The following is a 57,671-nucleotide window of genomic DNA, read 5'->3' on the forward strand; positions in this document are numbered from 1 at the left end:
AACTTCCGCGACGTCATCGAGGCGCGGATCGACCAATACACCTGGTCCTCGACCACTGAGGGCGCCGTGCCTTCAATCGCGGCGGAGTAAGGACGATGGTGGACGAACCCGGCAACATCGTTCTGGGGATGCTTCGACGGATGGATCGGATTGAAGACCGGGTGGATCGCATTGAGCGCCGTCTCGATCTTGTTGGTTCACCTCAAGGTTTTAGGGAATAGGCTATGGCCAGCATCAAGGTCGACGGCCAGCTCGTCGAAGTGCCCGATTACTACACGCTGATGCAGGCGGCCGAGGCCGCGGGCGCTGAGATTCCGCGCTTCTGCTACCACGAGCGCCTGTCGGTCGCCGGCAATTGCCGCATGTGCCTCGTCGAGGTGAAGGGCGGGCCGCCGAAGCCGCAGGCGAGCTGCGCCATGTCGGTCAAGGACCTGCGTCCCGGCCCGAACGGCGAGCCGCCCGAGATGTTCACCAACACGCCGATGGTCAAGAAGGCCCGCGAAGGGGTGATGGAGTTCCTGCTCATCAACCACCCGCTGGATTGCCCGATCTGCGACCAGGGCGGCGAGTGCGACCTGCAGGACCAGGCTATGGCCTACGGCGTCGACAGCAGTCGCTTTGTCGAGAACAAGCGCGCCGTCGAAGACAAGTACATGGGTCCGCTGGTGAAGACCGAGATGACCCGCTGCATTCAATGCACGCGCTGCGTCCGCTTCACGACGGAAGTCGCCGGCATAGCCGAACTGGGCGCCATTGGCCGCGGCGAGGACCTGGAGATCATCACCTACCTCGAGCGCGCGCTGTCGAGCGAGCTGCAGGGCAACGTCATCGACCTCTGCCCGGTCGGTGCGCTGACCAGTAAGCCCTACGCCTTCCACGCCCGTCCGTGGGAGCTGGTCAAGACCGAGTCCATCGACGTGATGGACGCAGTCGGCTCGAACATCCGCGTCGACAGCCGGGGTCGCGAAGTGATGCGCATCTTGCCGCGCGTCAACGAGGCGATCAACGAGGAGTGGATTTCCGACAAGACCCGCTTCATTTGGGACGGCCTCAAGTCGCAGCGGCTCGATCGCCCTTATGTGCGCTCGGGCGGCAAGCTGAAGCCCGCTTCGTGGGATGAGGCCTTCGCCGCCATCGCCAGGGCCATCAAGGCCTCGGGCGGCGGCAACAAGGTGGGCGCAATTGCCGGCGACCTCGCTTCGGTTGAGGACATGTATGCGCTCAAGGCGCTGATGACCTCGCTCGGCTCCGGCATGACCGATTGCCGGCCGGCCATGTCGGGTATTGACCCGTCCATGCCGCGCTCGGCCTACATCTTCAACCCGACCATCGCCGGGATCGAGGAAGCCGACGCCATCCTGATCATCGGGTCCAACCCGCGCAAGGAAGCGGCGGTGCTCAACGCCCGAATCCGCAAGGCCTGGCGCGCCAAGGGCACCCCGATCGCCGTGATCGGCGACCGAGCCGACCTGACCTACGACTACGCCTATCTCGGTAACGGTTTCGGCACGCTCGCCGATCTCGCAGCCGGGCACGGGGCCTTCGCCGACGTGCTGGCGAACGCCAAGAAGCCGCTGATCATCGTCGGCGAGGGCGGTGTCTCGCACGGCGCCGCAAAGTCCAAGCAGATCGGCCGCGACACCATCGCGCTCGCCGCCAGGCTGGCGACCGGTGCCAACGTCGCCGAGGGCTGGAACGGATTTGCGCTGCTGCACAACGGGGCCGGCCGCGTCGGCGGCCTCGATATCGGCTTCGTGCCGCATGACGGCGGCGTCTGCTCGGCCGACCAGATCGGCCTTGCCGGCGAAGGCAAGCTGGACGTGCTGTTCCTGCTCGGCGCCGACGAATACGACACGTCCGCCATGGGCAAGGCATTCGTCGTCTATATCGGAACACATGGCGATGCCGGCGCCCACCGCGCCGACGTGATCCTGCCGTCCGCGACCTACACCGAGAAGTCGGGGACCTACGTCAACACTGAAGGCCGCGTGCAACTCGCGGAGCGTGCCGTGTTCCCGCCGGGCGACGCCAAGGAAGACTGGGCTATTTTCCGCGCCCTGTCGGCCGTGCTCGGCCAGGCCCTGCCGTTCAACTCGCTGAGCCAGTTGCGCGCCAGGCTCTATGCCGAGTTCCCGCACCTCGGCCGTCTCGACCAGATCGCGAACAGCTCTGTCGACGACGTGAAGAAGCTCGCCGGTACCGCGATCAAGACCAAGTCGGCGACCTACACCTCGCCGGTTGCTGACTTCTACCTCACCAACCCCATCGCCCGCGCTTCCGCGACGATGGGCGAATGCGCCGCGCTGCAGGCCGGCATCCGCCAGGCTGCAGAGTAAGGGACCCCGATGGATTTCGTCGTTTCAGCGCTGGACTATCTGCTGGGCATCCCCATCCTGGGCTGGGGCACGCAGGTCGGTTTCATCTACAAGGGCCTGCTGCTGCTCGTGGCGCTGCTGCTCTTCACCGCCTACATCCTGCTCGCCGACCGCAAGATCTGGGCGGCCGTGCAGGTGCGTCGTGGCCCCAACGTGGTCGGCCCGTTCGGCCTGCTGCAGAGCTTCGCGGACCTGTTGAAGTTCGTCTTCAAGGAGCCGGTGATTCCGGCGAGCTCCGACAAGGTGCTGTTCCTGCTCGCCCCGCTGGTGACCTCGATCCTCGCGCTCTCTGCCTATGCCGTGATCCCCTTCGACAAGGGCTGGGCGCTCGCCAACATCAATATCGGCGTGCTTTACATCTTCGCGATTTCCTCGCTCGGCGTGTACGGCATCATCATCGGCGGCTGGTCGTCGAACAGCAAGTATGCCTTCCTCGGCGCGCTGCGTTCGGCCGCGCAGATGGTCAGCTACGAAGTCTCGATCGGCCTCGTGATCATCACCGTGCTGCTGGTCGCCGGGTCGCTGAATCTCACCGACATCGTCCTCGCGCAGCAGTCGGGCGGCATTGCCCACATGCTCGGCGTGCCGTGGCTCAGCATCCTCAACTGGTACTGGCTGCCGCTCTTCCCGATGTTCGTGATCTTCTACATCTCGGCGCTCGCGGAAACCAACCGTCCGCCTTTCGACCTGCCGGAAGGCGAGTCCGAGCTCGTGGCCGGCTACATGGTGGAATACGGCTCGACGCCGTACCTGCTGTTCATGCTGGGCGAGTACATCGCCATCATCCTGATGTGCTCGATGACCACGATCCTCTTCCTCGGGGGCTGGGCATCGCCGATCGACGCGCCGCCATTCAACTGGATCCCGGGCGTCGTCTGGTTCGTGCTAAAGCTCTGCCTGGTCTTCTTCATGTTCGCCATGGCCAAGGCCATCGTGCCGCGCTACCGCTACGACCAGCTGATGCGCATCGGCTGGAAGGTGTTCCTGCCGATTTCGCTGGTCATGGTGGTAATCGTCGCGTTCGTCCTCCAGCTCACCGGCTGGGGCTGGCACGGGGGTGCCGTCTGATGCGTTTCACCCAGTTCCTCAACGGCCTGTTGCTGCGCGAGTTCGTCGGCGCCTTCTTCACGGCGATGCGCTACTTCTTTGCGCCCAAGAAGACGATCAACTACCCGTTCGAGAAGATCCCGTATTCGCCGCGCTTCCGTGGCGAGCACGCGCTGCGCCGCTATCCCAACGGCGAAGAACGCTGTATCGCCTGCAAGCTGTGCGAAGCGATCTGCCCGGCCCAGGCCATCACCATCGAGGCTGGCCCGCGCCAGAACGACGGCACCCGCCGCACCATCCGTTACGACATCGACATGGTGAAGTGCATCTACTGCGGCTTCTGCCAGGAAGCCTGCCCGGTCGACGCCATCGTCGAGGGCCCCAACTTCGAATTCGCGACCGAAACGCGCGAGGAACTGTACTTCTCCAAAGAGAAGCTGCTCGCCAATGGCGACCGTTGGGAGCGCGAGATCGCGGCCAACCTCGCCGCCGACGCGCCATACCGGTAAGGAATCGAGATGACGCTGCCGCTCTTCTTCTTCTACGTGTTCTCGATCATTACCGTCGCCTCGGCGCTGATGGTGATCGCGGCGCGCAACCCCGTGCACTCGGTGCTGTTCCTGATCCTGGCGTTCGTGAACTCGGCGGGGCTGTTCATGCTGGCCGGCGCGGAGTTCCTCGCGCTGATCCTGATCGTGGTCTATGTCGGCGCCGTCGCGGTGCTGTTCCTGTTCGTCACCATGATGCTGGATGTCGACTTCGCGTCGCTGCGCTCGGGCATGCTGCAATATGCGCCGGTCGGTGTCGTCGTCGGCGTCATCCTGCTGCTCGAACTGCTGCTCGTTGGCGGCAGCTTCGTGCTGCCGACCGGCGTCGAGGCCTCGGCCACGGTCCCGATCGAGGCCGGGATCGAGAACACGCGCGCCATCGGGCAACTGCTCTACACGCGCTACGTCTTCCTGTTCCAGGGTGCCGGCGGTGTCCTGCTGGTCGCCATGATCGGCGCCATCGTCCTGACGCTGCGGCACAAGTCGAACGTCAAGCGACAGGATGTGTTCCGCCAGACCGGGCGCAAGCGCTCGGAGGCGGTGGAACTGGTCAAGGTCAAATCGGGGCAGGGGCTCTAAATGCTGGCAGCAACCGGTATCGGCATCGGCCACTATCTCGCGGTAGGCGCGATCCTGTTCACGCTCGGCGTGTTCGGCATCTTCCTCAATCGCAAGAACATCATCGTCATCCTGATGTCGATCGAGCTCATCCTGCTCGCAGTGAACATCAACTTCGTGGCGTTCTCGGCCCAGCTCGGCGATCTCGCGGGCCAGGTCTTCGCGCTGCTGATCCTTACGGTCGCGGCGGCCGAGGCGGCCATCGGCCTCGCCATCCTCGTCATCTTCTATCGCAACCGCGGCACCATTGCCGTGGAAGACGTCAACTCGCTGAAGGGCTGACCCTGTGCTTATCCAGGCCATCGTATTCCTGCCCCTCATCGGGGCACTGATCGCAGGATTGCTCGGCCGGGTCATCGGACACCGGACCAGCGAATACATCACCACGGGCCTGCTGATCATCGCGGCAGTGTGCAGCTGGATCGTCTTCGCCGGCTACTGGTTTGCGCCGGAAGCAGCGGAGGCAGCCGGTCACGGCGAGGCCACGAAGGTCGAGGTGATGCGCTGGATCGCCTCCGGCGGGCTTGACCTGCGCTGGGTACTGCGGGTCGATACGCTGACCGCGGTGATGCTCGTGGTCGTGACCACGGTCTCGAGCCTCGTACACGTCTACTCGATCGGCTACATGGCCGACGATCCGCACCGCGCGCGCTTCTTCGCCTACCTCTCGCTGTTCACCTTCGCCATGCTGATGCTGGTGACCGCCGACAACTTCCTGCAGATGTTCTTCGGCTGGGAAGGGGTGGGCCTCGCCTCCTACCTGCTCATCGGCTTCTGGTACACGCGCCCGTCCGCCAATGCTGCCGCGATGAAGGCGTTCGTGGTCAACCGCGTTGGCGATTTCGGCTTCGCTCTCGGCATCTTTGCCGCCTTCCTCGTACTCGGGCAGTTGAACTTCGACGACGCCTTCCATGCCGTCGAGGCCAACAAGGACGCGACCATCCACTTCCTGAGCTGGGACTTCCACGCCATGACCGTGGTGTGCCTGCTGCTGTTCATGGGCGCCATGGGCAAGTCGGCGCAGTTCCTGCTCCACACCTGGCTGCCGGACGCCATGGAAGGCCCGACGCCCGTCTCCGCCCTCATCCATGCTGCGACCATGGTGACCGCCGGCGTGTTCATGGTGGCCCGCTTCTCGCCGATGTTCGTGGCTTCCGAATTCGCCATGATCACGGTGATGATCGTCGGCGCGATCACGGCCTTCTTTGCCGCGACCGTCGGTCTCGTGCAGAACGACATCAAGCGCGTCATCGCCTATTCGACCTGTTCGCAGCTCGGCTACATGTTCGTGGCGCTCGGCGCCGGCATGTTCTCTGCCGGCATCTTCCACCTGTTCACGCACGCCTTCTTCAAGGCCCTGCTGTTCCTTGGCGCCGGCTCGGTAATCCATGCGATGCATCACGAGCAGGACATGCGGAACATGGGTGGCCTGCGCAAGAAGATCCCGGTCACCTACTGGCTGATGATCATCGGCACGCTGGCCCTGACCGGGGTCGGCATCCCGGGCACGCCGCTCGGCTTCGCCGGCTTCTTCAGCAAGGACGGGATCATCGAAGTCGCCTATGCGGCGGGTGGTTCGACCGGCTACATCGCCTTCTGGGCCCTGGTGATCGCCGCCATGTTCACGAGCTTCTACTCGTGGCGCCTGATCCACCTGACCTTCCACGGCAGCCCGCGCGATGCGACGCACGGCTTCGGGCACGATGTGCACGAGGATGACGCGAACGCGCATGCAGAGCCGGACGCGGCGGGGAACCACCACGAGGAGCATAGGAGCGCCTACGACCACGCGCACGAGAGCCCTCCGGTCATGCTGGTGCCGCTCTACATCCTCGCCGCCGGTGCGGTTCTTGCGGGCGTGGTCTTCAACGACCTGTTCTTCGGCCACGCCGAGCACATCGAGCATTTCTTCGCGGGCTCACTTGTGGTTCCCGGAGACCTGCTCGAGGCCGCGCATGGCGTGCCGCTGTGGGTGAAGTGGTCGGCGACCGTCGCAATGCTGATCGGCTTCGTCGCGGCGTACCAGATGTACATCCGCGATCCGGCGGCGCCGAGGCGCCTCGCCGACGCAAACCCGGGCCTGTACCGGTTCCTGCTCAACAAGTGGTACTTCGACGAGCTCTACGACCGCATCTTTGTCAGGCCGGCGATCTGGCTGGGCACTGCGCTCTGGAAGGGCTTTGACGACCAGCTGGTCGACAAGACCCTCACCGAGGGCCTCGGTGCCCGGGTCAAGGACATCACCGGCCGGGTGGTGAAGCTGCAGTCCGGCTATCTCTATCACTACGCATTCGCCATGCTTATCGGTATCGCGGCGCTGCTCACCTGGGCCATCGCCGCCGGGGGACTTCTGGGATGATCTTCAGCGAACACCTTCTGACGGTCATCACCTTCCTCCCCACGCTGGGCGCCCTCGTGCTGCTCCTGGTGGGCGGCAAAGGCGAAGCCGTGGACAACCTGGCCCGCTGGATCGCGCTTGCCTTCACGCTGGTGACGGCGGCGCTGAGCCTGTGGCTCTGGGCGCTGTTCGACCCGGCCAATACGGCCTTCCAGTTCGTCGAGAACTTCGACTGGATCGGCGACACCATCGGCTACCGCATGGGCGTCGACGGCATCTCGGTGCTGTTCATCCCGCTGACGGCGGTGCTGATGCCAGCCGTGGTGCTGACCAGCTGGGGCTCGATCACCAAGCGCGTGAAGGAATACCTGATCGTCTTCCTCGTGCTCGAGACGTTCATGATCGGCGCCTTCGCGACGCTCGACCTGGCGCTGTTCTACGTGTTCTTCGAGGGCACGCTGATCCCGATGTTCCTGATCATCGGCATCTGGGGCGGGGCGCGGCGCATCCAGGCGACGTACAAGTTCTTCTTCTACAGCTTCACCGGCACGGTGCTGATGCTGCTCGCCATCATGGCGATGTTCTGGCAGGCCGGCACGCTGGACATCCAGCAACTGCTCAAGTTCCGCTTCCCGCCGGAAGTGCAGACCTGGCTGTGGATCGGGTTCTTCGCCTCGTTCGCGGTGAAGATGCCGATGTGGCCGTTCCATCGCTGGCTGCCCGAAGCGCACGTCGAGGCCCCCACGGGCGGTTCGGTGATCCTGGCCGCTATCCTGCTCAAGCTTGGCGGCTACGGCTTCATCCGCTTCTCGATCTCGATGTTCCCCGATGCCTCGCACCAGTTCGCGAACTTCGTGTTCGTGCTGTCGATCGCTGCGATCATCATCACCTCGCTGATCGCGCTGGTGCAGACCGACATGAAGAAGTTGATCGCCTATTCGTCCGTGGCCCACATGGGCTTCGTCACGATGGGGATCTTTTCGGGCAACATCTACGGCATCCATGGCGCCATCTTCCAGATGATCTCGCACGGCATCGTCTCGGCCGCGCTCTTCCTCTGCGTCGGCGTGGTCTACGACCGGATGCACACACGCGAGATTTCCGCCTATGGCGGCCTCGTCGAGCGCATGCCGCGCTATGCCTTTGCCTTCATGGTGTTCACCATGGCCAATGTCGGCCTGCCGGGCACGTCGGGTTTCATCGGTGAGTTCCTCACCATGCTCGCCGTGTTCCAGGTCAACACCTGGGTGGCGTTCTTCGCTGCCTTCGGCGTCATCCTGTCGGCTGCCTATGCGCTGTGGCTGTACCGCCGCGTGATCTTCGGCGCGCTGACCAAGGAGTCTCTCAAGGGCATCCTCGATCTCGACAGGCGCGAGATCGCGGTGCTGGTGCCGCTGGTCGTCCTCACCATCCTCTTCGGCTTCTATCCGGCGCCGATCCTCGATGCGACCGCCGCATCGGTGAACCTCGTCGCCGAGAACTTCGCCAACGCCATTGGCGCCGCCCCGCAGGCGGTTGCCGCGGCGGCCGGCCACTAGTGTTTGATTTGGTCGCGCTTTCGGAACGGAAAAGCCTGCAGCTTTTCCTGAAAGCACTCTAGGAGACGGGCATGCTGTCCGACGTTTCGAGCTTCGCTTCGCTCGCCCCCGCCTATCCTGAACTCCTGCTCGCCGCGGGGGCCGTCGCGGTGTTGCTGGTCTCCCTGTTCTGGAAGGGCGTCCGCTCCGGTGTGATCGCGACCGTGGCCATCCTGCTGCTGGTCGCGGTGCTGGCGCTGCTGGTGCTGCAGCCCGCGACCGGCGCGCTGTTCAACCACACGTTCATCGTCGACGGATTTGCCCGCTACATGAAGGCGCTCGTCCTCGGCGGCGCCGCCGCGACCGTGCTGATTTCGCTTTCGGGCAGCAAGGCGCACGGCATCGACAAGTTCGAATACTCGGTGCTCGTCCTGCTCGCCACGCTGGGCATGATGATCATGGTCTCGGCCAATGACCTGATGAGCCTGTATATCGGCCTCGAGTTGCAGAGCCTCGCGCTCTACGTCGTCGCCGCCATGAAGCGCGACGACGCGAAGGCCACCGAAGCGGGCATCAAGTATTTCGTCCTTGGCGCGCTGAGTTCGGGCATGCTGCTGTATGGCGCCTCGCTGGTCTATGGCTTCACCGGCACGACCCAGCTCGACCAGATCGTTGCCGCGATCACGCTCGAGTCGCGCTCGGTCGGCCTCGTGTTCGGCATGGTGTTCCTGCTTGCCGGCATCGCTTTCAAGATCTCGGCCGTGCCGTTCCATATGTGGACGCCCGACGTCTACGAGGGGGCGCCGACCCCGGTCACCGCCTTTTTCGCGGCGGCGCCAAAGGTCGCTGCCATGGCGCTCTTCATCCGCGTCACCACGGTCAGCTTCGGCCCCATCACCAAGGACTGGCAGCAGATCGTGATCTTCCTCTCGATCGCCTCCATGGTGCTGGCCTCCTTCGCCGCCATCGGCCAGAACAACCTGAAGCGTCTGCTGGCCTACTCCTCGATCGGCCATGTCGGCTTCGCGCTCGTCGGCCTCTCGGCCGGCACCGCCGTTGGTGTCGAGGGCGTTGCGATCTACATGGCGATCTACGTCGCCATGACCGTCGGCATCTTTGCCTGCATCCTGGCGCTGAAGACCGAGGACGGCGCGCCCGTCGAGACCATCACCGGCCTCGCGGGCCTCGCCCAGCGCAAGCCGTTCGTCGCCGCCAGCATCGCCATCCTGATGTTCTCGCTGATCGGCCTGCCGCCACTCGCCGGCTTCTTTGCCAAGTGGCAGGTGTTCCTCGCCGCCGTGGAGCAGGGGCTGTTCGTCCTCGCCGTCATCGGTGTCCTCGCTTCGGCGGTGAGCGCGTTCTACTACCTGCGCATCATCAAGGTGATGTACTTCGACGAGCCCGTGGCAAAGTATGCCGCGGTGCCGGGCGAACTGACGGTCGTCATGGCCGGCATTGGCTTCCTGATCGTCACCTACTTCGTTACCGTGGGCGCTCCGCTGACGGCAGCCGCACAGGCCGCGGCCGGAAGCCTCTTCTAGTGGCCGACTTCTGGCTTGGGCCGAGGGCCGCCTCGCGTGGCTACCGGCTCCACGGCTTCGACACGGTCGGCTCCACCATGATCGAGGCGGCGCGGGCCGCCCAGTCCGGCGATGTCGGCGATGTCTGGTTCTGCGCCCTCGCGCAGACCGCCGGCCGGGGCCGGCGTGGCCGGGCATGGTCCTCGATGCACGGCAATCTCGCCGCCAGCCTGCTCGTCGTGCCGGACAGCGACCCGGCCGTCTCCGCTACGCTCGGTTTCGTCGCCGGCGTGGCCCTGCACCACGCGCTGACCAGCATCGTGCCGGCCGAGCGCATTGCACTCAAGTGGCCGAACGACGTCCTGGGCGATGGGAGCAAGCTCTGTGGCATGCTGCTCGAGGCGCAGAAGCTGTCGGACGGCAGGATGGCCGTGGCGATCGGTATCGGGGTCAACGTCGTCGCCACGCCGGACGGGTTGCCCTATGCAGCCGCATCGCTCAAGGGCATGGGGATCGAAACCGACGCGGCGACGGTGTTCGGCGCGCTCTCGGATGCGTGGGTCGATGCCTACGAGAGCTGGGATCGGGGCAGGGGCGTCGATGCCGTGCTGGACCAATGGCGTGTCGCGGCTGCCGGCATTGGCGGCGAGATCGCCGTCAGCCAGGATGGCAGCGTCGTCCGCGGCATTTTCGAAACCATCGATCAGGCAGGGCGATTGATCGTCCGCGCCAGTGACAATTCGCGTATCGCCATCACGGCGGGTGATGTGCATTTCGGCACCGCCGCAAGCCACAGGAGTTCATGATGGCAAAAAACTCAGTCGACGAACTTGTCTTCGTGCCGCTCGGCGGCGTCGGTGAGATCGGCATGAACATGGGCGCGTACGGCTTCGGCCCGCCGCGCAACCGGAAGTGGATCGTCGTGGACTGCGGCGTGACCTTTGCAGGGCCGCAGGAACCCGGCGTCGAGCTGATCCTGCCGGATCCTGCCTTCCTCGAGGAGAACGCCGACGATGTGCTGGTGCTGATCCTCACTCACAGCCACGAAGACCACTACGGTGCCGTGCTCGACCTCTGGCCGGCCTTCGACCGGCCCGTCTATGCCACCGCTTTCACCGCGGCCATGCTCAGCGCCAAGCAGGAATCCGAGGGCATCGTGGAGGATGTCGAGGTCAGGCCCATGCAGGTGGGCAAGCCCTTCACGGTTGGTCCCTTCACCATCGAGGCGATCAACGTCGCGCACTCGATCCCCGAGAGCTGCGCGCTCCTGATCGCGACTCCGGCCGGACGGGTAGTCCACACCGGCGACTGGAAGCTCGATCCGCACCCGGTCGGCAACGCCCCGACCGACCTCGCCCGCTTCGGCGCGATCGGCGCGGACCGCTCCAGCCGTCTGGCCCTGGTCTGCGACTCGACCAATGCCACCAAGGACGGCACCAGTCCGTCCGAGGATCAGGTCGCCTCGACCCTCGAGGCCCTCATCGCGGAATCTCCGCACCGCGTCGCGGTGACGACTTTCGCCTCCAATGTCGGCCGGGTCATCTCCGTCGCCCGCGCGGCGCAGAAGGCCGGCCGCAAGGTGGTGATGTCGGGCCGGGCACTGCATCGTATCTCGGGCATCGCCCGGGAACTGGGCATGCTCGAGGGCATCGAACCGTTCCTCGATCAGACCGAGTACAAGACCCTGGCGCGCAAGGATGTGGTGCTGCTGTGCACCGGCAGCCAGGGCGAGGCGCGTGCGGCGATCGCCCGCATCGCCCGCGAGGAGCATCCAGAGATAGCGCTGAATGCCGGCGACCGGGTGATCTTCTCGTCCTGGGCCATCCCGGGGAACGAGCGTGAAGTGATCGACATCCAGAACCTGCTGATCGATCGCGGCATCGACGTCATCACCCGCGACCACGGCCTCGTCCACACCACCGGCCACCCGCGGCGCGAGGAGTTGAAGCAACTCTACGACCTGCTGAAGCCCGACATACTGGTGCCCGTGCACGGCGAGGCTGTCCACCTCGAGGCGCACGCACTGCTCGGCCGCCAGCACGGCATCGAGACGGTCGTCCATGCCCGCAACGGCGATATGGTTCGCCTCTTCCCTGAAACCACGCATTTCCCCGGCGAAGTGCGCGTGGGCGAGCTGTATCTCGATGGCAACGTGCTCTGCACGCCGGAGGAGAGCGGCGTGAAGGGCCGGCGGCGCCTGAGCTTCGGTGGCCACATCGTCGTCAGCCTGTGCGTGAACTCGAGCGGCCAGGTGCTGGCCGGTCCCGACCTGGTCATCGAGGGGCTTCCGGACGTCGAGGATGACGACGAGTCGCTGCCGCATCTCGTGCGTCGCGCCGTCACCGGCACGCTGAAATCCATTCCCCCCAAGCGCCGCAACGACCCGGAGCTCGTGCAGACCGCGCTGCAGCGCGCCGTGCGCAGCGAGGTGACGTCCTATTGGGGCCGCAAACCCAACGTAACCATCTTCGTCCATCGTATCTGAGCCTGGGCCATGCAAGTCACCACCTACATCGCCATCTATTTCGTCGTCTGGTGGCTGTGCCTCTTCCTGGTGCTGCCCTTCAAGGTGCGTAACCAGGTCGACGACGGGCAATGGACGCATGGCACCGAGCGGGGCGCCCCGGCTGTCTTCCGCATCTGGCCCAAGCTGCTGGTCACGACGCTGTTGGCCGGTGTCGTCACCGGCCTGCTGCTCTGGGGCCTCAGCGCCCAGTGGCTGCAGGAGTACTGGCGCTAAAGGCGGCCTGACCCGAGCATCGTCGCCCGAGTCCCGCCCGGCGTGAGGGCAGGGTGCAACCGTCCGCGCCCGACTGTTCGACAGGAGTGCGCTGCCGTCGCCGACCGCCGGAGCGCCCCGCGGATCGATGCTCCTGCATGGGCTGATCCTGCGCGAACCAACACAGTGCAGAATACCGTGTCACCTGTTCGTCATCCGCAAATGAAAAAAGCAGGGCCTAGGCCCTGCTTGATGAGTTTCTCGACAATACGCTGGTCTTAGGCACACGGTTAGGTGGCGGCCAACGCTCCTCCCTTGACGTTGTCGACGTCCGGCAACTTGTTGGTTGCCTGTGTTCTTATGGCGAGGGACCCTAACAACTGAATCCGGGACTGCCAAGCGGATTCTGCATGGCAGCCATGGCATTTCGACATGATGCGTTGCGGCATTTCACGCTGCCCAAAATGGTCGCACGGACAGGCGCTTGCCCAAGTTTCGCGCGTTTTTGCGGGCTCCACTTTTGCCGCTGATGCGGTATAGGGATGCCAGTCGAATCCCGGGCCAAAAGGGACCAACATGCGCTTGAGCCGTTACTTCCTCCCCCTCCTCAAGGAGACGCCGAAGGAAGCCGAAATCGTCTCGCACCAGCTGATGCTGCGCGCCGGCATGATCAAGCAGCAGGCGGCTGGCAGCTATTCCTGGTTGCCGCTCGGCTTCAAGGTGCTCAACAAGATCGTCCGCATCATCGAGGAAGAGCAGAACCGCTCCGGCGCCATCCAGCTGCTGATGCCGACCATCCAGTCGGCGGATCTGTGGAAGGAATCCGGCCGCTACGATGCGTACGGCAAGGAAATGCTGCGCATCGAGGACCGGCACGAGCGCGATATGCTGTTCGGTCCGACCAACGAGGAGATGATCACCGACATCTTCCGGACCTACGTGAAGTCGTACAAGGACCTGCCGCTGAACCTCTACCATATCCAGTGGAAGTTCCGGGACGAGGTACGCCCGCGCTTCGGTACCATGCGCTCGCGCGAGTTCCTGATGAAGGACGCCTACTCGTTCGACCTCGATGAGGCGGGCGCAACGCAGGCCTTCTACCGCATGTTCGTCGCCTACCTGCGGACCTTCCATCGCATGGGCCTTGTCGGCGTCCCGATGCGCGCCGATACCGGCCCGATCGGCGGCGACATGAGCTACGAGTTCCACGTGCTCGCCGATACCGGCGAGAGCGCCGTGTTCCTCGACAAGCGCCTCGTCGACAAGCCGATTCCGGCCATCGACACCGATTTCCGGGCCGACCTGACGCCGATCTTCAAGGACTGGACGTCGCTGTTTGCCGCGACCGACGAGATGACCGACGAGGCAACTTACAAGGCAGCCGTCGAGCCCGAGCATCAGCTTGCGGCGCGCGGCATCGAGGTCGGCCACATCTTCTACTTCGGCACCAAGTACTCCAAGCCCATGAAGGCTACGGTCACCAACCAGGAGGGGCAGGCGGTCGAGGTGCACATGGGCAGCTACGGCATCGGCCCGACCCGTCTCGTGCCGGCCATCATCGAGGCTTCGCATGACGATGCCGGCATCATCTGGCCGGTCAGCGTCGCGCCGTTCGAGGCGGTCGTCATCAACCTCAAGGTTGGCGATGCCGACAGCGATGCGGCCGCCGGTCGTCTCTACGACGATCTCGTGCTGGAAGGCATCGACGCCGCCTACGATGATCGCGACCAGCCGGCAGGCGCCAAGTTCGCCGCTGCCGACCTGATCGGCATTCCGTACCAGCTGATCGTCGGGCCGCGCGGCCTGAAGGACGGCACGGTCGAGATCAAGCATCGCAAGTCCGGTGAGCGCGAGACGCTGTCCATCGAGGCGGCGGTCGGGCGGCTCAAGGGCCTGATCGTGCCGCAGCGGCGAGACAGCGTTTGACCGAGGCCGCGCCCATTGCCACGAGGGCTCCGGGGCCGTTCTCGCGCTTCGAGTTCCTCGTCGCCGGGCGCTACCTGAGGGCCCGGCGCCGCGAGCGGTTCGTTTCGGTGATCACCGGCCTGACGCTCGTCGGCGTGGTCCTCGGCGTTGCCACTCTGATCGTCGTCATGTCGGTGATGAACGGCTTCCGCACCGAGCTGTTGGGCAAGATCCTCGGCCTCAACGGCCACTTCGTGGTGCAGACGATGGAGGGCAGCGGCCTTGCCGACTACCCCGATGTTGTCACCCGCCTCGAGGGCGTCGACGGGGTCCGCTATGCGATCCCCTATGTCGAGGGGCAGGCGCTCGCCTCCGGTTCCGCCAGTGCCACCGGCGTCGTCGTCCGCGGCATCGACGAGGCCTCGCTCAAGAAGCTGGAATCGCTGCGTGATGCGGCGGTGCTCGGCGGTTGGGATCAATGGAACTCGGGGCAGGGCGTCGCGATCGGGCAGCGCCTGGCCGAGCGGCTGGGCGTGACCATCGGCGACGAGATCACAATCATCAATCCCAACGGGACCCTGACGCCGTTCGGCCGCACGCCCGCCGAGCGCACCCTGCCGGTCAATGTCATCTTCAACCTCGGCATGCCGGAGTACGACAGCTTCTACGTCTACCTGCCCATGCAGGAGGCGCAGGTCTACTTCAAGCTGTACGAGGACCGCCTGAAGCCGGGCGTGGCGATGCCGGGCGTCATGGCCACCGATGCGGAGATCGATGCCGCCTACGAGCGCGGCTACCAGGCGACCGGCGTCGAGGTGTTCGTCGACGACCCCGACAATATCCTCGGCATGAAAGAGAAGCTCCAGGCGGCCCTCGACCGACCCTTTGCGATCGCCGACTGGCAGCAGCGCAACGCCACCTTCTTTTCGGCCCTGCAGGTCGAGCGGGTGGTGATGTTCGTCATCCTGTCGCTGATCATCCTCGTTGCCGCCTTCAACATCATCGCCAGCCTCGTCATGCTGGTGAAGGACAAGGGCCCGGACATCGCGATCCTGCGCACCATGGGCGCCACGCGCGCCTCGATCCTGCGCATCTTCTCGATGACCGGCTTCGCCATCGGCCTCGTCGGCACGTTCCTCGGGCTGGTGCTCGGCCTGGTGTTCGCCATCAACGTCGAGCCGATCCGCGCTACTGTGTCGGGCCTGCTCAACATCCCGATCTTCCCGCCAGAGCTGTTCCTGATGGCCGGCCTGCCGTCGCGGATCGACCCCACCGAGGTGGTTCTCGTCGTGCTGCTCTCGCTCGGGCTCACCTTCCTCGCCTCGCTCTATCCGGCCTGGCGCGCGGCGCGGCTCGATCCGATCGAGGGCCTGCACCAGTGAGCACGACCCAGCCCGCCGCCGATCCCGGCCCGTTCTCGCGCTTCGAGTTCCTCGTCGCCTGGCGCTACCTGCGCGCCCGCCGCCGCGATCGCTTCGTATCGGTGATCGCCGGCCTGACGCTGACCGGCATCGCGCTCGGGGTGGCGGCGCTGATCGTCGTCACCTCAGTGATGAACGGCTTCAACTCCGAGATCGTCTCCAAGCTCCTCGGTCTCAACGGCCACTTCTCGGCCTACCCGATCGAGGCGCGCTTCACCGACTACGAGCAGTCCGCCAGCGAGATCCAGGGTGTCGACGGGGTCATCGCCGCGATCCCGTACGTCGAGGGCCAGGCCCTTGCCTCCGGTGCCAAGGCCGACGCCACCGGCGTCATCGTGCGCGGCATGTCGCTGGCCTCGGTCGAAAAGCTGAAGCTGCTGCACGACGGCGCCATCCTCGGCCACTGGGACGGCTGGGACGAGGGCAACGGCGTCGCCATCGGCAGGCGCCTGGCCGAAAAGCTCAAGGTCAACATCGGCGACCCGGTCACCCTGCTGAGCCCGGATCCGGGCAATCTCGGGGCCGGCAACCGCCCGCGCACGCGCTCCTTTCCGGTGCAGATCATCTTCGACCTCGGCATGACCGAGTTCGACAGCTTCTACCTCTACCTGCCCATGCAGCCGGCGCAGGATTACCTCGACATGTTCGATCGGGTGCTCAAGCCCGGCGCCTCGGTCCCGGCGGTCGATGCTCCCGAGCAGGAGCGCGAGGCGGCTTACGACCGCATCTATCGCGCCACGGCCGTGGAGGTGTTCATCACCGATCCGAACGCCCTCGACCAGATGCGGCTGAGGATCGGCCAGCAGATCGAACGCCCGCTCATCCTCTCGGACTGGCGCCAGCAGCACCAGAATTTCTTCGACGCGCTGCAGACCCAGGGCTCGGTGATGTTCGTCATCCTGTCGATGATCGTCGTCGTCGCCGCCTTCAACATCATCTCCAGCCTCATCATGCTGGTGAAGGACAAGGGCACGGACATCGCGGTGCTGCGCACCATGGGGGCGACGCGCGGCTCGATCATGCGCATATTCGGCATTGCCGGCGTCGCCATCGGGGTCGGCGGCACGCTGCTCGGCCTCGCCCTGGGGCTCGTCATCGCCGCCAATGCCGAGCCGATCCGCGCGTTCCTGTCGGGCCTGCTCGGCGTCACCATCTTCCCGCCCGAGGTATTCTTCCTCTCCTCGCTCCCCAGCCGGACCAACCCGTCCGAGGTGGCGGCCATCGTCGCCGTCGCCATGGGGCTCAGCTTCCTCGCGACGCTCTACCCCGCCTGGCGCGCCGCCCAATACGATCCCGTCGAGGCCCTGCGCTATGAGTGACGTCCACCTCCAGCTCTCGAAGGTGCATCGCCACTTCGGCGAGGGCGAAACGCTGGTCCGCGTGCTCGAGGCTGCGAACCTCACCGTCCGCGGCGGGGAGCTCGTCGCCATCGTCGCGCCCTCCGGCGCCGGCAAGTCGACGCTGCTGCATATCTCGGGCCTGCTGGAACGGCCGCAGGCCGGCGAAGTGACCATTACCGGCGTTGCCACCAGCAAGCTGAGCGAGCGCGGCCGCACCCTGCTGCGCCGCAACACCATCGGCTACGTCTATCAGTTCCATCACCTGTTGCCCGAGTTCTCGGCGCTCGAGAACGTCACCATGCCGCAGCTCATCGCCGGCCGCGACCAGGCGGCGGCGAACCGGCGATCGATGCAGCTGCTGGAGATCCTCGGCGTCGCGCCCCGGGCCCAGCACCGGCCGGCCGAACTTTCGGGCGGCGAGCAGCAGCGCGTCGCCATCGCCCGCGCAGCGGCCAACAATCCCCGCATCATCCTTGCCGACGAACCCACGGGCAATCTCGATCCGGCCACCAGCGAAGTGGTGTTCGAGGCCCTGGCCGGTCTGATCCGCGAGGAAGGGGTCGCGGCCCTCATCGCCACCCACAATTTCGATCTCGCCCGGCGCGCCAACCGCATCGTCACGCTGCGGAACGGGCTGATCGAGGACACGACCCTCTAGTTCGCGTCCACATCCGTCTCAATCGCCCGCCGCAACCGCTCCCGCTCCACCAGCGTGTTCACGCGGCTCCGCAGCGCCTTGATCTGCCGTTCCTGCCGTTCGGTCGTCGCCTTCAACTGCCGGATCCTTGCCTCGGCCGCATCGGCGTGGTTGACGTCCCACTCGCGCACGCGTCGGACCACCACCTTGGTCGGGGCCTGCTCGGCGAGGATCGCGTCCCAGGTCAGCCCCGAAGCCTCCACCAGCCGCTGCGCTGCCAGCGCGGCGGAGGCGCTCTCTCCTGGTTGGTCGGAGCCGAGCAGCTTCAGGATTCGGATGAGCTTGGCGCGGTCGCGCTTGGTGAGCGGCATATGCAAGCGGTAGCCGTCCGGTAGCGCGAAATCCACCCCTTACCCGGGCCTGCCAGCCATGAACTGATGCACCTCGGCCGTGGTCATGGCGTGGTCGAGGTAGCTCAGCGTTCCCGGGCCCAGCAGTTCCGATGCCGCATCCCTGAGGCCGCCAAGGGCGGCGCGGGCGAGAGAGCCGCCGGTGCTGATCCGCTGCACGCCGGCCGCCGCAAGCTCTGCCACAGTATAGGGCGACTGCTTCTGCCACAGCACCACGTTGAGCGGCTTGCTGACCGCGGCCACCACGGTCCGGATCGCCTCGAGGTCGGGCAGGCCGGGCGCGAACAGCACGTCGGCCCCAGCCGCCTCGTAGGCCTGTAGCCGCCGGATGGTGTCGGCCAGGTCGCGCCGGCCATGCAGGAAGTTCTCCGCCCGCGCCACGAACGTGAACGGAAAGGGCAGGGAATGCGCCGCCTGGGCCGCCGCCTCGACCCGCGCCACCGATGCCTCGAAGTCGTAGATCGGTGCCTCCGCCCGTCCGGTCGCATCCTCGATCGATCCGCCGACAAGGCCGGCCTCCGCCGCGAGCCGGATGGTCTCGGCAGCGTGCGCGGGCGCATCGCGGTAGCCGTTCTCGAGGTCGCCACTGACCGGCAGGTCGACCGCGGCGGCAATGTCGGCCGCGTTCGCGAGCGCCTCCGCGCGCGTCACGGCGCCGTCCTTCCGTCCCAGCGTCCAGGCGAAGCCGGCGCTCGTCGTCGCCAGTGCCTTGTAACCCAGTCCGGCCAGGAGGCGCGCGCTACCGGCGTCCCATGGATTGGGCATCACGAACAGCGGCCCGCGATGCAGCGCCCGGAACGCCAGGCCCTTTTCGTGCTGGTTCATGCCTCGTTCTCCTCTGAAGTAGATCGGATCACCGATTCCGTCGTTAACCAAAGATCCATCCACATGACCCACATGCTGGACAAGAACGAATTGGGAACATAAAAGAACGAACCAGAAACTTTGGAGGTTCCGATGCTCTCGTTCGTCAAGGATCTGCTGGCTTTCGTCACCATCTGCGGCTTCTCCGTCGCCTCGCTGACCTGGATGGATATCGCCTCCCGACTCGTGTGACGACACTGTGGATAGATGCCCCTGTGAGTGGCCGCGGGCGCGGCGACGGGGGTAGGAAGACACTATGTCTGGCCCCGGCTTCATCCACCTGCACGTCCACTCCGCCTACTCGCTGCTCGAGGGGGCGCTGCCGCTCGGCAAGCTGCTCGAGCTCGCCAAGGCCGACAAGCAGCCGGCCCTCGGCATTGCCGACACCAACAACCTGTTCGGCGCCCTCGAGTTTTCCGAGAAGGCAGCCGGCAAGGGCATCCAGCCGCTGGTCGGGGTGGAGCTCGCGGTCGATTTCTCCGCCATGGAGGACACCCAGGATCGCATGCAGGAGCGCGGCCACTCGCGCGACCGGCTGGGCAAGGGTGGGCTGGTGCTGTTCGCGGCGACCGCCGAGGGGTTTGCCAACCTCTCGACCCTCGTCAGCCGGGCCCACCTCGAAGGCGAGAACGGCCGCGCCGCCGCCAAGCTCGACTGGCTTGCCCCGCAGTCGGTCGCCGGCATCATCTGCCTGACCGGCGGCCCCGAAGGCGCCATCGACCCGTTGTTCAGTAACAGCATGGATACGCTTGCGCTCGCCCGGCTCGACCGGCTGCGCGACCTGTTCGGCGACCGACTCTACATCGAGCTGCAGCGCCACGGGCGTCCTCAGGAGGCGGCGAACGAGCCAAGGCTGATCGACTACGCCTACCAGCACGGCGTGCCGCTCGTCGCGACCAACGAGCCGTTCTATCCCGCGCCCGACGATTACGAGGCCCATGACGCGCTGCTCGCCATCGCCGGTGGCACCGTGCTGGCGCAGACCGAGCGGCGCAAGCTCTCCGCCCAGCACTACTTCAAGACCCGCGAGGAGATGCAGGCGCTGTTCGCCGATCTCCCCGAGGCACTCGAGAATACCGTCGAGATTGCGCAACGCATCAGTTACCGACCCAAGAAGCGCAACCCGGTGCTGCCGACCTTTGCGGCTTCCCCCGGCCAATCGGCCGAGGAGGCTGTCGCGGCCGAGGCGAGGGCGCTCTCCGAGATGGCGCGGACCGGCCTCGAGCGGCGCTTCGAGGAGGTCGGCGTGGCTCCCGGCAAGACCGAGGAGATTTACCGCGAGCGCCTGGAGTACGAGCTCGGCATCATCGAGAAGATGAAGTACCCGGGCTATTTCCTCATCGTCGCCGACTTCATCCAGTGGGCCAAGGCGCACGACATCCCGGTCGGGCCGGGACGTGGCTCGGGCGCCGGCTCGCTCGTCGCCTATGCCACGACGATCACCGACCTCGATCCGCTGCGCTACAACCTGCTGTTCGAGCGCTTCCTCAATCCCGAGCGCGTGTCGATGCCGGACTTCGACATCGACTTCTGCCAGGATCGCCGCGAGGAGGTGATCCGCTACGTCCAGCAGAAATACGGCGAGGCGCAGGTCGCGCAGATCATCACCTTCGGTACGCTCCAGGCCCGCGCCGTGCTGCGCGACGTCGGCCGCGTACTGCAGATGCCCTACGGCCAGGTCGACCGCATCGCCAAGCTGGTGCCGGCCAACCCGGCCGACCCGTGGACGCTGGAACGGTCACTCAAGGAAGTGCCGCAGTTGCGCCAGCTCGCCGACGAGGACGAGCAGGTCGGCGAGCTTCTCGCCATCGGCCAGAAGCTCGAGGGCCTCTACCGCCACGCCTCGACCCACGCCGCCGGCATCGTCATCGGCGACCGTCCGCTGCAGGAACTGGCACCCCTCTATCGCGACCCGCGCTCCGACATGCCGGTCAGCCAGTACAACATGAAGTGGAGCGAGACCGCCGGCCTCGTGAAGTTCGACTTCCTCGGCTTGAAGACGCTGACCACCATCAAGCGTGCGGTCGACATGATCAATCGCGGCGGCGGCAGCTTCCGCATCGAGGACATCCCGATCGACGACGCGGAGACCTACAAGCTCTACGCCATCGGCGATACCGCCGGCGTGTTCCAGGTCGAAGGCGCCGGTATGCGCCGGGCCCTCGTCGACATGAAGCCCGACCGGTTCGAGGATATCATCGCCCTCGTCGCGCTCTATCGCCCTGGCCCGATGGAAAACATTCCGCTGTTCAATGCCCGCAAGCGCGGCGACGAGGACATCGAGTACCCGCATCCGGCGCTCGGCGAAGTGCTGAACGAGACCTACGGCATCATCGTCTACCAGGAACAGGTGATGCAGATCGCCCAGATCCTGTCCGGCTATTCGCTCGGCGAGGCCGACATGCTGCGGCGCGCCATGGGCAAGAAGATCAAGGCGGAAATGGACGCCCAGCGCGCCCGCTTCCAGGAGGGCTGTATCCGCTACGGCCTGAAGCCGGGGCTGGCCGACACCATTTTCGACCTGCTCGCCAAGTTCGCCAATTACGGCTTCAACAAGTCGCACGCCGCGACCTACGCCCTCGTCAGCTACCAGACGGCCTACCTCAAGGCGCATTACCCGCACGAGTTCTTCGCGGCGACCATGACGCTCGACATGGGCAACACGGACAAGCTCAACGAATTCCGGCAGGACGCCAAGAAGCACGGCATCGAGATCGTTCCACCCTGCGTCAACCGCTCCGACGCGGTGTTCAACACCCACGACGGCAAGGTGTTCTACGCCATCGGTGCGGTGAAGGGCGTGGGGCAGGCGGTGGCCGAGCATATCGTCGCGGCGCGCGGCGACCGGCCATTCCGCGACCTCGGGGATTTTGCCGCCCGCGTCGATGCCCGCATCGTCAACCGGCGCACTCTCGAAGCACTGATCAACGCCGGCGCCTTCGACCAGCTGGTACCCCGTCGCGAACAGGCCTTCGCGGCCATCGACGCCATCGTCGCCACCGCCCAGCGCACCAACGCCAATGCGGCCGACGGCATCATGGACATGTTCGCCTCGGCCGAGCCCGAGCCGATCCGGATCAGCCAGTCGGTAACCAACTGGCTACCGGCGGAACGCCTCGCCCGCGAGCATGCCGCCATCGGCTTCCACCTCAGCGGTCATCCGCTCGACCAGTATGCCGACCTGTTCGATCGCCTGCGCGTCCAGCCCTATGCCGATTTCGAACGTGCCGTGAAGGAAGCCGACGCGAGGGCAGGGCGCATCGCCGGCACGATTGCGACCCGTAACGATCGGCGCACCAAAAAAGGCACCCCGATGGCGATCATCGGCCTCAGTGACGCCAGCGGCGGCTACGAGGTGATCGCCTTCTCCGAGCAGGTCAGCCAGTATTCCGATGTGTTGCAGCCGGGCAAATCGGTGATCCTCACCGTCGAGGCCGACGAGCGCCCCGACGGTATCAGCATCCGACTGAGCAAGGCCGAGCCGATCGAGGGCGCTGCCGAAAAGATCGGGCGCCGCCTCACCGTGTTTGCTGGCGACGCCAAGTGCCTCGCCCCGATCAGCACCCAGCTGAAGCCGGGCGGCGAAGGTATGGTCAGCTTCATCGTCATCCGCGACGCCGGCGCAAAGGAATACGAGATCGAACTCAAGGGCGGCTATCGGATCACGCCGGAAATCGCCGGAAGCATCAAGGCGATGGAAGGCGTGGTGGACGTTAGGCTGAGCTAGGACAGGGAAGATGTTCTGGGCGCTTGCCGCCGGCGTTGTTGGGGCGATTTTGATGGTTCTGACGCCTGGTTGGCGGAGTTGGACTGTGGTCCTGATTGGTTCAACTGCCGTCTTGGCGGTGATCTGGCTCGGCACAAATCCCACCGCAACATGCTCGGCGTTGCCGGACGGCGAAATGTGCCGCAGTGACCTTGGGTTGTTTGACCTTCTCAGGAGCGTGGTGGTGGGCGGCCCAGCACTGTTGGTTGGCGTGGCGTTCGCGTGGCCGGTGCGTTCGAGGATCAAGGAACGCCGCGAGGCGGCCTCGGTGCTCAAGATCCGACGGGCTCTCCCATTGGCAGCATCACCACCTCCACCAGCCGTCATCCCGGCGAAAGCCGGGACCCACGGCTCGAACGGAACGTGTGAACCCTGGCCGCGCCCGCCAATCCTAGATGGATCGGCACCAACTTCGGTATGCTGCGGTCGGTGCACTGGGTCCCGGCTTTCGCCGGGATGACAACGGAGTGGGCGGGCAACCCGGTTCACCGAACCGATCATCCTGCGGTGCGATCTCTGGCCCGCCAATGACCGCCGTCCACCCTTGCCACGTCCCCCAAAACCCCCTATATGCGCGGCGCGTCCGGGAATCCGGGCGTAATTCACACGCGAAGCGCGGCCGCCTGAAATGAGTTGGGCGCCCATCCGGTGGCAGGAAACTGCCAACATCCTTCGCGGCGGCAATAACCGGTAAAGGAAGCCTTCCATGGCATTGCCCGATTTTTCCATGCGCCAGCTGCTCGAAGCAGGTGTTCACTTCGGCCACCAGAAGCACCGCTGGAACCCCAAGATGGAACGCCACATCTTCGGCGTCCGCAACGACATCCACATTCTCGACCTGTCGCAGACCGTACCGGCCCTGCAGCGCGCCCTGCAGCTGATCTCGGACACCGTCGCCGACGGCGGCCGCGTGCTGTTCGTCGGCACCAAGCGCCAGGCCGCTCCGGTGGTCGCCGAGGCTGCCCGCCAGTCCGCGCAGTACTACGTCAACTCCCGCTGGCTCGGCGGCACGCTGACCAACTGGCAGACCATCTCGCACTCGATCAATCGCCTCCGCGAGCTCGAGAGCCAGCTTTCCGAAGGTGCCGTCGGCATCACAAAGAAGGAAGCCCTGCTGCTTTCGCGTGAGAAGGAGCGCCTCGAGCGCGACCTCGGCGGCATCAAGGACATGGGCAACCTGCCCAACCTGTTGTTCGTGATCGACACCAACAAGGAAGCGAACGCCATCAAGGAGGCCAAGCGCCTCGGTATCCCGGTGATCGCCATCGTCGACTCGAACTCCGATCCTGACCTCGTCGACTACGCCATCCCGGGCAATGACGACGCCGCCCGCGCCCTCGAGCTCTACTGCTCGCTGGTCTCGCGCGCTGCCATCGACGGTATCGGCCGCTCGGCCGCCGGCCGTGGCGCCGACCTTGGCGCTTCCGAGACTGCACCGGAAGAGCCGGCGCTCAGCGCCGCCGACGCCGACGAGTCGTCCGCCGCCAACTGATCCGGTTCGCTCCGGGTTACGCATTCCGAACAACGGCGCGGCTCCATCCCGGGGGCCGCGGAAAGGTGATATCAAATGGCTGTTTCCGCTCAGCAGGTTAAAGAGCTCCGCGAACTGACCGGCGTGGGGATGATGGACTGCAAGAAGGCGCTCGAGGAGACCGGCGGCGACATGGAAGCCGCGGTCGACTGGCTGCGCACCCGTGGTCTTGCCAAGGCCGCCAAGAAGGCCGGCCGCGTGGCTGCCGAGGGTCTCGTTGGCGTTGCCATCGAGGGCACCCGCGGCGCCATTGTCGAGGTCAACTCCGAGACCGACTTCGTCGCCCGCAACGACCAGTTCCAGCAGATCGTCGGCAACGCTGCCAAGCTGGCGCTAGATGCCGCCGGCGACATCGGCAAGCTGTCCGAGATGCCGTATCCCGGTTCCGGCCGTTCCGTCTCGGCGGAGCTGACTGACGCCATCGCCAAGATCGGCGAGAACATGAACCTGCGCCGCACCGGCACGCTGACCGTTTCGGATGGCGTGATCGGCTCCTACGTCCACAACACCGTGGCTCCCGGCCTCGGCAAGCTGGGCGTGATCGTCGGCCTTGAGTCGAGCGGTGACAAGGCCGCGCTGAATGCCCTGGGCAAGCAGCTGGCCATGCACATCGCCAACACCAAGCCGCTGAGCGTGTCGCCCGACGACATCGACCAGGAAGTCGTGGCCCGCGAGCGTGCCATCTTCACCGAGCAGGCCAAGGAATCCGGCAAGCCGGCCGAGGTCATCGAGAAGATGATCGAGGGCCGCGTGCGCAAGTTCTACGAGGAAGTCACGCTTCTCTCGCAGGTGTTCGTGATCGACGGCGAAACCAAGATCGCCGATGTCGTCAAGAAGGCCGAGAAGGACGTTGGCGCCCCGATCAAGGTGACGGGCTTTGTCGTCTACTCGCTGGGCGAAGGCATCGAGAAGGAAGCCACCGACTTCGCCGCCGAAGTCGCGGCCACCGCTGGCGTCTGATCCACCACTGGATAAGTCTCGGGCGGGCTGGTCCACAGCCCGCCCGAATATGTCATAACCGCCTGCGGCGCCGGAGTCGGCGCCGATACCAGGTGCGCTTCGGGAGACTTACGGATGGCCAAATCCGCTTACAAACGGATTCTGCTCAAAGTCTCGGGCGAAGTGCTCGCCGGTGACCAGTCCTTCGGCATCGAGCCGGAATTCCTCCATCACATGGCTGACCAGATCGCCGAGGTCGCCAAGAGCGGCGTGCAGGTAGCGATCGTCATCGGCGCCGGCAACATCTTCCGGGGCATGGCCGTGGCCGCCAAGGGCGGCGACCGGGTCACCTCCGACCTCATGGGCATGCTTGGCACCGTCATCAACTCGCTCGCGCTCGGTGACGCGATCGAGCAGAAGGGCCTGAAGGTAAAGGTCTATTCGAACGTTCCGATGGAGACCGTGGCAGATACGTTCACGGCCCGCGACGCCAATCGCGCGCTCTCGGACGGCTACGTCGTGGTGTGCGCCGGCGGCACCGGCAGTCCGTTCTTCACCACCGACACCGCGGCCGCGCTCAAGGCGATCGAGTTGCGCTGCGACGTCCTGCTCAAGGGCACCAAGGTCGACGGCGTGTATTCCGAGGACCCCAAGAAGAACCCGAAGGCCCAGCGCTTCGAGACGATCAGCCACGAGGAAGTCATTTCGCGCGATCTGCGCGTGATGGATACGGCGGCCTTCGCCCTTGCTCGCGACAACGGCTTGCCCATAATTGTTTATGCGCTCGACGACAAGGAAGGCCTCAAGGGCGTCCTCGCCGGCAGAGCCAGAAGTACACGCGTCGGATAAGACGCGGACCTATGAAGGAGTAGTCCCATGGCCGAGGCTTTTTCTCTGCCCGCACTCAAGGACCGCATGCAGAAGTCCATCGCTTCCCTGCGCGAGGAACTGGCGGGCCTGCGCACCGGGCGCGCCAGCGCCAGCCTGCTCGAGCCGGTTACGGTCGAGGCCTATGGCAGCCGCATGCCGCTGAACCAGGTCGCGACCGTCACCGTGCCGGAGTCGCGCATGCTGAGCGTGCAGGTGTGGGATCGCACCCTCGCCGGCGCCGTGGAGAAGGCCATTCGCAATTCCGGCCTGGGCCTCAACCCGGCGGCGGAAGGTCAGGTCATCCGCGTGCCACTTCCGGAGCTCAATGAAGAGCGGCGCCGCGAACTGACCAAGGTTGCGCACAATTATGCCGAGCAGGCCCGAGTCGCCGTCCGTCACATCCGCCGCGACGGCATGGACCTGCTCAAGAAGCTCGAGAAGGACGGCGACCTGAGCCAGGACGAAAGCCGCAAGCAGGGCGACCTGGTCCAGCAGGCCACGGACGCCGCCGTGAGCGATATCGACAAGGTCCTGGCCGTCAAGGAACAGGAAATCATGCAGGTCTAGTCTGGACCTGTAGCTGCTGCCCCTGGAGGGCGTTGATGTCCGTCGAAACTGCCGCTGCCGCGACGCCCAGTACCAAGCAGGGCCTGAAGATTCCAGGCCACCTGGCAGTGATCATGGATGGCAACGGCCGTTGGGCCAAGGCGCGCGGCAAGGTCCGTACCGAAGGCCACGTGGAGGGCGTCAAGGCCCTCCGCCGACTGGTCGACCTGTCGATCCGATACGGCATCAAGCACCTGACGGTCTTCAGCTTCTCCTCGGAGAACTGGCGGCGCCCGCGCGACGAAGTGAACTTCATCTTCGGCCTGCTGCACCGCTTCGTCGCGTCCGATCTGGCGACGTTGATCCAGAACAATGTCCGCATTCGCATCATCGGCTCTCAGCAGGGCCTGGACGAGCCGCTGCGCCGACTGATCGCCGATGTCCAGGACAAGACTGCGGCCAATACCGGCCTCGAGCTGATCGTGGCCTTCAACTACGGAGGCAAGGACGAACTCACCGAGGCCACCCGCCGCATCGCCGCCGAAGTCGCGGCCGGCCGGCTCAACGTCGAGGACATTAGCGAGGAGACGGTCGAGCGCGCGCTCTACACCGTCGGCATCCCGGATCCGGACCTCATCATCCGCACCAGCGGCGAGCAGCGCGTCTCGAATTTCCTGCTCTGGCAGGGTGCCTATTCGGAGCTCGTCTTCATCGACGAGAACTGGCCGGATTTCAGCGAGCAGGTCTTCCTGCGCGCGCTCGACGAGTACTCATCGCGTTCCAGGCGCTTCGGCGGGATCGAGTCGAGGAGCCCGTGAGCGCACCGGAGGACAAGCGTTCCCAGTTCAATCCGCTTGCCCGCCGGTCGTGGACAGACCTTGGCCCGCGCGTTGCATCGGCTGCGGTCCTGCTCGCTCTCGCCATAGTCGGGCTGTATGTTGGTAGCTACGTGTTCGCGGCCATCGTGGGCGCCGTCTTTGCCGGCTGCTATCGCGAATGGGAACGCATGGTGACGCTGAAGCCGCTGACGACCGCAGGCGGCGTCCTCATCGCGCTTCTCGCCGTTTCCGCCCTTGTCTTTCCGGCGTTCGGCCCGCTTGCCGCGCTGGCCCTGGTGGCGGTGGCGGCAGCCCTCGCCGCAGTCACGGCAACACCCGGCATCCGCCTCTGGCGGGTCGGCGGCGTCGTTTTCTATGGCCTCGTCATCGTCATGCTGATGATGATCCGCGGCGAGGCCACCTGGAACCAGCCCGGCACCTTCGACGCGGGCCTGTGGGCCGGCCTGATGCTCGGCTGCGTCATCTGGGCCACCGATACCGGCGCCTATTTCACCGGCCGGCAGGTCGGCGGCGAGAAGCTCGCCCCGGACATCTCCCCCGGCAAGACCTGGTCCGGCGCCATCGGCGGGTTCGGGCTAGGCACGCTTGTGGGCCTCATCGTCTGGTTGCTCGTCGTGCCGCACTCGCCCTGGTGGATCGGGCTGCTACTGGCCGCCTCGATCAGCATCCTGGGCCAAGTTGGCGATCTCGCGGAGAGCGCCATCAAGCGCCGCTTCCGCATCAAGGACTCGGGCGACATCATCCCCGGCCACGGCGGCCTGATGGACCGGCTCGACAGCCTGACCTTCGGCATAGCCTTCCTGTTTGTTGTCGGTGCGTTGCACGGCGGGTTTGCAGCGGTGGCGGCGGGCTTCCTATATTGGTGATGCGGCGTCGCGCCGTATCGCAATCTTAACGCATTCGGGCCCTAGGTTTTCGTGACCGCCGGGGGCGCACGGAACGGACGACATGGACTTCATCTTCTGGCTGCTTTCCTACGTGGTGCCGTTCCTGGTCGTACTGACCATCATCGTGTTCGTGCACGAGATGGGGCACTACCTGGTGGCGCGTTGGAATGGCGTCGCCATCCAGACGTTCTCGCTGGGCTTCGGCCCCGAACTGATCGGCTTCGACGATCGGCACGGTACGCGCTGGCGCCTGTCGGCCATTCCGCTGGGAGGCTATGTCCGCTTCGTCGGCGACATGAACGCGGCCAGCATGCCGGACGAGTCGTTCATCGAGCGGGCCGGGCCTGAGCTCAGCAAGCAGCTCTTCGTCAACAAGAGCGTCTGGCAGCGCATCGCCGTCGTGGTGGCGGGGCCGATCGCCAACATCATCTTCACGCTGCTCGTCCTCTATGCCCTGCTGCTCGGCTATGGCCGCTATACGCTGCCGCCCGTGGTCGGCTTTGTCGGGCCCTGGTCGCCCGCTATGGCCGCCGGGTTGCACTCCGGGGATCGCATCGTGTCGGTCGACGGGTATGACGTCCGGGGCTTTGAGGATTTTCAGCGCCTGGTCGCCACCGCACCGCAGCGCACCATCACGATTACGCTGCAGCGCGACGGCGAAACCCGTACCCTGACCGCCACTCCGGATGCCGTGGAATCGACCGATCGCTTCGGCAACCGCCATCGCATCGGGCTGATGGGCGTGACCAACCACGTTCAGCAATCCGACCTCGTGCTCTACCGGCCCGGCCCGGTGGAGGCGATCGGCATGACCTTCGAGGAAGTGCGCTTCATCGTCGACCGAACTGCGGCTTTCCTCGGCGATTTCTTCGTCGGCCGCGGCGACGTCGACCAGCTCGGTGGGCCGATCAAGGTGGCAACCGTGTCGCAGCAGGTGGCGAGCCTCGGCATTATCCCCCTCATCAACCTGATGGCGCTGCTGTCGCTCAACATCGGCATCTTCAACCTGCTGCCGATTCCCATGCTCGATGGGGGGCACCTGATCTACTACATCGCCGAAGCGATCCGCGGACGGCCGCTGCCGCAGCGCGTCCAGGAGGTCGGCTACCGGATCGGTCTCGCGGTCGTCTTCAGCCTGATGATCTTCACGCTGATCAACGACCTGTTCTGAGCGTAGCCAATGCGGGGCAGGGGCAATTTCTCCCCCTGTCACCACATTGCCGCCGCACCTTCACCGCATTTTCCGAGAAGCCACGGGTCGGCGTTAACCCTTGGATAAGCTTGGTTTTCTAGGTGTTGCAGGAATACACGACGCCCAATCTTTCGCTAACCTCGAAGCCGGTCGCGGCTTGTCCGTGGTTAAAAATCCAGTAAAAGCTTTTGATGGAGTGAGCTGGGAACGCTGTGCATGGCGATTCCCGGCATAGGTCGCACGAGGCAACAAGAATCATGACGAACCCGAAAAAGCTGATGCGCGGTATTTATCTGGCGCTCGCCCTCGTGTTGGCGGCGCCGCTCGGCATCAGCGGCACGTTCATCGGCGTCGATGCGGCCCAGGCGCAGCAGGCGCAGCTTGTCTCGGCGGTCCTCTTTGAGGGCAATACCGGTTTCTCCGACGCCCAGCTGCTCGCGATGGTCAACGTCGGCGAGCGCAGCACTTACACCGAGGCGAGCCTCGCGGCCGACGCCGAGTCCATTCGCCAGGCCTACGTGGCCAAGGGCTATGTCGGCGTCACCGTTACGCCGCGCGTCGAGAAGTCGGCGCAGAACGGTCGCGCGCTCATCACCTTCGTGGTCGTTGAGGGGCAGCGCACCGGCATCGCCGCCATCAACTTCACCGGCAACAACTCGATCAACGCGGGCACGCTGAAGTCGATCATCCGCACGCACGAAACGAGCCTGCTGAGCTGGCTGTTCCGTGACGACAGCTACAGCGAGGACCAGCTCCAGATCGACAAGGCGCTGATCGAGCAATACTACATGAACCACGGCTACCCGGACGCGCAGGTCACGTCCGCGGTCGGCGAGTTCGACGCCTCGCGCAACGCGTACTTCGTGAACTTCACCATTTCCGAGGGCGAGCGCTACCGCTTCGGCGAGATCGGCGTCGAGACCTCGATCGGCGGCCTCAATCCCGACCTGCTGAAGGGCACCATCCGCACCGGCAAGGGCGGCACCTACTCGCTCGCCGACCTGCAGCGCTCGCAGGAAGACATGGCCTTCGAGGCGACCGCCCAGGGCTACGCCTTCGCCGACGTGCGTCCGCGCGTCGACCGCGACGTGGCCAACAGCACCTTCAACGTCACGTACCTTGTTGACGAAGGCGCCCGCGTCTATGTCGAGCGCATCAACATCTCCGGCAACACCAAGACCCGCGACGCCATCATCCGGCGCGAGCTGGATTTCGGCGAAGGCGACCCCTTCAATCGTTCCATGGTCCAGCGCGGCAAGACGAAGATCGAAGGCCTTGGCTTCTTCAAGACCGTCAGTCTCGACCTGCAGCAGGGTAGTGCGCCCGACAAGGTGATCATCAACATCACCGTCGAGGAGCAGTCGACCGGCGACTACGGTATTACTGCGGGCTACGACACCAATGCCGGTATCCTCGGCGAGGTGTCGATCACCGAGCGCAACTTCCTCGGTCGCGGCCAGTATGTCCGGGCCGCGGTCAGCGCCTCGCAGGATACCCAGAGCTTCGACTTCTCGTTCACCGAGCCGCGCTTCATGGGCCTGCGCATCTCGTCCGGTGTTGACGCCTACTACCGCGTCAATGCCGAGACCGACGCGAACATCTACGGCACCACGGCCGTCGGCGGCCAGCTCCGCTTCGGTGCCCCGATCACGACCGACCTCAGCGGTTCGGTGTTCGTCGGCCTCGAGCAGAAGACGATCGAGGACCAGAAGGGCACGCTGTCGGACATCGTCAACGACGGCGAGACCTACGACAAGGCCTGGGTGGGATACTCGCTGAACTATAGCACTCTCGACAACAGCAAGCGTCCGACCGAGGGCCTGTATGCCACGTTCAACCAGCAGTACATCGGCTGGGATTACAACCTGATCAAGACCGAGGCCAAGGCGCGTTACTTCATGCCCTTGATGTCGGATTGGAACGTGATCGGCAGCGTCAAGGCCCAGGCTGGTTACATCGCTGCGGTTGACGGTGGGGATGTGCATCCGCTCGAGGCCTTCCGCGGTGCCGGTTCGCTGGTGCGCGGCTTCCAGAGCGGTGGCATGGGCCCCAAGCTCGACAACACCGGCGAGTTGCTGGGCTACACTGCGTACGTCGCGGCCTCCGCCGAGATCGAGTTCCCGATCCCGATCCTGCCCGAAACCTACGGTGTCCGTGGTGCGGTCTGGGCGGATGCGGCTCTGATCGACGGCAATGGTGCGGTAGCCGGAATGGGTCCCATCCGCGCCGGCTCCATCGACGACAACTTCAAGTCCTCGGTTGGTGCCTCGCTGATCTGGGACAGCCCGTTCGGCCCGCTGCGTGGCGACTTCGCCTACGTGCTGAACAAGGCGACGGACGACAAGACGCAGGTCTTCTCGCTCACCCTGCAGCAGTTGCTCTAGTTGGCAGGCCGGCGGAAACGCCGGCCTCCTTTTCTGATCAAGGCCGCGGCGCGGTTGCCCCGCGGCCTCTTTGTTGTGTAATGACGGTCATGGTCGATACGCGTTTCCATTCTTCGTCAGGGCCCATAGCACTTGGCGCCGTCCTCTCGGCGCTGGGCCGGGATGGTGCCGTCGATGATTCCCGTGCGTCATCCCTGATCGTTACCGGCGCCGAGGAACTGCCGCTGGCCGGGCCCGGGCACATCGCGCTTGCGGCCCAGGCCGAGTACGTCCCGGCCCTCGTGGAGACCGGCGCCGGCGTCGTCGTCGTCCATCCGAAGTTCCGGGCCGAGGTGCCCTCTACCGCGATCGCTCTCGTCGACAGCCGGCCGCACGACCTGTTCGTTGACCTGCTCGAGCGCCTGTATCCGCTCGGCACGCGCGGCATGGCCAAGGCGCTGTTCGAAGCGACCGGCCCGGCGCCGCATGTCGAGGAGGGTGTGCGCCTCGGTGCCAATGTCGTTCTCGGCGCCGGTGTGGAGATCGGCCGCAACACGGTCATCGGTCCGAACACGGTTATCGGCCGTGGCGTATCCATCGGCCGCAATTCGGTCATCGGCCCGAACGTCTCGATCGAATGTGCCTATCTCGGCAACAACGTCGTCATCCACGCCGGTGCCCGCATCGGCACGGAGGGCTTCGGCTGGCTGGGGCTGGCGCAGAGCAACCGCAAGATCCCGCAACTGGGGCGCGTAATCATCCAGGATTCGGTCGAGATCGGTGCCAACACCACCGTCGATCGCGGCGCGCTTGGCGACACCGTGGTCGGCGAGGGCACGAAAATCGACAATCTCGTGCAGATCGGCCACAATTGCCGCATCGGGCGGTACTGCCTGATCGCGGCGCATTGCGGTCTGTCGGGATCGACTGTACTTGAGGATTCGGTCCTGCTGGGCGGCGGGGCCTCTACCGCAGGGCATCTGACGATCGGGCGCGGCACGGTAGTGATGGGTTGGGGCGGCGTCACCAAGAGTGTTGCGCCGGGGTCCAGGGTGGCAGGGTTCCCAGCCCAGGATGCACGCAAGTGGTGGCAGGAACTCGCTACGCTCAGGCGGCTTAGCAAAGGGGTCAAAGTTGGACGTGAAGAGTGATGCGCCAGCGGAGTCGGCTCGCGAGCTGACGACGATGGATATCCAGGAAATCCTGCGGCATCTGCCGCACCGCTATCCGTTCCTGATGATCGACCGGATCATCAAGATCGACGGCAACGAGTCCGCGGTTGGCATCAAGAACGTGACGTTCAACGAGCCGATGTTCCAGGGCCACTTCCCGGGCGAACCGGTCTTTCCCGGCGTGCTGATCATCGAGGGCATGGCGCAGACCGCCGGCGCCATCGCCATTGCGGCAGGAACCGGCCAGGGCCAGGACCACATCGTCTACCTGCTCACCGTCGACAAGTGCAAATTCCGCAAGCCCGCTCGTCCGGGCGACCGTATCGAGTACCATATCCGCAAGATCCGCCACCGCATGACCATGGGTTGGTTCGAGGCCAAGGCGATCGTCGACGGCGTGGTGATTGCCGAGGCGGAAGTTGGCGCCATGGTGAGCGTCAACGAGCAATGACCGTCCACCCCACCGCAATCGTCGAGGACGGCGCCACGCTGGGCGCCGACGTCACGGTTGGTCCGTACTGCGTGGTCGGGCGCAACGTCACGCTCGGTGACGGCGTTGAGGTCATCTCCCACGCCGTCGTCACCGGCCGCACCACCATTGGGCCGCGCACCCGAATCTATCCTTTCGCCTCCATCGGCCACCAGCCGCAGGATCTGAAGTACGCGGGCGAGCCGTCGACGCTGAGCATCGGCGCCGATTGCACCATCCGCGAGCACGCCACCATCAACCCCGGCACCGCCGGCGGCGGCATGCAGACCGTGGTCGGCGACCGCTGCCTGATCATGATCGGCTCGCATGTCGGCCATGACTGCCACGTCGGCAACAACGTCGTTCTCTCCAACAACGCCGGTCTTGCGGGGCACTGCAAGGTCGATGACTACGCCATCCTGAGCGGTCACGCCGGCACGGTGCAGTTCGTGCATGTCGGCGCCCACGCCTTCATCGGCGGCATGACCAAGGTGGAAAAGGACGTCATTCCCTACGGCATGGTCAACGGCAACCCCGGGGTACTGTCCGGCATCAATCTGGTCGGCCTGAAGCGCCGGGGCTTCGACCGCGAGGCCATCCACCAGCTGCGCGCCGCCTACCGCATGATCTTTGCCAGCGAAGGCACGCTGCGCGAGCGCGTCGAGGACGCCTCCGAGCTGTTCGCCGACGAGCCGCTGGTGCAGGATCTGGTCCGTTTCATCAGCGCCGCGCAGGGCGGCCTGACTTTGCCGGACAATGCCGGGACCGAGGAGTAGTGCCCCGGCGCCTGAGTATTCTCGCAGGCACCGGTTCCCTCGTCACGCATGTCATCGAGGCGGCCCAGCGTGCCGGTGACGAGATCCAGGTCATCGCGCTCATGCCGCAACCGGATCGCCCCGGGGTCACCGTGCTGCCGGGCGACACCCGCGATCCGATGTCGATCATCAGGACGATCCGCGCCTTCCGCAGCACGCACATCACGCTGGCAGGCGGCGTCACGCTTGGCGACCGCGCCCGCGAGGGCCTGTCCGAGTTCGCCACCGGCTCCCCAGCCTCGGCCGGCGATGCGGTGCTTTCGAAAATGTCCGCCGTGGTCCGTACCATGACCGGGGCCAGGATCCTGGGCGCACATGAAGTGGCTCGGGACCTGCTCGCGCCAAATGACCGGATCGCGGGAGCGGACCTGACCGGACAGCAGCTGAAGTCGGCCCGCATCGCCCTTGCCGCCGCGCGCGACATCGGGCGGCTCGACCTCGGCCAGGCCGTGGTCGTCGCCGGGGCACGCGTCGTGGCGGCCGAGGACGTGGGCGGCACCGACGAACTGCTGCACCGCGTCGCGCGTCACCGCCAGGAAGGGCGCATTGGTGATGGGGTAGGGCCCCTCATCCTCGCCAAGGCAGCGAAGCCGCAGCAGCCGCTCTCGGTGGACCTGCCTGCCATCGGCCCCGACACCGTCGCGAAGGCCGCCGAGGCCGGCATCAGCATCATTGCGGTCGAGGCAGGCAAGACCCTGCTGCTCGAGCGCGCCGCAATGATCGAGGCGGCGGAGAAGCGCGGGATCGCCATTCTCGGTCTCAAGCATGGCTGAGCCGCTGCGCCTGTTCATCCTTGCCGGCGAAGCCTCGGGCGATCGGCTTGGGGCTGACCTGGTCCGTCGCCTCGGGCAACGCCTTCCGGTGCAGCTGTCCGGGGTTGGCGGCGCCGAGCTCGAGGCGGAGGGCCTCGCCAGCATGTTCCCCATGTCCGATCTCGCGGTGATGGGCTGGAGCGACGTACTGCGCCGGCTGCCGCTCCTGCTCTGGCGCGTCCGCCAGGTGGCGCGCGCCATTGTCCGGTTGCGGCCCGATATCGTCGTCCTGATCGACTCGCAGGTGTTCAGCAAGGCCGTCGCGCATAGGGTGCGCCGGGCCGGGGTGGTGGTGCCGACCATTCTTTACGTCGCCCCCACCGTCTGGGCCTGGCGTCCCGAGCGCGCGCCGGCGCTCAGGCCGCTGTTCGACGAGGTCCTGGCCATTCTGCCGTTCGAGCCTGCCGCCATGGCCGGGCTCGACGGGCCGCCGACGCACTTCGTCGGCCATCCGGCGGTCGCACGCTTTCCTGGTCGTCCTGCGCAACCCGAGCGTGGCCCGCTGCTTCTCCTCCCCGGCAGCCGGCGGGGCGAGCTTCGCCGCCACTTGCCGCTCATGCGGGCGGCGGTCCAGCAGTTCCGCGATCATCCCCGCGTTACCGGCTTCGCCATCCCGACCCTCGAGCACCTGCTGCCCAGTCTCCGCCGGGAAGTCGCGCACTGGCCGGCACCCGTAACCCTTGTCACCGGCGAGGAGCGCCGCTCGGCCTGGGATGCAGCCATCGCGGCGTTCGCGGTCAGCGGCACGGTAACGCTCGAGCTGGCGATGACCGGAATTCCGATGGTCGTGGCCTACGTCGCCGACCCGCATCAGGCCCGCCAATATGACAAGCTGGGGCGCAAGGTGACATTGGCCCTCCCCAGCATCATCCGGGGTAGCAATGTGGTGCCGGAGCTGCAACTGCGCAGCAGCGCAGGGCCCTTCGACCTCTCCGCGCTCAGCGCGCTGCTCGACGATCCCGCGGCCATTCCCGCCCAGCTTGCCGCGTTCGCCGAAGTCCGGGCCCTGATGCAGAAAGGGGCGCCTGAGGCGCCCCTTGCGGATGTCGTGGATCGGGTGCTCGCGCACGCGCCTCAGCGGTTGCTGATCGGCTCGTAGTCGCGCACCGGCGAGCCGTTGTAGAGCTGGCGCGGACGGCCGATCTTCTTCTGCGGGTCGGCGATCATTTCCTTCCACTGCGCGATCCAGCCCACGGTGCGGCTGAGCGCGAAGATGGCCGTGAACATCGAGGTCGGGAAGCCGATCGCGTCGAGGATAATGCCCGAGTAGAAGTCGACGTTCGGGTAGAGCTTGCGATCGATGAAGTACTGATCGTGGAGCGCGATCCGCTCCAGTTCCTTGGCCACCTGCAGCGTCGGCGACAGATTGTCGGCACCGAGCTGAGCCAGCACCTCGTTGGCCGCCTGCTGCATCACCTTGGCGCGCGGATCGTAGTTCTTGTAGACCCGGTGACCGAAGCCCATCAGGCGGAAGCCGGAGTTCTTGTCCTTGGCCTTGGCGATGAATTCCGGGATGCGATCGACAGTGCCGATCTCCTTGAGCATGTTCAGCGCCGCCTCGTTGGCGCCGCCGTGCGCCGGACCCCACAGGCAGGCCACGCCTGCCGCGATGCAGGCGAACGGATTGGCATCCGACGAGCCGGCGAGGCGGACCGTCGAGGTCGAGGCATTCTGTTCGTGGTCGGCGTGGAGGGTGAAGATCAGGTCCATGGCCCGTGCCACGACCGGATTCACCACGTAGTCCTCGGCCGGCACGGAGAAGCACATGCGCAGGAAGTTCGACGCGTAGTCGAGGTCGTTGCGCGGATACACGAACGGCTGCCCGACCGAGTACTTGTAGGCCATGGCGACGATCGTCGGGATCTTGGCGATCATGCGGATCGAGGCGATCTCGCGCTGCTGCGGATCGTTGATGTCGATCGAGTCGTGGTAGAACGCCGCCATCGCCCCGACCACCCCGCACACGATCGCCATCGGGTGCGCGTCGCGGCGGAAGCCGCGGTAGAAATAGTGCATCTGCTCGTGCACCATCGTGTGGCGCGTCACGCGCTGCTCGAAATCGGCCATCTGGGCCTTGTTCGGCAGCTCGCCATAGAGCAGCAGGTAACAGACTTCCAGGTAATTGGATTTGTCGGCCAACTGCTCGATCGGGTAGCCCCGGTACATCAGCTCGCCCTTGTCGCCATCGATATAGGTGATGGAGCTGTCGGTCGCCGCCGTGGAGGTGAAGCCGGGATCATAAGTGAACATGCCGGTCTTGGCGTAGAGCGATCGGATGTCGATGACATCGGGGCCGACGGAGCCAGAGAGCACCGGGAACTCGTAAGTCTGGTCCCCGATGGTAAGTTTGGCGATGGTATCGCTCATGAATCGCTCTCCATATTGGGCCGATTGGCGCCCGCGAAAGAGGTGGGAGCGGGCCGGCCATGCGTCGTTATGAGGCAGGTGGCAGTGGGGTAACGCATATACCCCCACCTGCGCAACAGGTGGGGGAACACGCCTGACCTAATCACATTTCCCAATATGCATCAGGCCGCCTGATCGCCCAGTCTGGCGAGCGTTTCGTCTCGCCCGATCAGCACCATCACCTCGAAAATTCCCGGCGAGACCGTACGTCCGGTCAGGGCCGCGCGCAGGGGTTGCGCCACCTTGCCGAGCTTGAGCCCGCGCGTCTCCGCGAAGGCTCTTGCCGCCGCGTCGATGGCGTCGACGGACCACTCGTTCAACCCCTTCAGGATTTCAGCGAAGGCCCCGATGTTGCTGCGTGCATCGGCGGACAGCTGGTCGGACGCCGCCTGGTCGATGCTCAGCGGTCGCACCGCGTAGATGAACTGGGCCAGGTCGATCAGCTCGAGCACGGTCTTGGCGCGAGGCTGCAGCTCGGGCAGGGCGGCAAGCACCGTGTCCTTGTTGTTCCTGAGGCCTTCGGCATCGGTGAGCCGCCCCACTTCCTCGGCCGTCGCCAGCATCACGTCGTAGAGCCGCTGCGGCTGGGCCTCGCGGATATAGTGGCCGTTGATGTTCTCTAGCTTGACGAAGTCGAAGCGTGCCGCGCCCTTGTTGAGCGCATCGAGGCTGAACCACTCGACCATCTGCGCGGTGGAGAAGATCTCGTCGTCGCCATGGCTCCAGCCCAGCCGCGCCAGGTAGTTGCGCAGCGCCTCGGGGAGGTAGCCCATCTGCCGGTAGGCCTCGACGCCGAGCGCCCCGTGGCGCTTGCTCAGCTTGGCCCCGTCCGGCCCGTGGATCAGCGGGATGTGGCTCATCTCCGGCACGTCCCAGCCCATGCCGTTGTAGATCACGATCTGGCGGGCCGCGTTGGTGAGGTGGTCGTCGCCGCGGATGATGTGGGTGACGCCCATGTCGTGGTCGTCCACCACCACGGCCAGCATGTAGGTCGGCGTGCCGTCGGAGCGCAGGATGATGAAGTCGTCGAGGTTCTCGGCCTTGAACACCACCTCGCCCTGCACGTGGTCGTGCACGCGAATCTCGCCCGACGGCGGCGCCTTGATGCGGATCACGGGAGCCACGCCGGCCGGGGCCTCGGAGGGGTCGCGGTCGCGCCAGTAGCCATTGTAGCGCGGCGGCAGCCCATTGGCGCGCGCCGTCTCACGCATCTCGGCCAGTTCCTCGGGCGAGCAATAGCAGTAGTATGCCTGGCCGCGCTTCAGCAGCTCGTTGGCTACCTCGGCGTGCCGCGCGGCGCGCGAAAACTGCATGTAGGGCTCGCCGTCCCAGTCGAGGCCGAGCCACTTGAGCCCCTCGAAGATCGCCTGCACGGCGGCCTCGGTCGAGCGTTCCCGGTCGGTGTCCTCGATCCGGAGCAGCATCTTGCCGCCGGTGTGGCGCGAGAAAGCCCAGTTGAACAGGGCTGTGCGCGCTCCACCGATATGGAGGTAGCCCGTGGGCGAAGGAGCAAAGCGGGTGACGACGGGGGTGGCCATTGTCGGTGAAAGGTCCCGGAGTGGTGGCGTCTGCGGGCTGTGTAAGCACCCGGCGCGGCAAGCGCAAGGGCAGGGACGTTGACACCCGGTTGCGAGCAAGGCATCGCTCCAGCAGGGGCGCGAGAAAGAGCCGATGACCACTGTCGTCATGGATGCATTGAGCCATCAGGCCATCCGCGCTGCCGGCAGCGAGGGTGAATTCTATCGGGCCGCGCCGGAGCGCTCCGGCCACTGGAAGGGCAGGCGCCTCACCGGTCTCGAACATATGCTCGCGGAGCTCGGCCATCGCTTCTTGGTCGCCCGTCCTGACAACCAGACCCTCGCCGTGGCCGGCCTGTTGATCATCGCCAGCCGCTCGCAGGACCTGCCGTTCACCCCCTCCGAACTTGAGGCGATCCGCGATTTCGTCAGGAACGGAGGCGGGCTGCTGCTGATGGCCAACCACCGGCACTTCATTTCTCCGCAGCAGCAGGTGGCGCTCGCCCTGGACCTGCCGTTCGGCTTCATCGATGCCACGATCGCCGGTTTCCCGGGGATCGAGCTTTCCCGCCACGAACTGACCGCGGGCTGCGACAGCATTGTCGTGCGCAACTCCACCTCCATCGCCGCTGGACCTGGGGCGATCGCGATCGCGCACTTCACCGCCGACAGTCGCCATCGCTTCGCCGTGGCGGCCGAGTCCGGCAGGGGCCGGGTGGTCGGGACCGGTGATTCCGGCTTCATGGCCAGTTCGGACGACACCGGCCGCGACATGTTCGCGAGCGGATCGAACGCGACTTTCATCGCCAACTGCGTTCGGTGGCTGGCCCCGGCCGCCTGAGCGCCACTGGCCCTTCGCCCGGAGCCGTGTAACATCGGTCGCGCAGGGCGGGGGCACCCGATGACGGACACTCTCAAGGCAGGGGCCGAACTGAAGCCGGGGCCGGTACGGCTGTCCCCGCCTGTGCCTTCCTCCCCCACGCGCGGCACGCGCGCGATGCCGCTGGCCGGGCTGGCGGCGAGCATCTCGTCGGCGCTCGAGCATCGCCGCCTCTTCCTGCTCTGGCCCTATGGCCTCGTCGCCGGGCTCGTCGCCGCCGTCGCCGTGCCCGAGACGCCGCCCCCGTGGGCCCTGGCTGCCGTTGGCGCCATCCTGGCAGTCCTTCTCGCGGCCCTCCACAACCGCCTTGCTCTGCTTCGTCTGCTGAGCCTCGTGGCCATGGTTTGGCTTGGCTTCTGTCTCCTGCCGATCCATGGCGCCCTGTTCGGGACCACCATGTTGGCCCGCCCGGCCTACGGCACGTACGAGATGCGCGTCGACGAGATCGTCTCGGCGACGGGCGACGAAGTCCGCGCCATCGTCTCGGCCATCACGCCCGCCGGCGACGCCCGCTCAGTGCCGATCCGCCGTGCGCGCGTCGTCATCCGCGCCGGATCGGGCCTCGCCCCCGGCGACATCATCCGCGCCCCGGTGCGCTTCTACGGCGTACCCGGACCGGTCGTCCCGAACGGCTTCGACACCCAGTTCCATGCCTATTTCGACGGCGTCGGCGCCTACGGCAACACCACGGGTGGCTTCGAGCGCCTGGCCGTGGGTGATGCGTCGGCGCACGAACGCGTCATCGACAGCATCCGCCGCGCCATTGCCGCCCACATCGACGCACACCTCCGGCAGCCAGCGGCTGGCATCGCGCGTGCCCTCATCAACGGCGACCAGAGCGCCGTTTCCGACGAGGCCCGCGACACCATGGCGTCGGCCGGCCTGGCCCATGTGCTGTCCGTGTCCGGGCTCCACCTCACCATTGTCGCCGGCCTGGTCCTCGTGGCGCTGCGCATGGGGCTCGCGACCATCGGCCCGATCCATGGCCTTGTGCCGGTCAAGCGCGTTGCCGCCGGCGGCGCCGTACTTGCCGCGCTGGGCTACTTCGCGATCTCCGGCGGCAATGTCGCGGCGCTGCGCTCCACCATCATGCTGGTGCTCGTGCTGGGCGCCATCGTCTTCGGCCGTCGTGCGCTCACCATGCGCAACGTCGCCATCGCCGCACTGCTGGTGATCGTCACCGATCCTTCGAGCATCTTCCGCCCCAGCTTCCAGCTCTCGTTCGCGGCCGTCGTCGCACTGATCGCGGCATGGGAGATGATGCGACATCACGATGAGCGCAATAGCTCGATCGTCGCCAAGGTGGGCGGCTACCTCTGGGGCATCGTGCTCACCAGCGTCATCGCCGGCCTCGCAACCCTGCTGTTCTCGGTCTACCACTTCCAGCAGACCTCGCCGCTCGGCGTCCTCGGCAACCTGGTCTCCCTGCCTTTGGTCGGCTTCGTCATGATGCCGTCGGCCGTCGTCGCCACGCTACTGATGCCGCTCGGCTGGGAAGCGCCGTTCCTCGCCATCATGGGCTGGTCCATCGACGTGATGCTTGCGCTCGGTCACATCGTCGCCGGCTGGAGCGCCGGGCTCGACCACAGCCCGCTGCTCACCCCGCTGGCGCTCGGCATCGGCACCGCGGCTTTCTCCTGGTTCACATTCCTGCCGACGTGGCATCGCCTGATCGGCCCCGCCGCGGCCATCCCGCTCATCGTCCTGGTCGCCCTCGACAATCCGCCGGACCTGCTGATCGCGGACACCACGCAGGCCATTGCCATGCGTGTGGAAGGCGACATGGCGCTTGTTTCCGGCAAGTCGGACAGCTTCGCGGTCGATGTCTGGCGAGAAACCTATTCGGTCCCCATCGAGGCGAACTCGCCGCTCAGTTGCGACAGCATCGGCTGCTTCGGCCTCAGCCCGAGTGGTTTTGCGGTCGCTTTGGTGAAGGACCCGGCCGGCTTCTACGAGGACTGCGCGATGGCCGACATTGTCATCGCCCGCCGCTCCGTACCTTCGACTTGCAGCGCGCCAACGGTGATCGATGCCGATGCGCTGGCGCGCGGCGGCGTGCAATGGCTGCGGTGGGACCAGGCGGCGCGCCGCTTCGACGTGCGCCCCGCCGTCCCGCCGGTCAACCGGCCGTGGCGAGTAGCGCCACCGTGACGCCGGCGGCGGCAATCTCGGCGCCGCCCAGCACATAGCCGCTCTCGTCCGCTGCCGGCGAAAGCCGCGCCACGGTGTCGCCGTAGTTAAGGTAAATGCGCCACTTGCCGCGCGTCCGGCAGCGCACCCCGGCTGGCAGGTCGAGCGTCGGCACCTCGGCTTCGGACAGCATGTGGTCGATGATCCGCTGCATCAGCGCCCGGTCCCCGCTTGCCGCGAGGTAGTGGAGCCTGCCCTGCGCGACAAGCACGGGGAAGTCCTCCTCGTCCTCGATCACCACCTGGGCCCGTGTCTCCAGTCGCTCGCGCCAGTGCCCGACGGCGCCGCCGCCCTTCACCGACACAGTCCGGCGCGGATCGGTGCTGTCGACGCGGGCCACGCGCGCGTCGAGCAGGTTCTGCGGCAGATCCGGTGCAAGCGCGGCGGGGATGGAGAAGTTCTCGGTCTTTGACCCCGAGCGCGGCCCGATCAGCAGGTGCCCCTCATAGTTGGCGATGGCCTCGCGCAACGGCTCGTTCCAGCTGAACAGGGCCGGGATGATCACAACGTCATAGCCGGCAAAGTCGGTCGTCGACGGCGGCAGGATGTCCACGTCGACGCCGCGCTTGCGCAGCGGCACGTAGCAGTTGCGCACATGCTGGTGATGCGAGAAACCCTTGGCCTGCGGCTGGATCTGCCAGGCCCACTCGCTCTGGTAGTCGTAGACGATGGCGACGCGGCCCTTGCGCGCCACCCCGTCGATGCCGAGCTCCTTGAGCTCGCGCGCCACCTGTTCGGCCTCGAAATAGCCCGGCGCTTCCTTGCTGTCGGGCCGCAGCAGGCCGGCATGCATCTGCTCCTGCGCGAACGGTGCCTGGCGCCAGCGGAAGTAGCTCACCACCTCGGCCCCGTGCGCGAAGGCCTCCCAGGCCCAGAGCCGCGCCATGCCCGGCAGCGGATCGGGGTTGTACTCGGCCCAGTTCACCGGGCCCGGCTGCTGCTCCATGATCCACCAGCGGCCGTGCCCGACGGCCCGGTAGATGTCGTGCTGCAACCCCTGCGCATCGGGCTCGCCCTGGCGGAAATAGGCGGCCTTGACCTCGTCGCTCTCATTGGAAACCGCGAGGTGACCGATCGGGTAGGAATCCCAGCTCGCCACGTCCAGGGTCGCGGCCAATTCGTAGTGGTCGAACTCGGTGAAGCGCCCCATGAAATTGTGGATCACCGGCAGGTCGGGCCGCGCCGCTTTCATCAGGTCGAACTGTACCTTGTTGAACGCTGCTACCTGCGCCGACGAGTAGCGCCGGAAATCCAGCCAGTGCGTCGGCGCAGCCTCGGTGACGGTGAGGTTGGGCAGGTCGATCTGGTCGAAGCGGTTGTAGTCCATCGACCAGAACACGCCGCCCCAGGCCTCGTTCAGCGCCTCCACGGTCCCATAGCGCTCCGCCAGCCAGCGGCGGAAGCCCTGCCGCGCCGCCTCGGAATAGGAGAGCACCGTGTCGTGGCAGCCATACTCGTTGTCGGTCTGCCAGCCGGCGAGGGCAGGGTGGTTGCCCACCTTCTCGATCAGCAGCTGCGTGATCCGCGCACATTCCTCGCGGTAGCCGAGGTGCGAGAAATCATAGTGCCGGCGCGAGCCGAAGCCGCGCGGCCGACCGTGCCTGTCTACCGCCAGCATGTCGGGATGCTTGTCCAGCAGCCAGCGTGGCGGTGTCGCCGTCGGCGTGCCGACGATCACCTTGAGCCCGTGCCGGCCCAGCGTATCCATCGACTGCACGAGCCAGTCGAAGTTCAGCTCGCCCGGCCTCGGCTCCAGCCGCGACCACGCGAACTCGCCGATGCGGACATACTCGATGCCCACTTCCGCCATGCGGCGGGCATCCTCTTCCCACCATTCGGACGGCCAGTGCTCGGGATAGTAGCAGACGCCAATAGCAGGAACAGGCACGGTTGGTCTCAGAGCTTGAGGAAGGGTTCGGCGAGGCCGGGCACGTCGACGTCGATGGCGAACACGCTGCCGGCGGTCGGCTCGCGCTCCTCCTCTTCGGGCGTCATGCCTTCACGCGCCGTGGTGAGGTAGAGCGTCTTCATGTCCTTGCCGCCGAAGGCCGGACAGCTGACGCGCGTGACGCCGGGCACCTCGATCACCTGGTCGAGCTTGCCCTCGGGCGAGATGCGGATCACCGCCCCGCCACCCCAGCGGGCATTCCACACGAAGCCCTCGGAATCGACCACTGATCCATCGGCGCCACCGAGGCCATCCATCGTGTAGAAGTCCTCCCAGGGACCGGCCGGCAGCCCGGTCTCGGGGTCGAGCGTGCACTTGACGATCATCTTGCCCGAATTGGTGAAATAGGCGGTTCGTCCGTCCGGCGAGAAGCAGATCGAGTTGGGGATGCGGATGTTCTCGATCACCTTGGTCAGCTTGCCGGCGCGATACTGGTACACTCCGCCCACGCCCGGCTCGGCCTTGCGGCCCATCGTGCCGATCCAGAACCCGCCGGCGCGATCCATGCGGCTGTCATTGGTCCGGTTGCCCGGCACGTCGTCCTCGATGCCGATGATCGGCGTCGACGTGTCCGACGCGAAGTCGTAGCGCAGCAGCGTCCCTGACTGGGCCACCGCCAGCGTATCGCGGTCGATCACGGCGGCCGCGCTCACCGTATCCTTGAACACGATGCGGTCGACGATGTGCCCATCCGTGCCGGCGCTCAGCATCGTGCGGTTCAGGATGTCGAACCAGAACAGCCGCTCGAGCAGCGGGTGCCAGAACGGACCTTCGCCCAGTTCGCAGCGGCTATCGACGAAAAGCTCGGCCTTCCGGTTCATTGTGGTTTCCCCTGGTCATAGGCAAGAACGGCGGCGGCAGCGCGCTGCGCCACGTCGGCGGCGCTCATCCCCGGCTTGAAGATGTAGGTTCCGAGCCCGAACCCGGCGCAGCCGGCGGCGAAGTACTCGCCGAAATTGTCGGGGTTCGCCCCGCCCACGGCGTAAAGCGGAACGGTCGGCGGCAGCACCGCCTTCATCGCCTTGATGCCCTTGGGCCCCAGCACCTCGGCGGGGAAGAACTTCAGCCCGGTTGCCCCCGAGCGGATGGCGGTGAACGCATCGGTGGGCGTGAACACGCCCGGATAGGAGGCGAGCCCGCGCTCCACCGTTGCCCCGATCACGGCGGGGTTGGTGTCGGGCGAGACGATGAAGCTGCCGCCGGCGTCGGCCACCTCGTCCACCTCGAAGCGCGCCAGCACGGTGCCGGCGCCGATCAGGGCGCGGCCCTCGAAGGCCTTGGCCGCCTCGCCGATCGAGCGCAGCGGCTCGGGCGAATTGAGCGGCACCTCGATCAGGGTGATGCCCGCCTCGACCAGCGACGTGCAGACCGGCAGCATTTCTGCAGGCGTGATGCCGCGCAGGATGGCGATGATGTGGCGATGATCCATGTCCGTTACCCTTGTCTCGCGGCCTTGAGCCCGGCCAGCGTCGCATCCGTGGCGTCGACGACGCGTGTCTTCGCGCCCAGCCGCTCGAAACCGATCTGGTAGAGGCCGCACAGCCCGACGCTGCCGATGAGCGGAATCTCCGCGCTGCCGATCCAGTCGCGCTGTCCGCCGATCTCGGCGCCGATCAGCAGTCCCGACAGGAAGCCCGCGCACCAGGCCGAACTGCGGCCCGAGAGCAGCGAGCCGGCCCGCACCTTGAACAGCGTCGCGGTCAGCCGCTCCGGATGGGTGAGCCCCTGGTCGAGCCCGGCATCGAAGCCGAGGTCGCGATCCTCTCCCTCGAGCTCGCCGCCGAGCGAGTGCCGCAGCACCGAATGGGTGCGCAGGAGTTCGAAGATCTCGCCCGTCATCGCGCTCGAAAAGCGCGTCAGCCGGGTGCCCTCGAGCATGGCCCATTTGCTGTGCGTGCCTGGCATGACCGCGAGGCCGGAGAACCCGGGAACGAGTGCCGAGAGCCCGAGCAACTGTGTTTCCTCGCCACGCATGACGTCTTCCGCACCTAGATCGCGCAGGCAGACGCCGGGCAGGATGCGCGGATGGAGCGGGCCCGGCATGTCCGGCGCCACGGCCCCCGCGGCGAGCTTGCCGAGCTCTGCTGGCGCGTCGAGGTAGGGCGCTTCCGCCCAGCCCTGTCGCGCGCCGGCCATGCCGCAGATCAGCACTTCGCTGACGTCGTCGGCGACACCCTGCAGCAAGGCCGTCAGCACGCCCGGATACTGTTCCCGGCTAAGCTTGCCCATCCCGTCGGGTGACGATCGCGAGAACGCAATCCCGCCATCGGCATCGATACCCCAGGCCCGCAGGTTGGATGTTCCCCAATCGACCGCGACCCACTCGACCTGTCCCGCCAATAGTCCCACTCCCTCGCACGGCCCGTTCACCGCGCATCGAACCGACGCCGCCTAGAGTGCAAACGGGAAGGCTGTCCACTCGTCCAGTAGGATGGACGCAAAAGCATCCGATCCGGCGACGGCGCGGACCCTAGCCGCTTTGCCGATCCAGCCAAAGTGCGTTTGCAGGCCAGCGGGTTCGATTCCAAAGGAAAAAGGGCCGGCGCAAGGCCGGCCCCAGTAGACCCGATTGGCAGCAGGGTCTGAAATCAGTACTTGCGCAGGAGACCAACCAGCCGGCCCTGTACCTTCACCCGGTCAGGGGGAAAGATGCGGGTCTCGTAGGCCGGGTTGGCCGCCTCGAGCGCCACCGAATTGCCGCGCCGGCGCAGCCGCTTCAGCGTTGCTTCCTCGTCATCGACCAGCGCGACGACGATCTCGCCCGTCGACGCCGCGTCCTGCTTCTTGATCAGGACGGTGTCGCCATCGAAGATGCCGGCCTCGATCATCGAGTCACCGCGGACTTCGAGCGCATAGTGCTCGCCTGGCCCGAGCATCTCGGGCGGGACCATGATGGTGTGGCTGTGCGTCTGGATCGCCTCGATGGGCGTACCCGCTGCGATGCGCCCCATCACCGGAACGGTCACCGCCCGGTAGTCGCCAGCCGGCGCGACGGCCGATGCGCGGGCAGGGGGCGCTGCCACCTTGCCGAGATTGCCCTCGATCACCGACGGCTCGAACCGGGCCTTTCGTCCGCCCAGCGAGGGGTTCATCGAGTCCGGCAGCTTGATCACCTCGAGCGCTCGCGCCCGGTTGGGCAGGCGGCGGATGAAGCCGCGCTCCTCGAGCGCCGTGATCAGGCGGTGGATGCCCGACTTGCTGCGCAGGTCGAGCGCATCCTTCATCTCGTCGAAGGAGGGCGGAATACCGGATTCCTTCATCCGCTCGTGGATGAACATCAGCAGTTCGTGTTGCTTGCGCGTCAGCATGGCGGCCCCGTGAGCAGAATCGGAACAAAGACTGAACGTTGTTGTATCCGTTCCAGTTATGTTCTGCAACAGCGCGGTAAATATGGCGTTAGCGCCGCCCGGTCAGCCCCAGTTGAGCGGGATCACGTCGACGATCGCGCCCGGCGGCACGCCGGGGTCATCCTCCGGCACGACGATCAGCGCGTCGGCGAGAGCCAGCGAGGTCGAGTGGCTCGAATCCGTCTCGAAGATCGGCGTCACCTGCAGGTAGCCGATCTCGTTGCGGCTGAGGCTGGCCCGCATGTAGTGCCGGCGCGGCCCGTTGGGCGGCAGCCCCTGCAGCGTCGGCAGCGCGATGCGCGGCCAGAACGGATCGGTGTGGCCAACCATGGCCCGAAGCGTCGGCTTGAGGATGATCGTCGCCGTCACCAGCGCCGACACCGGATTGCCCGGCAGCCCGAACACCAGCGTCTTGCCGCGCGTCCCGAACATCAGCGGCTTGCCCGGCCGCATCCGCAGCTTCCAGAAGTCGAGCTGCACGCCGAGGTCGCGCAGCACCTCCTGCACATAGTCGCGTTCGCCCACGCTCGCACCGCCGGTGGTCACCAGCACGTCGACGCCGGCATCGAAGGCGCGGAGCAGCGCGGCCTCGATCAGGCCCTTGTCGTCCTTGACGATGCCGAGGTCGATCACCTCCTCGGCATACGGCGACAGCATCGGCACCAGGCCATAGGAGTTGGACGCGATGATCTGGTCCGGACCAGGCAACGAGCCCGGCGGCACCAGTTCGTCGCCCGTCGCGACGATCGCAACGCGTGGCCTTCTGGTTACCTGTAGTTCCGGCCGGTTTGCCGAGGCCGCCAGGTTCAGCATGGCGGGCGTCAGCCCCACGCCGGCGGGGAGCAGTTCCGTGCCGCGCAGGAACTCGAAGCCCTGCCGGCGCACGCTCTGGCCGGGCTTGGGCACCTTCTCGAAGCTGATCTGGTTGCCCTTGGCGGTTGCCTCTTCCTGCATGATCACCGCATCGGCGCCGATCGGCATCGGCGCGCCGGTGAAGATGCGGACGCACTGGCCGTGCTCCATCATGCCCACGAAGCGCGCCCCGGCCTGCGATGTCCCGGCGAGCTTCAGCGGCCGACCGGGCACCACCTCGGCAGCGCGCACCGCGTATCCGTCCATGGCGCTCGCATCGAACGGCGGTTGGCTGTGCGTCGCAACGAGCGGCCTGGCCAGCACGCGCCCATGCGCCTTCGCCAGCGGCACCGTCTCGCTGCCCAGGGTCGGGAGCTTGCGGAAGATCCGCTCTATGGCCTCATCGACCGGCATCATCGGCGGAACTCTCCCGACTTGCCGCCCGACTTCTCCTCGAGCTGAACCATGGCGATCCGCATCGCCCGGTCGTGCGACTTGGCCATGTCGTAGAGCGTGAGCGCCGCGACCGAAGCCGCCGTCATCGCTTCCATCTCGACGCCGGTCTGGGCCGTCGTTTCAGCCGTGGCCGTCACCAGCAGAGCAGGGCCCTCGCCGGTGATCTCGACGCTGACGCTGGTCAGCGGGATCGGGTGGCAGAGCGGGATCAGTTCCGACGTCTTCTTGGCCGCCATGATGCCCGCGACGCGCGCCACGGCCAGCGCGTCGCCCTTCTTGAGCGTGCCGCCGAGTATCAGCGCCACCGTCTCGGGCCTGGCCTCGAGCCGGGCCGTCGCCACGGCGCGTCGGCGCGTCACCGCCTTCTCGCCGATGTCGACGATATGGGCTTCCCCACGCTGGTTGAGGTGGGTGAGGGCCATCGTCAGCCTCGCAGCAAGGTCATCGTCGCGGCAGCCACGTCATCCTGCCGCATCAGGCTCTCGCCCACCAGGAACGTGCCGATCCCGGCCTTCTCGAGGCGCAGCAGGTCGGCATGCGTGTTGACGCCGCTCTCGGACACCAGGTGCACGCCCTCCGGCACCCCGCCGGCGAGCGTCACCGAGGTATTGAGCGTCGTCTCGAACGTCCTCAGGTTGCGGTTGTTGATGCCGATGAACTCGGCATTTAGCCCCAGCGCCCGGTCGAGCTCGATCTGGTCATGCACCTCGACGAGCGCGTCCATGCCCCACTCCTCGGCCGCATCGAGCAGGTAGCGCGCCGTGTCGTCGGTCACCGCCGCGAGGATGATGAGGATGCAATCCGCGCCCCAGGCCCGGCTTTCGGCCACCTGGTAGGTCTCGAACAGGAAGTCCTTGCGCAGCACCGGCAGGCGCGTGGCGTTGCGCGCCTCGAGCAGGTAGCCCGGCGCGCCCTGGAAGCTCGGCCGGTCGGTCAGCACCGACAGGCACGCCGCGCCGCCCAGCTCATAGGCCCGCGCGATCTCTGCCGGGTTGAAGTCGGGGCGGATCAGGCCCTTGGACGGGCTCGCCTTCTTCACCTCGGCGATCAGCGCGAACTGGTTCTCGGCGCGCTTCTTCTTGAGCGCGGAGAGGAAGCGCCGAACCGGGGGCGCGTCATGCGCCTCGGCCACCACCTCGTTCCACGGCCTCAAGGTCTTGGCCGCCGCGATCTCCTCGCGCTTGTAGACTTCGATCTTGGAGAGGATGTCGGACATGTCAGCCGTTCGAAACCGCGATGAGTTTGTCGAGAGTTGCCTTGGCACGGCCGGAATCGATCTCCCGTGCCGCGAGGTCTGCACCCAGCTTCAGCGTATCGGCGCGGCCGGCCACGATCAGCGCCGCGGCGGCGTTGAGCAGCACCACGTCGCGATAGGGATCCTTCACGCCGTCGAGCAGCGCGCGCAGCCGCCCGGCATTGTAGGCGGGATCGGCGCCCTTCAGGTCGGCGATGGTCGCCCGGGGCAGGCCCGCATCCTCGGGCTTGATCTCGAAGCTGCGCAGGTCGCCGCGCTTGATCGACGCGACGAAGCTCGGGCCCGTCGTCGACAGCTCGTCCAGCCCGTCGGCGCCATGCACGACCCAGGCCGAGATGGCGCGGTTCGCCAGCAGCGCGGCCGCCACCGGCTCCACCCATTTCTTGTCGTAGACGCCAAGCATGTAGCGCCGCGCCCCGGCCGGGTTCGACTGCGGACCGAGCAGGTTGAACATCGTGCGGGTGCCCATTTCCATGCGCGTCGGGCCGACATGCTTCATCGCCGGATGGTGGGCCGGCGCGAACATGAAGCCGATCCTGGCCTCGCGGATGCACTGGCTGATCTTGTCCGGCCCGATGTCGATCTTGATCCCGAGCGCCTGCAGCACGTCCGACGCACCGGACTTCGAGCTCAGCGCGCGGTTGCCATGCTTGGCAACCGGCACGCCTGCCGAAGCCGTGACGATCGAGGCTGCGGTCGAGATGTTGAGCGTCTCCGCTCCGTCGCCACCCGTGCCGACGATATCGATCGTGCCCTCGGGCTCGTCGACCTCGACCGGCACCATCTTCTCGCGCAGGATCGACACCGCGGCGGCGATTTCGCCCACCGTCTCGCCCTTTACCCGCATGCCCATGAGGAACGCGCCGATCTGGCTCGGCGTCGCACCGCCCTCCATGATCGTCGACATCACCGCGCGCATTTCCTCGCCGGTGAGGTCCTGGCGCGACGCGATCTTGTTGAGAGCCGCCTTGATTTCCATCACGCTGCCTTCTTGAGGTTGAAGTCCCGGGCCAGGTTCAGGAAGTTCTGCAGGATCGCGTGCCCGTTCTCGCTCGCGATGCTCTCGGGGTGGAACTGCACCCCATGGCTCGGGTAGCGCCGGTGCTGCATGCCCATGATCAGCCCGTCATCGGTCGACGCCGTGACTTCGAGCGTATCCGGCAGCGTCGCGGCCTTAACGATCAGCGAGTGATAGCGCGTCGCCTCGAAGCCCGAGTTGAGTCCGCGGAACAGGCCCTTGCCGGTGTGGTTGATCTTGCTGGTCTTGCCATGCATCAACTCCGGCGCGCGGATCACCTCGCCGCCGAAAGCCTGGCCCAGCGCCTGGTGTCCCAGGCAGACACCGAGGATCGGCATCGTCGGTGCGAACCGCTCGATCAGCCCGAGGCAGATGCCGGCCGTGTCCGGCGTCGCCGGCCCGGGCGACAGCACGATGGCGTCGGGCGCCATATCGGCGATCTCATCGAGGGTGATCTTGTCGTTCCGCCGCACCTCGCTCTCCGCGCCCAGTTCGCCAAGGAAATGGACGAGGTTGTAGGTGAAGCTGTCGTAGTTATCGATGACGAGAAGTCTCATTCCGGCCACTTGCTCCTTGCAGCCCTTCTATCACCGGGACCCTGCTGGTCTACCACAGTATCCCGACTGACCACCGGGTCATTCCCGCGAAAGCGGGAACCTCCGTTTCGGTGTTAGCCTCGCCATCGAAAGAAGACATGGATTCCCGCTTTCGCCGGAACGACGGCGGTGAGGGTGACGCCACGGCTCATTGCCCGACCCTCGCCTCGCCGGCATAGCGCAGCGCTTCCTCGGCCGCGCTGAACAGCGCGCGCGCCTTGTTCTCACATTCGAGCTGCTCGAGCTCGGGTTTGCTGTCGGCCACAATCCCGGCGCCGGACTGCACGTAGATCTTGCCCTTCGACACGATCGCGGTGCGCAGCACGATACAGGTGTCCATCGTCCCGTCGGCGCCGAAATAGCCCACGCACCCGCCATAAATGCCGCGGCGCGACTTCTCCAGCTCGTCGATGATCTCCATCGCCCGCACCTTGGGCGCGCCGGACACCGTGCCGGCCGGGAAGCCGGCGGCCAGCGCATCGACGAAATCGTACTTGGGATCGAGCTCGCCCACCACGTTCGAGACGATGTGCATGACGTGCGAGTAGTACTCGAGGAAGAACTTGTCCGTAACCTTGACGCTACCGATCTTGGCCACCCGGCCCACATCGTTGCGGCCGAGGTCCAGCAGCATGAGGTGCTCGGCCAGCTCCTTGGGATCGCTCAGCAGTTCGTCCGCCAGTTCCTTGTCGCGCGTCGGCGTCGCACCGCGCTTGCGCGTGCCGGCGATCGGGCGGATCGTCACCTGGCCCTTCTCGACCTTCACGAGGATTTCCGGGCTCGAGCCCGCGACGGCGAAATCGCCGAAATCCAGCATGTACATGTAGGGCGAGGGGTTGGTCCGGCGCAGCGCCCGGTAGAGCGCCGTCGGCGGCAGCGTGAATTCCGCCTCGAAGCGCTGGCTCAGCACCACCTGGAAGATGTCGCCCGCCCGGATGTAGTCCTTGGCGTCCTCCACCATCCGCGCATACTCGGTCCTGGTGGTGTTGGACTTCACCTCGATCCTGTCGAGTTCCGGCGGCGCCGCGGTGTAGGGCAGGGTGCGTCCGAGCCGCGCCACCGCATCGTCGATGCGCGACTGCGCCGCTTCCCAGGCCTGCCGCGCCGTCACGCCGGCCCGCACATAGACCGGCGCCGTCAGGTAGAGCTCGTCCTTCAGCGTATCGAACACGGCCAGTACGGAGGGCCGCATCAGGATCGACTCGGGGAACCCCAGCTCGTCCTCGTGCCGGTCGGGCAGCACTTCCATCTGCCGGACCATGTCGTAGCCGAGATAGCCGTAGATGCCCGCCGCGGTGGAGGGCAGCCCTTCCGGCACGTCGGCCTGGCTCTCCGCAACCAGCGCCCGCAACACCTCGAGCGGCGCCTTGCTCACCGGCTCGAAGGCCTCGGGCGTCAGCCCGGCGTTGCGGTTGATGCTCGCCGCGCCCTTCACGACCCGGAGGATGATGTCGGGATCGAACCCGATCATCGAGTAGCGGCCGCGCGTCGCCCCGTCCTGCACGCTCTCGAGCAGGAACGTGTTCTTGCGCCCCTCGGCCAGCTTCAGGTAGGCGCCGATCGGCGTCTCCAGATCCGCCACCACGCGGCGGAAGACGATCTGGGCCCGGCCGGCATCGTAGCCGGCCGCAAAGCCGCTGAACTGGCCGTCAGTACTCATTGGACCGTGCCGGTATTCAGCAGTTGGCTCATGACCTGCTGGTTGATGCGCAGGCCGGCATCGCTCTTCAGCCCGGCGAGCAGCGCCTGGTAGACGCTCTCGCGAGTCGTGTCCTCGACATACTGCTTGGCCTGCGGCGTGGCGTCGGCGGCCGCCTGAACCACTTCGGCCACCTTGAAGACCACATGGTCGCCGTCGCCGTTCACTGCCGACCCGAAGTGATCGGGCCCGCCGTTGAACACCTCGTTGGCGACCGCCTGGTTCAGCACCGGCGTGCCGTCGCCCGAGCGCTTCAGCGGCTGGCTCAGGGTCGGGAACTGGCCAACCTCGCTGGCGACGTCGGCGATCGACTTCCCGGCCTTGAGCTCGTCCAGCATCTTGGCGACCTGCGCCGTCATCGCCTCTTCGGTCTTGGCATTGGTCCAGGCCGTCTTCACGGCGTCGCGAACCTCGTCCAGCGACTGGTCGCGCGCGTCCTGGACGCTCTTCAGGTCGAAGAACATGGCGCGGTTCGAGCTGAGCGTAATGGTCGGCGACAGCTCGCCCTGCGTCGCGTTGAACACCGTCGTCGCGATCTTGCTGACATCGTCAGCCGACAGGTCGGGCTGCACCGGCAGCTCCGGCGCCCCCGGCGTCATCGCCAGGGTGAAGGTCTTCAGCCCGAAGCGGTCGGCGATCTCCGTGAGCGGCTTGAAGGCGGCGCGCAGTTCCTCGATCTGGTCGAGGATGTCGCCGTATTCGCTGCGCGCTTCGGCCAGTGCCAGCTGCTTGCGGATCGCGTCCTTCGAATCATCGAGCGAGACCTGGCCGCCCGCCTCGATCGCCGTCACGATCACCGCCCGCTTGGCGCCGATGCCCTCGATGATGGTGTAGTCGTTGGCCGCTTTGAGGCCGAACGCGGCGTCCGCCAGGGACGAGTCGGTAACCTCGGCCTTGCTCAGCGTCCCCAGGATCGTCGGAGTGGCGCCGGTTGCCTTGAGCACATCGGCGATCGGCGTTGCCGCCGCCTGGCCGTCGGTGAAGGCCTTCTCGAGCTCCGGCGTCGTCAGCGCGACCTGCTCGATCGTGCGCTTCTCGATCTTGACCCGGCTGTCCTTGGTCCGCTCGTACTCGGCCGCGACCTGTTCGTCGGTGATGGTCTTGGTGCTTGCGATCACGTCCGGCGACAGCGCCAGCAGCTCGACATTGCGCGTCGGCTTGGTGCGGAAATCGGCCTGGTGGTCCTTCAGGTAGGTCGCCAGTTCGTCCTCGGTGGGTTCGGCCACCGACGGCAGCGTCTGCGCATTGAGCACGAAATAGTCGATGGACCGGGTGTCGGCCGCATAGCGGTTGATGATGTCGACCGCCGTCGCCGAAACCGGCACGCCCGCCAGCAGGCCGCTGACCAGCTGCTGGCGCCGCGCGGCCCGGGTCTGGAGGTCGAAATACTCGGCCTCGGTATAACCGCTCTGCTGCAGCGCCCGGACGAACGTCGCGCGGTCAAACTGGCCGAGGGCGCTCGCGAAGTTGGGGTCCTCGCGCAGCATCTTGCTCAGCCGGTCCTCGGAAACCCCGATCCCCATGTCGGTGGCGAACTTGTTCACCGCCGCCTCGCCGGACAACCGGTCGATCACCGCGCCGGGCACGCCCAGCGAGATCGCTTCCTCCAGCGTCGGGACGCGGCCGAACCGCTGCGCCAGCGCGTTGATCTGGCTGTCGTAGGCGCGCTGGTAGTCCTTGATGGAAATGTCCTGCCCCGCGACGGTCGCTACCGTGCTTGACCCGAACTGCAGGATGACGTTCGAGATACCGAAACCGGCCAGGCCGATCAGCAGAAAGACCCCCAGAATCTTGCCGAACCAGGTGGTCGTGAGATGGCGCAAACCTTCGAGCATCGAAACAAATCCAACAACGTCCGCCTCCCCGGCGGGCGGCGGATACTAGACAGGGTCGAGTTTGTGCCGCAAGGCACATCAGGAGGCGGGGTTATGGCAATCTCCCGCAATAGGCAAGCACAAGGAGAGTCACGGTGACCGCACCCATTACCCCGCTGATCGCTGGCAACTGGAAGATGAACGGCACCAGCGTCTCGCTGGGTGAGGTCCGGAACCTGGCCGACAGGCTTGCCGCAGGCACCCCGCCGCGCTGTACCATCGTCATCTGCCCGCCCGCGACGCTGCTCGAGCGCCTGAGCGAAATCGCCGGTCCGGCCGGCATCGTCACCGGCGGTCAGGACTGCCACACCGCCACCTCCGGGGCCCATACCGGCGACGTCAGCGCCGCGATGCTCGCCGATGCCGGGGCCCAGTATGTCATCGTCGGACACTCCGAGCGCCGCACCAACCACGCCGAATCCGACGTGACGGTCCGCCTCAAGGCGCTTGCCGCCATGGCCGCCGACCTCATCCCCATCATCTGCGTGGGCGAGACGGAAGCCGAGCGCGATGCCGGCGAGGCTGGCAGCGTCGTCGTCGACCAGATCGCCGCGTCGATTCCCGCCGAGTGGACGGGCAAGGGGATCGTCGTCGCCTACGAGCCGGTCTGGGCCATCGGCACCGGTCGCACGCCCACCTCCGCCGACATCGCGCAGATGCACCTGACCATCCGCCGTGAGCTCGAAACCCGCTTCGGCGAGCGCGGCAGCGCCGTCCGCATCCTCTATGGCGGGTCGATGAAACCCTCCAACGCCGCCGAGATCCTGGCCATCGCCAACGTCAATGGCGGCCTCGTGGGCGGCGCAAGCCTCTTGGCAAACGACTTCCACGCCATTATCTCGGCGGTCTGAAGCACTGGACCTCGTCCAGCCACCGGCGATCCGGCCTGCCGAAAATGGCAGCGCATGACGCTGGCATTTGTGTTGGCGCGCGTGTAGAAGGCGCGCCAAACCGAAATCGAAAGCCTGGGTTCAATGGCCACAGTATTGATCGTCGCCTATCTCATGATCGTGCTCGCGCTGATCGCAGTCATCCTGCTGCAGCGCTCCGAGGGCGGCGGTCTGGGCATGGGCTCAGCCAACTCGACCGGCCTGATCTCGGTGCGCGGCACCGCCAACCTGCTGACCCGCACCACTGCCATCCTCGCGGCGCTGTTCTTCGCCTCGGCCATCGGCCTCACCATCCTCACGGAAATCGATCGCGGCGGCACGAGCACCATCCTCGAGCGCGCTGCCCAGCAGACCGGTACGCAGCCGACCACCGTGCTCGACGCGATCCAGCAGATGCAGAAGCAGACCCAGGGCAGCGACCTGCCGGTCCCGGCCCCCGCCGCTCCGGCTCCGACCGACACCACCGCTCCGGCGGCCCCGGCGGCCGGCACGACTCCTGCGGCCCCGGCTGCCGGCGCAACGACGACGCCGGCGCCGGCCGCGTCGGATCTGCCGGTGCCTGCGGCGCCGGCAACGACCGAGCAACCTGCGGCGCCCGCCAACTGAGGCCGCCGCGACAGCGAACCGGGGAAGGGGATGGCAACATCCCCTTCTTCTTTTTGTGTGGGGGCCCTGCCAGACGTGATCGGCGGCGCCCTTGAGAATCAGAACTTCGACCGGATAGGATAAAGGCCCATGGCTCGGTACGTTTTCATCACCGGTGGCGTGGTCTCCTCCTTGGGCAAGGGTCTTGCCTCCGCGGCTCTTGGCGCGGTGCTGCAGGCGCGCGGCTACAAGGTCCGCCTGAGGAAGCTCGACCCCTATCTCAACGTCGATCCGGGCACGATGTCGCCCACCCAGCACGGCGAAGTGTTCGTCACCGACGACGGGGCCGAAACCGACCTCGACCTCGGCCACTACGAGCGCTTCACCGGCCGCCACGCCAACAAGCGCGACAACATCACCACCGGCCGCATCTATTCCGACATCATCGCCAAGGAGCGCCGCGGCGACTACCTGGGCGCCACCGTCCAGGTCATCCCCCACGTCACCGACGCCATCAAGGACTTCATCCGCGAGGGCAACGAGGATTTCGACTTCGTCCTCGTCGAGGTCGGCGGCACGGTCGGCGACATCGAGGGACTGCCGTTCTTCGAAGCCATCCGCCAGTTCGGCAACGAAGTGCCGCGCGGCCACGCCGTCTACATGCACCTGACGCTGATGCCCTACATTCCGTCGGCCGG

52 protein-coding genes (2 of these 52 running past the window's edge) are annotated in these 57,671 nt (G+C 66.2%); 36 read left to right on the forward strand and 16 right to left on the reverse strand.

Going from position 1 to position 57,671, the window contains the following annotated elements:
- The 17 genes from nuoF to J0I99_RS01685 all read left to right on the forward strand — a co-directional run.
- A protein-coding gene (gene nuoF / locus J0I99_RS01605; protein WP_291395407.1) for an NADH-quinone oxidoreductase subunit NuoF crosses the window boundary here: on the forward strand, positions 1-90 show its final stretch. 1,224 nt of this gene lie to the left of the window's left edge; 90 of the gene's 1,314 nt are visible here — the last part of the coding sequence; its start codon lies beyond the left edge, outside the window; the stop codon is at positions 88-90.
- A gap of 5 nt (positions 91-95) precedes the next feature.
- Positions 96-221 carry a hypothetical protein gene (locus J0I99_RS01610; protein WP_291391721.1) on the forward strand — a complete coding sequence of 42 codons (126 nt, stop codon included), beginning with the start codon at positions 96-98 and terminating at the stop codon, positions 219-221.
- A 3-nt stretch (positions 222-224) separates the two neighbouring features.
- Complete coding sequence (nuoG, locus tag J0I99_RS01615) at positions 225-2,336, forward strand: NADH-quinone oxidoreductase subunit NuoG (protein WP_291395409.1); 2,112 nt, start codon at positions 225-227, stop codon at positions 2,334-2,336.
- A 9-nt stretch (positions 2,337-2,345) separates the two neighbouring features.
- Entirely contained in the window at positions 2,346-3,443 is a 1,098-nt protein-coding gene (gene nuoH / locus J0I99_RS01620) for an NADH-quinone oxidoreductase subunit NuoH (protein WP_291395411.1), read from the forward strand.
- Positions 3,443-3,931, forward strand: a complete 489-nt coding sequence (gene nuoI / locus J0I99_RS01625; protein ID WP_291395413.1) for an NADH-quinone oxidoreductase subunit NuoI — start codon at positions 3,443-3,445, stop codon at positions 3,929-3,931. Before nuoH ends, nuoI begins: the two co-directional genes overlap by 1 nt.
- Before the next feature lie 9 nt (positions 3,932-3,940).
- Complete coding sequence (locus J0I99_RS01630; protein WP_291391724.1) at positions 3,941-4,549, forward strand: NADH-quinone oxidoreductase subunit J; 609 nt, start codon at positions 3,941-3,943, stop codon at positions 4,547-4,549.
- Positions 4,550-4,870, forward strand: a complete 321-nt coding sequence (gene nuoK, locus J0I99_RS01635; protein WP_291391725.1) for an NADH-quinone oxidoreductase subunit NuoK — start codon at positions 4,550-4,552, stop codon at positions 4,868-4,870.
- A gap of 4 nt (positions 4,871-4,874) precedes the next feature.
- Positions 4,875-6,947, forward strand: a complete 2,073-nt coding sequence (gene nuoL / locus J0I99_RS01640) for an NADH-quinone oxidoreductase subunit L (RefSeq protein ID WP_291395415.1) — start codon at positions 4,875-4,877, stop codon at positions 6,945-6,947.
- Positions 6,944-8,464 (forward strand): NADH-quinone oxidoreductase subunit M, encoded by a 1,521-nt coding sequence (locus J0I99_RS01645; protein WP_291395417.1) that lies wholly within the window; start codon positions 6,944-6,946, stop codon positions 8,462-8,464. Before nuoL ends, J0I99_RS01645 begins: the two co-directional genes overlap by 4 nt.
- Before the next feature lie 71 nt (positions 8,465-8,535).
- A complete protein-coding gene (gene nuoN / locus J0I99_RS01650; RefSeq protein ID WP_291395419.1) occupies positions 8,536-9,984 on the forward strand; it encodes an NADH-quinone oxidoreductase subunit NuoN in 1,449 nt (482 codons plus the stop codon).
- Positions 9,984-10,769, forward strand: a complete 786-nt coding sequence (locus tag J0I99_RS01655) for a biotin--[acetyl-CoA-carboxylase] ligase (protein WP_291395421.1) — start codon at positions 9,984-9,986, stop codon at positions 10,767-10,769. The genes nuoN and J0I99_RS01655 overlap by 1 nt, the downstream gene beginning before the upstream one ends.
- On the forward strand, positions 10,769-12,448 hold the full coding sequence (locus tag J0I99_RS01660; protein WP_291395423.1) for a ribonuclease J: 1,680 nt from the start codon (positions 10,769-10,771) through the stop codon (positions 12,446-12,448). The genes J0I99_RS01655 and J0I99_RS01660 overlap by 1 nt, the downstream gene beginning before the upstream one ends.
- Before the next feature lie 9 nt (positions 12,449-12,457).
- Positions 12,458-12,703 carry a DUF1467 family protein gene (locus J0I99_RS01665; RefSeq protein ID WP_291392833.1) on the forward strand — a complete coding sequence of 82 codons (246 nt, stop codon included), beginning with the start codon at positions 12,458-12,460 and terminating at the stop codon, positions 12,701-12,703.
- Between the two features lie 555 nt (positions 12,704-13,258).
- Positions 13,259-14,608, forward strand: coding sequence for a proline--tRNA ligase (gene proS / locus J0I99_RS01670; RefSeq protein ID WP_291392835.1), 1,350 nt, complete (start codon positions 13,259-13,261; stop codon positions 14,606-14,608).
- Positions 14,605-15,969 (forward strand): FtsX-like permease family protein, encoded by a 1,365-nt coding sequence (locus tag J0I99_RS01675; RefSeq protein WP_291395425.1) that lies wholly within the window; start codon positions 14,605-14,607, stop codon positions 15,967-15,969. The genes proS and J0I99_RS01675 overlap by 4 nt, the downstream gene beginning before the upstream one ends.
- Positions 15,966-17,327: an FtsX-like permease family protein gene (locus J0I99_RS01680; protein WP_291395427.1), complete on the forward strand. Its 1,362-nt coding sequence runs from the start codon at positions 15,966-15,968 to the stop codon at positions 17,325-17,327. Before J0I99_RS01675 ends, J0I99_RS01680 begins: the two co-directional genes overlap by 4 nt.
- Entirely contained in the window at positions 17,320-18,006 is a 687-nt protein-coding gene (locus J0I99_RS01685; protein WP_291395429.1) for an ABC transporter ATP-binding protein, read from the forward strand. Before J0I99_RS01680 ends, J0I99_RS01685 begins: the two co-directional genes overlap by 8 nt.
- On the opposite strand, the gene J0I99_RS01690 is transcribed toward J0I99_RS01685, so the two are convergent.
- Together J0I99_RS01690 and J0I99_RS01695 are read right to left on the reverse strand one after the other, a co-directional pair.
- On the reverse strand, positions 18,003-18,392 hold the full coding sequence (locus J0I99_RS01690) for a hypothetical protein (RefSeq protein ID WP_291395431.1): 390 nt from the start codon (positions 18,390-18,392) through the stop codon (positions 18,003-18,005). The two genes, J0I99_RS01685 and J0I99_RS01690, sit on opposite strands and share 4 nt — an antisense overlap.
- 3 nt (positions 18,393-18,395) lie before the next feature.
- Complete coding sequence (locus J0I99_RS01695; protein ID WP_291395433.1) at positions 18,396-19,220, reverse strand: isocitrate lyase/phosphoenolpyruvate mutase family protein; 825 nt, start codon at positions 19,218-19,220, stop codon at positions 18,396-18,398.
- Positions 19,221-19,515: 295 nt separating this feature from the next.
- On the opposite strand from J0I99_RS01695, the gene dnaE reads away from it, so the two are divergent.
- The 14 genes from dnaE to J0I99_RS01765 all read left to right on the forward strand — a co-directional run bounded on the left by dnaE (position 19,516) and on the right by J0I99_RS01765 (position 36,559).
- Complete coding sequence (dnaE, locus tag J0I99_RS01700) at positions 19,516-22,986, forward strand: DNA polymerase III subunit alpha (RefSeq protein WP_291395435.1); 3,471 nt, start codon at positions 19,516-19,518, stop codon at positions 22,984-22,986.
- Between the two features lie 745 nt (positions 22,987-23,731).
- A complete protein-coding gene (rpsB, locus tag J0I99_RS01705) occupies positions 23,732-24,517 on the forward strand; it encodes a 30S ribosomal protein S2 (RefSeq protein WP_291395438.1) in 786 nt (261 codons plus the stop codon).
- A 75-nt stretch (positions 24,518-24,592) separates the two neighbouring features.
- On the forward strand, positions 24,593-25,516 hold the full coding sequence (gene tsf / locus J0I99_RS01710) for a translation elongation factor Ts (RefSeq protein WP_291390303.1): 924 nt from the start codon (positions 24,593-24,595) through the stop codon (positions 25,514-25,516).
- 114 nt (positions 25,517-25,630) lie between these two features.
- Positions 25,631-26,344 (forward strand): UMP kinase, encoded by a 714-nt coding sequence (pyrH, locus tag J0I99_RS01715; protein ID WP_291395440.1) that lies wholly within the window; start codon positions 25,631-25,633, stop codon positions 26,342-26,344.
- 27 nt (positions 26,345-26,371) lie between these two features.
- Positions 26,372-26,932 carry a ribosome recycling factor gene (gene frr / locus J0I99_RS01720; protein WP_291390301.1) on the forward strand — a complete coding sequence of 187 codons (561 nt, stop codon included), beginning with the start codon at positions 26,372-26,374 and terminating at the stop codon, positions 26,930-26,932.
- 35 nt (positions 26,933-26,967) lie between these two features.
- Complete coding sequence (locus tag J0I99_RS01725; RefSeq protein ID WP_291390300.1) at positions 26,968-27,729, forward strand: isoprenyl transferase; 762 nt, start codon at positions 26,968-26,970, stop codon at positions 27,727-27,729.
- Complete coding sequence (locus J0I99_RS01730) at positions 27,726-28,616, forward strand: CDP-archaeol synthase (RefSeq protein ID WP_291395442.1); 891 nt, start codon at positions 27,726-27,728, stop codon at positions 28,614-28,616. The genes J0I99_RS01725 and J0I99_RS01730 overlap by 4 nt, the downstream gene beginning before the upstream one ends.
- A gap of 82 nt (positions 28,617-28,698) precedes the next feature.
- Positions 28,699-29,808, forward strand: a complete 1,110-nt coding sequence (gene rseP / locus J0I99_RS01735; protein WP_291395444.1) for an RIP metalloprotease RseP — start codon at positions 28,699-28,701, stop codon at positions 29,806-29,808.
- Positions 29,809-30,086: 278 nt separating this feature from the next.
- Positions 30,087-32,213 (forward strand): outer membrane protein assembly factor BamA, encoded by a 2,127-nt coding sequence (gene bamA / locus J0I99_RS01740; RefSeq protein WP_291395446.1) that lies wholly within the window; start codon positions 30,087-30,089, stop codon positions 32,211-32,213.
- 89 nt (positions 32,214-32,302) lie between these two features.
- The gene (gene lpxD / locus J0I99_RS01745) at positions 32,303-33,343 is read left to right on the forward strand and encodes a UDP-3-O-(3-hydroxymyristoyl)glucosamine N-acyltransferase (RefSeq protein WP_291395448.1); all 1,041 of its coding nucleotides are present in this window, start codon (positions 32,303-32,305) and stop codon (positions 33,341-33,343) included.
- Positions 33,344-33,377: 34 nt separating this feature from the next.
- Positions 33,378-33,815, forward strand: a complete 438-nt coding sequence (gene fabZ / locus J0I99_RS01750) for a 3-hydroxyacyl-ACP dehydratase FabZ (protein WP_291391138.1) — start codon at positions 33,378-33,380, stop codon at positions 33,813-33,815.
- Positions 33,812-34,609, forward strand: coding sequence for an acyl-ACP--UDP-N-acetylglucosamine O-acyltransferase (gene lpxA / locus J0I99_RS01755; RefSeq protein WP_291395451.1), 798 nt, complete (start codon positions 33,812-33,814; stop codon positions 34,607-34,609). The genes fabZ and lpxA overlap by 4 nt, the downstream gene beginning before the upstream one ends.
- Positions 34,609-35,421 (forward strand): UDP-2,3-diacylglucosamine diphosphatase LpxI, encoded by an 813-nt coding sequence (lpxI, locus tag J0I99_RS01760; RefSeq protein WP_291395453.1) that lies wholly within the window; start codon positions 34,609-34,611, stop codon positions 35,419-35,421. The genes lpxA and lpxI overlap by 1 nt, the downstream gene beginning before the upstream one ends.
- Entirely contained in the window at positions 35,414-36,559 is a 1,146-nt protein-coding gene (locus tag J0I99_RS01765; protein WP_291395455.1) for a lipid-A-disaccharide synthase, read from the forward strand. The genes lpxI and J0I99_RS01765 overlap by 8 nt, the downstream gene beginning before the upstream one ends.
- On the opposite strand, the gene J0I99_RS01770 is transcribed toward J0I99_RS01765, so the two are convergent.
- Together J0I99_RS01770 and gltX are read right to left on the reverse strand one after the other, a co-directional pair.
- Entirely contained in the window at positions 36,535-37,827 is a 1,293-nt protein-coding gene (locus tag J0I99_RS01770; protein ID WP_291390306.1) for a citrate synthase, read from the reverse strand. The two genes, J0I99_RS01765 and J0I99_RS01770, sit on opposite strands and share 25 nt — an antisense overlap.
- Positions 37,828-37,988: 161 nt before the next feature.
- On the reverse strand, positions 37,989-39,404 hold the full coding sequence (gltX, locus tag J0I99_RS01775; protein ID WP_291390305.1) for a glutamate--tRNA ligase: 1,416 nt from the start codon (positions 39,402-39,404) through the stop codon (positions 37,989-37,991).
- Between the two features lie 133 nt (positions 39,405-39,537).
- Between gltX and J0I99_RS01780 the strand changes: the two genes are divergently transcribed.
- Positions 39,538-40,224, forward strand: a complete 687-nt coding sequence (locus tag J0I99_RS01780; RefSeq protein WP_291395457.1) for a DUF4350 domain-containing protein — start codon at positions 39,538-39,540, stop codon at positions 40,222-40,224.
- A gap of 60 nt (positions 40,225-40,284) precedes the next feature.
- Positions 40,285-42,414 (forward strand): ComEC/Rec2 family competence protein, encoded by a 2,130-nt coding sequence (locus J0I99_RS01785; RefSeq protein ID WP_291395459.1) that lies wholly within the window; start codon positions 40,285-40,287, stop codon positions 42,412-42,414.
- Here J0I99_RS01785 and J0I99_RS01790 read toward each other — a convergent pair.
- From J0I99_RS01790 to J0I99_RS01845, 12 genes are all read right to left on the reverse strand, one after another.
- Complete coding sequence (locus J0I99_RS01790) at positions 42,383-44,341, reverse strand: beta-galactosidase (RefSeq protein WP_291395461.1); 1,959 nt, start codon at positions 44,339-44,341, stop codon at positions 42,383-42,385. The genes J0I99_RS01785 and J0I99_RS01790 overlap by 32 nt on opposite strands.
- An 8-nt stretch (positions 44,342-44,349) precedes the next feature.
- Entirely contained in the window at positions 44,350-45,222 is an 873-nt protein-coding gene (locus J0I99_RS01795; protein WP_291395463.1) for an SMP-30/gluconolactonase/LRE family protein, read from the reverse strand.
- Positions 45,219-45,830 (reverse strand): 2-dehydro-3-deoxy-6-phosphogalactonate aldolase, encoded by a 612-nt coding sequence (locus J0I99_RS01800; protein WP_291395465.1) that lies wholly within the window; start codon positions 45,828-45,830, stop codon positions 45,219-45,221. Before J0I99_RS01800 ends, J0I99_RS01795 begins: the two co-directional genes overlap by 4 nt.
- Positions 45,831-45,835: 5 nt before the next feature.
- On the reverse strand, positions 45,836-46,741 hold the full coding sequence (locus J0I99_RS01805; protein WP_291395467.1) for a 2-dehydro-3-deoxygalactonokinase: 906 nt from the start codon (positions 46,739-46,741) through the stop codon (positions 45,836-45,838).
- A gap of 248 nt (positions 46,742-46,989) precedes the next feature.
- The gene (gene lexA / locus J0I99_RS01810; protein ID WP_291395469.1) at positions 46,990-47,709 is read right to left on the reverse strand and encodes a transcriptional repressor LexA; all 720 of its coding nucleotides are present in this window, start codon (positions 47,707-47,709) and stop codon (positions 46,990-46,992) included.
- Between the two features lie 102 nt (positions 47,710-47,811).
- Positions 47,812-49,017, reverse strand: a complete 1,206-nt coding sequence (gene glp, locus J0I99_RS01815; RefSeq protein WP_291395471.1) for a gephyrin-like molybdotransferase Glp — start codon at positions 49,015-49,017, stop codon at positions 47,812-47,814.
- Positions 49,014-49,484, reverse strand: coding sequence for a cyclic pyranopterin monophosphate synthase MoaC (gene moaC / locus J0I99_RS01820; protein ID WP_291394178.1), 471 nt, complete (start codon positions 49,482-49,484; stop codon positions 49,014-49,016). The genes glp and moaC overlap by 4 nt, the downstream gene beginning before the upstream one ends.
- On the reverse strand, positions 49,481-50,272 hold the full coding sequence (gene trpC / locus J0I99_RS01825; RefSeq protein ID WP_291395473.1) for an indole-3-glycerol phosphate synthase TrpC: 792 nt from the start codon (positions 50,270-50,272) through the stop codon (positions 49,481-49,483). The genes moaC and trpC overlap by 4 nt, the downstream gene beginning before the upstream one ends.
- Before the next feature lies 1 nt (position 50,273).
- Positions 50,274-51,290, reverse strand: a complete 1,017-nt coding sequence (gene trpD, locus J0I99_RS01830; protein ID WP_291395475.1) for an anthranilate phosphoribosyltransferase — start codon at positions 51,288-51,290, stop codon at positions 50,274-50,276.
- Positions 51,290-51,886, reverse strand: coding sequence for an aminodeoxychorismate/anthranilate synthase component II (locus J0I99_RS01835; RefSeq protein WP_291394173.1), 597 nt, complete (start codon positions 51,884-51,886; stop codon positions 51,290-51,292). The genes trpD and J0I99_RS01835 overlap by 1 nt, the downstream gene beginning before the upstream one ends.
- 187 nt (positions 51,887-52,073) lie before the next feature.
- Positions 52,074-53,585 (reverse strand): anthranilate synthase component I, encoded by a 1,512-nt coding sequence (gene trpE, locus J0I99_RS01840; RefSeq protein WP_291395477.1) that lies wholly within the window; start codon positions 53,583-53,585, stop codon positions 52,074-52,076.
- On the reverse strand, positions 53,582-55,459 hold the full coding sequence (locus J0I99_RS01845; protein WP_291395479.1) for a peptidylprolyl isomerase: 1,878 nt from the start codon (positions 55,457-55,459) through the stop codon (positions 53,582-53,584). The genes trpE and J0I99_RS01845 overlap by 4 nt, the downstream gene beginning before the upstream one ends.
- 134 nt (positions 55,460-55,593) lie before the next feature.
- On the opposite strand from J0I99_RS01845, the gene tpiA reads away from it, so the two are divergent.
- The 3 genes from tpiA to J0I99_RS01860 form a co-directional block, all read left to right on the forward strand.
- Complete coding sequence (gene tpiA / locus J0I99_RS01850) at positions 55,594-56,349, forward strand: triose-phosphate isomerase (protein WP_291395481.1); 756 nt, start codon at positions 55,594-55,596, stop codon at positions 56,347-56,349.
- 123 nt (positions 56,350-56,472) lie between these two features.
- Complete coding sequence (gene secG, locus J0I99_RS01855) at positions 56,473-56,994, forward strand: preprotein translocase subunit SecG (RefSeq protein ID WP_291390384.1); 522 nt, start codon at positions 56,473-56,475, stop codon at positions 56,992-56,994.
- A 129-nt stretch (positions 56,995-57,123) separates the two neighbouring features.
- On the forward strand, positions 57,124-57,671 hold the start of the coding sequence (locus J0I99_RS01860) for a CTP synthase (protein ID WP_291395483.1). 1,081 nt of this gene lie beyond the right edge of the window; only the first 548 of its 1,629 coding nucleotides appear in the window; it begins with the start codon at positions 57,124-57,126; its stop codon lies off the right edge, out of view.

Source organism: Devosia sp. (assembly GCF_017307495.1).
In the GTDB taxonomy this organism is placed as follows: Bacteria; Pseudomonadota; Alphaproteobacteria; order Rhizobiales; family Devosiaceae; genus Devosia_A.

Excerpts from the sequence above, each read along its gene's own strand:
- nuoN (WP_291395419.1), top strand. The coding sequence starts at position 8,536 with ATGCTGTCCGACGTTTCGAGCTTCGCTTCGCTCGCCCCCGCCTATCCT.
- J0I99_RS01800 (WP_291395465.1), bottom strand. The coding sequence starts at position 45,830 with ATGGATCATCGCCACATCATCGCCATCCTGCGCGGCATCACGCCTGCA.
- J0I99_RS01695 (WP_291395433.1), bottom strand. The coding sequence starts at position 19,220 with ATGAACCAGCACGAAAAGGGCCTGGCGTTCCGGGCGCTGCATCGCGGG.
- lexA (WP_291395469.1), bottom strand. The coding sequence starts at position 47,709 with ATGCTGACGCGCAAGCAACACGAACTGCTGATGTTCATCCACGAGCGG.
- J0I99_RS01845 (WP_291395479.1), bottom strand. The coding sequence starts at position 55,459 with ATGCTCGAAGGTTTGCGCCATCTCACGACCACCTGGTTCGGCAAGATT.
- J0I99_RS01780 (WP_291395457.1), top strand. The coding sequence starts at position 39,538 with ATGACCACTGTCGTCATGGATGCATTGAGCCATCAGGCCATCCGCGCT.
- J0I99_RS01660 (WP_291395423.1), top strand. The coding sequence starts at position 10,769 with ATGGCAAAAAACTCAGTCGACGAACTTGTCTTCGTGCCGCTCGGCGGC.
- J0I99_RS01685 (WP_291395429.1), top strand. The coding sequence starts at position 17,320 with ATGAGTGACGTCCACCTCCAGCTCTCGAAGGTGCATCGCCACTTCGGC.
- J0I99_RS01665 (WP_291392833.1), top strand. The coding sequence starts at position 12,458 with ATGCAAGTCACCACCTACATCGCCATCTATTTCGTCGTCTGGTGGCTG.
- secG (WP_291390384.1), top strand. The coding sequence starts at position 56,473 with ATGGCCACAGTATTGATCGTCGCCTATCTCATGATCGTGCTCGCGCTG.
- J0I99_RS01795 (WP_291395463.1), bottom strand. The coding sequence starts at position 45,222 with ATGAACCGGAAGGCCGAGCTTTTCGTCGATAGCCGCTGCGAACTGGGC.
- J0I99_RS01785 (WP_291395459.1), top strand. The coding sequence starts at position 40,285 with ATGACGGACACTCTCAAGGCAGGGGCCGAACTGAAGCCGGGGCCGGTA.
- glp (WP_291395471.1), bottom strand. The coding sequence starts at position 49,017 with ATGATGCCGGTCGATGAGGCCATAGAGCGGATCTTCCGCAAGCTCCCG.
- J0I99_RS01765 (WP_291395455.1), top strand. The coding sequence starts at position 35,414 with ATGGCTGAGCCGCTGCGCCTGTTCATCCTTGCCGGCGAAGCCTCGGGC.
- lpxA (WP_291395451.1), top strand. The coding sequence starts at position 33,812 with ATGACCGTCCACCCCACCGCAATCGTCGAGGACGGCGCCACGCTGGGC.
- tsf (WP_291390303.1), top strand. The coding sequence starts at position 24,593 with ATGGCTGTTTCCGCTCAGCAGGTTAAAGAGCTCCGCGAACTGACCGGC.
- J0I99_RS01645 (WP_291395417.1), top strand. The coding sequence starts at position 6,944 with ATGATCTTCAGCGAACACCTTCTGACGGTCATCACCTTCCTCCCCACG.
- nuoG (WP_291395409.1), top strand. The coding sequence starts at position 225 with ATGGCCAGCATCAAGGTCGACGGCCAGCTCGTCGAAGTGCCCGATTAC.
- trpE (WP_291395477.1), bottom strand. The coding sequence starts at position 53,585 with ATGAGTACTGACGGCCAGTTCAGCGGCTTTGCGGCCGGCTACGATGCC.
- frr (WP_291390301.1), top strand. The coding sequence starts at position 26,372 with ATGGCCGAGGCTTTTTCTCTGCCCGCACTCAAGGACCGCATGCAGAAG.
- trpC (WP_291395473.1), bottom strand. The coding sequence starts at position 50,272 with ATGTCCGACATCCTCTCCAAGATCGAAGTCTACAAGCGCGAGGAGATC.
- lpxD (WP_291395448.1), top strand. The coding sequence starts at position 32,303 with ATGGTCGATACGCGTTTCCATTCTTCGTCAGGGCCCATAGCACTTGGC.
- nuoI (WP_291395413.1), top strand. The coding sequence starts at position 3,443 with ATGCGTTTCACCCAGTTCCTCAACGGCCTGTTGCTGCGCGAGTTCGTC.
- nuoH (WP_291395411.1), top strand. The coding sequence starts at position 2,346 with ATGGATTTCGTCGTTTCAGCGCTGGACTATCTGCTGGGCATCCCCATC.
- trpD (WP_291395475.1), bottom strand. The coding sequence starts at position 51,290 with ATGGAAATCAAGGCGGCTCTCAACAAGATCGCGTCGCGCCAGGACCTC.
- J0I99_RS01610 (WP_291391721.1), top strand. The coding sequence starts at position 96 with ATGGTGGACGAACCCGGCAACATCGTTCTGGGGATGCTTCGACGGATG.
- proS (WP_291392835.1), top strand. The coding sequence starts at position 13,259 with ATGCGCTTGAGCCGTTACTTCCTCCCCCTCCTCAAGGAGACGCCGAAG.
- gltX (WP_291390305.1), bottom strand. The coding sequence starts at position 39,404 with ATGGCCACCCCCGTCGTCACCCGCTTTGCTCCTTCGCCCACGGGCTAC.
- J0I99_RS01725 (WP_291390300.1), top strand. The coding sequence starts at position 26,968 with ATGTCCGTCGAAACTGCCGCTGCCGCGACGCCCAGTACCAAGCAGGGC.
- nuoK (WP_291391725.1), top strand. The coding sequence starts at position 4,550 with ATGCTGGCAGCAACCGGTATCGGCATCGGCCACTATCTCGCGGTAGGC.
- rpsB (WP_291395438.1), top strand. The coding sequence starts at position 23,732 with ATGGCATTGCCCGATTTTTCCATGCGCCAGCTGCTCGAAGCAGGTGTT.
- J0I99_RS01835 (WP_291394173.1), bottom strand. The coding sequence starts at position 51,886 with ATGAGACTTCTCGTCATCGATAACTACGACAGCTTCACCTACAACCTC.
- J0I99_RS01770 (WP_291390306.1), bottom strand. The coding sequence starts at position 37,827 with ATGAGCGATACCATCGCCAAACTTACCATCGGGGACCAGACTTACGAG.
- dnaE (WP_291395435.1), top strand. The coding sequence starts at position 19,516 with ATGTCTGGCCCCGGCTTCATCCACCTGCACGTCCACTCCGCCTACTCG.
- pyrH (WP_291395440.1), top strand. The coding sequence starts at position 25,631 with ATGGCCAAATCCGCTTACAAACGGATTCTGCTCAAAGTCTCGGGCGAA.
- bamA (WP_291395446.1), top strand. The coding sequence starts at position 30,087 with ATGACGAACCCGAAAAAGCTGATGCGCGGTATTTATCTGGCGCTCGCC.
- rseP (WP_291395444.1), top strand. The coding sequence starts at position 28,699 with ATGGACTTCATCTTCTGGCTGCTTTCCTACGTGGTGCCGTTCCTGGTC.
- J0I99_RS01630 (WP_291391724.1), top strand. The coding sequence starts at position 3,941 with ATGACGCTGCCGCTCTTCTTCTTCTACGTGTTCTCGATCATTACCGTC.
- fabZ (WP_291391138.1), top strand. The coding sequence starts at position 33,378 with ATGGATATCCAGGAAATCCTGCGGCATCTGCCGCACCGCTATCCGTTC.